General features: G+C 72.7%; 54 protein-coding genes and 1 pseudogene (2 of these 55 cut by a window edge). 25 read left to right on the forward strand and 30 right to left on the reverse strand.

What is annotated here, in order from left to right; genetic code table 11:
* On the reverse strand, nucleotides 1-932 hold the beginning of the coding sequence (locus IEZ07_RS21760) for a neutral/alkaline ceramidase (protein ID WP_191896423.1). Its footprint begins 1141 nt before the window's first position; only the first 932 of its 2073 coding nucleotides appear in the window; its start codon is at nucleotides 930-932; its stop codon lies off the left edge, out of view.
* A gap of 201 nt (nucleotides 933-1133) precedes the next feature.
* On the opposite strand from IEZ07_RS21760, the gene IEZ07_RS21765 reads away from it, so the two are divergent.
* The 7 genes and pseudogenes from IEZ07_RS21765 to IEZ07_RS21795 all read left to right on the forward strand — a co-directional run bounded on the left by IEZ07_RS21765 (nucleotide 1134) and on the right by IEZ07_RS21795 (nucleotide 9826).
* Nucleotides 1134-1637, forward strand: coding sequence for a hypothetical protein (locus IEZ07_RS21765; protein WP_191896424.1), 504 nt, complete (start codon nucleotides 1134-1136; stop codon nucleotides 1635-1637).
* 295 nt (nucleotides 1638-1932) lie between these two features.
* The gene (gene dnaK, locus IEZ07_RS21770; RefSeq protein ID WP_191896425.1) at nucleotides 1933-3816 is read left to right on the forward strand and encodes a molecular chaperone DnaK; all 1884 of its coding nucleotides are present in this window, start codon (nucleotides 1933-1935) and stop codon (nucleotides 3814-3816) included.
* Nucleotides 3817-3843: 27 nt separating this feature from the next.
* Nucleotides 3844-4458, forward strand: a complete 615-nt coding sequence (gene grpE, locus IEZ07_RS21775; protein WP_191896427.1) for a nucleotide exchange factor GrpE — start codon at nucleotides 3844-3846, stop codon at nucleotides 4456-4458.
* Nucleotides 4459-4491: 33 nt separating this feature from the next.
* Nucleotides 4492-5685 (forward strand): molecular chaperone DnaJ, encoded by a 1194-nt coding sequence (dnaJ, locus tag IEZ07_RS21780; RefSeq protein ID WP_191896428.1) that lies wholly within the window; start codon nucleotides 4492-4494, stop codon nucleotides 5683-5685.
* 3 nt (nucleotides 5686-5688) lie between these two features.
* A pseudogene (locus IEZ07_RS21785) lies at nucleotides 5689-5941 on the forward strand (heat shock protein transcriptional repressor HspR); the annotation flags it as partial.
* A 198-nt stretch (nucleotides 5942-6139) separates the two neighbouring features.
* Nucleotides 6140-8731, forward strand: coding sequence for an ATP-dependent chaperone ClpB (clpB, locus tag IEZ07_RS21790; RefSeq protein WP_068898132.1), 2592 nt, complete (start codon nucleotides 6140-6142; stop codon nucleotides 8729-8731).
* Between the two features lie 114 nt (nucleotides 8732-8845).
* The gene (locus IEZ07_RS21795; protein WP_191896429.1) at nucleotides 8846-9826 is read left to right on the forward strand and encodes a hypothetical protein; all 981 of its coding nucleotides are present in this window, start codon (nucleotides 8846-8848) and stop codon (nucleotides 9824-9826) included.
* An 84-nt stretch (nucleotides 9827-9910) separates the two neighbouring features.
* Here IEZ07_RS21795 and IEZ07_RS21800 read toward each other — a convergent pair whose 3' ends face one another.
* A complete protein-coding gene (locus IEZ07_RS21800; RefSeq protein ID WP_239320586.1) occupies nucleotides 9911-10396 on the reverse strand; it encodes a TRAPP III-specific subunit 85 family protein in 486 nt (161 codons plus the stop codon).
* 220 nt (nucleotides 10397-10616) lie between these two features.
* Here IEZ07_RS21800 and IEZ07_RS21805 point away from each other — a divergent pair, with 220 nt between their 5' ends.
* Nucleotides 10617-11216 (forward strand): hypothetical protein, encoded by a 600-nt coding sequence (locus IEZ07_RS21805; RefSeq protein WP_191896430.1) that lies wholly within the window; start codon nucleotides 10617-10619, stop codon nucleotides 11214-11216.
* 148 nt (nucleotides 11217-11364) lie between these two features.
* On the opposite strand, the gene IEZ07_RS21810 is transcribed toward IEZ07_RS21805, so the two are convergent.
* From IEZ07_RS21810 to IEZ07_RS21825, 4 genes are all read right to left on the reverse strand, one after another.
* The gene (locus IEZ07_RS21810) at nucleotides 11365-12018 is read right to left on the reverse strand and encodes a TetR/AcrR family transcriptional regulator (RefSeq protein ID WP_068898127.1); all 654 of its coding nucleotides are present in this window, start codon (nucleotides 12016-12018) and stop codon (nucleotides 11365-11367) included.
* A gap of 46 nt (nucleotides 12019-12064) precedes the next feature.
* A complete protein-coding gene (locus IEZ07_RS21815; protein ID WP_191896431.1) occupies nucleotides 12065-13177 on the reverse strand; it encodes a CapA family protein in 1113 nt (370 codons plus the stop codon).
* A gap of 133 nt (nucleotides 13178-13310) precedes the next feature.
* A complete protein-coding gene (locus tag IEZ07_RS21820) occupies nucleotides 13311-13517 on the reverse strand; it encodes a DUF397 domain-containing protein (RefSeq protein WP_068898123.1) in 207 nt (68 codons plus the stop codon).
* Nucleotides 13518-13588: 71 nt separating this feature from the next.
* Entirely contained in the window at nucleotides 13589-14449 is an 861-nt protein-coding gene (locus tag IEZ07_RS21825; RefSeq protein WP_068898121.1) for a helix-turn-helix domain-containing protein, read from the reverse strand.
* 633 nt (nucleotides 14450-15082) lie between these two features.
* Between IEZ07_RS21825 and IEZ07_RS21830 the strand changes: the two genes are divergently transcribed.
* The 5 genes from IEZ07_RS21830 (at nucleotide 15083) to IEZ07_RS21850 (ending at nucleotide 19835) form a co-directional block, all read left to right on the forward strand.
* Entirely contained in the window at nucleotides 15083-15316 is a 234-nt protein-coding gene (locus tag IEZ07_RS21830) for a hypothetical protein (protein ID WP_191896432.1), read from the forward strand.
* On the forward strand, nucleotides 15303-15956 hold the full coding sequence (locus tag IEZ07_RS21835) for a hypothetical protein (RefSeq protein WP_191896433.1): 654 nt from the start codon (nucleotides 15303-15305) through the stop codon (nucleotides 15954-15956). Before IEZ07_RS21830 ends, IEZ07_RS21835 begins: the two co-directional genes overlap by 14 nt.
* 102 nt (nucleotides 15957-16058) lie before the next feature.
* A complete protein-coding gene (locus IEZ07_RS21840) occupies nucleotides 16059-18224 on the forward strand; it encodes a molybdopterin-dependent oxidoreductase (protein WP_191896434.1) in 2166 nt (721 codons plus the stop codon).
* Between the two features lie 101 nt (nucleotides 18225-18325).
* The gene (locus IEZ07_RS21845) at nucleotides 18326-18880 is read left to right on the forward strand and encodes an HD domain-containing protein (RefSeq protein WP_229798494.1); all 555 of its coding nucleotides are present in this window, start codon (nucleotides 18326-18328) and stop codon (nucleotides 18878-18880) included.
* A gap of 43 nt (nucleotides 18881-18923) precedes the next feature.
* Nucleotides 18924-19835, forward strand: coding sequence for a Rieske (2Fe-2S) protein (locus IEZ07_RS21850; protein WP_084008484.1), 912 nt, complete (start codon nucleotides 18924-18926; stop codon nucleotides 19833-19835).
* 108 nt (nucleotides 19836-19943) lie between these two features.
* Here the strand turns inward: IEZ07_RS21850 and IEZ07_RS21855 are convergent, their stop codons facing one another.
* The 4 genes from IEZ07_RS21855 to IEZ07_RS21870 all read right to left on the reverse strand — a co-directional run bounded on the left by IEZ07_RS21855 (nucleotide 19944) and on the right by IEZ07_RS21870 (nucleotide 23086).
* Nucleotides 19944-20183: a DUF8836 family protein gene (locus IEZ07_RS21855; protein ID WP_191896435.1), complete on the reverse strand. Its 240-nt coding sequence runs from the start codon at nucleotides 20181-20183 to the stop codon at nucleotides 19944-19946.
* A gap of 29 nt (nucleotides 20184-20212) precedes the next feature.
* Nucleotides 20213-20968, reverse strand: a complete 756-nt coding sequence (locus IEZ07_RS21860; RefSeq protein WP_191896436.1) for a sulfite exporter TauE/SafE family protein — start codon at nucleotides 20966-20968, stop codon at nucleotides 20213-20215.
* 78 nt (nucleotides 20969-21046) lie between these two features.
* Nucleotides 21047-22198 carry an SPFH domain-containing protein gene (locus IEZ07_RS21865; RefSeq protein WP_191896437.1) on the reverse strand — a complete coding sequence of 384 codons (1152 nt, stop codon included), beginning with the start codon at nucleotides 22196-22198 and terminating at the stop codon, nucleotides 21047-21049.
* 93 nt (nucleotides 22199-22291) lie between these two features.
* Nucleotides 22292-23086 (reverse strand): ABC transporter ATP-binding protein, encoded by a 795-nt coding sequence (locus IEZ07_RS21870; RefSeq protein WP_068898106.1) that lies wholly within the window; start codon nucleotides 23084-23086, stop codon nucleotides 22292-22294.
* 67 nt (nucleotides 23087-23153) lie between these two features.
* Here IEZ07_RS21870 and IEZ07_RS21875 point away from each other — a divergent pair, with 67 nt between their 5' ends.
* Nucleotides 23154-23873: an Rv1486c family protein gene (locus IEZ07_RS21875; protein WP_191896438.1), complete on the forward strand. Its 720-nt coding sequence runs from the start codon at nucleotides 23154-23156 to the stop codon at nucleotides 23871-23873.
* A 95-nt stretch (nucleotides 23874-23968) separates the two neighbouring features.
* Here the strand turns inward: IEZ07_RS21875 and IEZ07_RS35855 are convergent, their stop codons facing one another.
* Nucleotides 23969-24091 (reverse strand): hypothetical protein, encoded by a 123-nt coding sequence (locus IEZ07_RS35855; RefSeq protein WP_275413862.1) that lies wholly within the window; start codon nucleotides 24089-24091, stop codon nucleotides 23969-23971.
* An 89-nt stretch (nucleotides 24092-24180) separates the two neighbouring features.
* Here IEZ07_RS35855 and IEZ07_RS21880 point away from each other — a divergent pair, with 89 nt between their 5' ends.
* Nucleotides 24181-24744, forward strand: a complete 564-nt coding sequence (locus tag IEZ07_RS21880; RefSeq protein ID WP_191896439.1) for a dihydrofolate reductase family protein — start codon at nucleotides 24181-24183, stop codon at nucleotides 24742-24744.
* A 137-nt stretch (nucleotides 24745-24881) separates the two neighbouring features.
* Here the strand turns inward: IEZ07_RS21880 and IEZ07_RS21885 are convergent, their stop codons facing one another.
* Nucleotides 24882-25553, reverse strand: a complete 672-nt coding sequence (locus IEZ07_RS21885; RefSeq protein ID WP_068898100.1) for a response regulator — start codon at nucleotides 25551-25553, stop codon at nucleotides 24882-24884.
* A 79-nt stretch (nucleotides 25554-25632) separates the two neighbouring features.
* Nucleotides 25633-26772, reverse strand: coding sequence for a GAF domain-containing sensor histidine kinase (locus IEZ07_RS21890; RefSeq protein WP_239320588.1), 1140 nt, complete (start codon nucleotides 26770-26772; stop codon nucleotides 25633-25635).
* Nucleotides 26773-26948: 176 nt separating this feature from the next.
* On the opposite strand from IEZ07_RS21890, the gene IEZ07_RS21895 reads away from it, so the two are divergent.
* From IEZ07_RS21895 to serB, 3 genes are all read left to right on the forward strand, one after another.
* Nucleotides 26949-27497: a hypothetical protein gene (locus IEZ07_RS21895; protein WP_191896441.1), complete on the forward strand. Its 549-nt coding sequence runs from the start codon at nucleotides 26949-26951 to the stop codon at nucleotides 27495-27497.
* A gap of 272 nt (nucleotides 27498-27769) precedes the next feature.
* Nucleotides 27770-28468: a response regulator gene (locus IEZ07_RS21900; protein ID WP_191896442.1), complete on the forward strand. Its 699-nt coding sequence runs from the start codon at nucleotides 27770-27772 to the stop codon at nucleotides 28466-28468.
* Nucleotides 28469-28674: 206 nt separating this feature from the next.
* Nucleotides 28675-29898: a phosphoserine phosphatase SerB gene (serB, locus tag IEZ07_RS21905; RefSeq protein ID WP_191896443.1), complete on the forward strand. Its 1224-nt coding sequence runs from the start codon at nucleotides 28675-28677 to the stop codon at nucleotides 29896-29898.
* 84 nt (nucleotides 29899-29982) lie between these two features.
* Here the strand turns inward: serB and IEZ07_RS21910 are convergent, their stop codons facing one another.
* The 4 genes from IEZ07_RS21910 to IEZ07_RS21925 all read right to left on the reverse strand — a co-directional run bounded on the left by IEZ07_RS21910 (nucleotide 29983) and on the right by IEZ07_RS21925 (nucleotide 34683).
* Nucleotides 29983-30456, reverse strand: a complete 474-nt coding sequence (locus IEZ07_RS21910; RefSeq protein ID WP_239320590.1) for a SixA phosphatase family protein — start codon at nucleotides 30454-30456, stop codon at nucleotides 29983-29985.
* Nucleotides 30457-30835: 379 nt separating this feature from the next.
* Entirely contained in the window at nucleotides 30836-33175 is a 2340-nt protein-coding gene (locus IEZ07_RS21915) for a sodium-translocating pyrophosphatase (protein ID WP_068898088.1), read from the reverse strand.
* Between the two features lie 705 nt (nucleotides 33176-33880).
* On the reverse strand, nucleotides 33881-34330 hold the full coding sequence (locus IEZ07_RS21920) for an ATP-binding protein (RefSeq protein WP_068898087.1): 450 nt from the start codon (nucleotides 34328-34330) through the stop codon (nucleotides 33881-33883).
* A 2-nt stretch (nucleotides 34331-34332) separates the two neighbouring features.
* Nucleotides 34333-34683, reverse strand: a complete 351-nt coding sequence (locus IEZ07_RS21925) for an STAS domain-containing protein (protein WP_012887265.1) — start codon at nucleotides 34681-34683, stop codon at nucleotides 34333-34335.
* Nucleotides 34684-34854: 171 nt separating this feature from the next.
* On the opposite strand from IEZ07_RS21925, the gene IEZ07_RS21930 reads away from it, so the two are divergent.
* Nucleotides 34855-37245: a DEAD/DEAH box helicase gene (locus tag IEZ07_RS21930; protein WP_507763334.1), complete on the forward strand. Its 2391-nt coding sequence runs from the start codon at nucleotides 34855-34857 to the stop codon at nucleotides 37243-37245.
* Nucleotides 37246-37469: 224 nt separating this feature from the next.
* Here the strand turns inward: IEZ07_RS21930 and IEZ07_RS21935 are convergent, their stop codons facing one another.
* The 9 genes from IEZ07_RS21935 to IEZ07_RS21970 all read right to left on the reverse strand — a co-directional run bounded on the left by IEZ07_RS21935 (nucleotide 37470) and on the right by IEZ07_RS21970 (nucleotide 46780).
* Nucleotides 37470-39494 (reverse strand): hypothetical protein, encoded by a 2025-nt coding sequence (locus IEZ07_RS21935; RefSeq protein WP_191896444.1) that lies wholly within the window; start codon nucleotides 39492-39494, stop codon nucleotides 37470-37472.
* A gap of 182 nt (nucleotides 39495-39676) precedes the next feature.
* Nucleotides 39677-40048 carry an Rv3654c family TadE-like protein gene (locus tag IEZ07_RS21940; protein WP_239320592.1) on the reverse strand — a complete coding sequence of 124 codons (372 nt, stop codon included), beginning with the start codon at nucleotides 40046-40048 and terminating at the stop codon, nucleotides 39677-39679.
* Between the two features lie 167 nt (nucleotides 40049-40215).
* Nucleotides 40216-40743, reverse strand: a complete 528-nt coding sequence (locus tag IEZ07_RS35860) for a TadE family type IV pilus minor pilin (protein ID WP_307729032.1) — start codon at nucleotides 40741-40743, stop codon at nucleotides 40216-40218.
* A gap of 79 nt (nucleotides 40744-40822) precedes the next feature.
* A complete protein-coding gene (locus IEZ07_RS36330) occupies nucleotides 40823-41107 on the reverse strand; it encodes a DUF4244 domain-containing protein (RefSeq protein WP_373868873.1) in 285 nt (94 codons plus the stop codon).
* A gap of 105 nt (nucleotides 41108-41212) precedes the next feature.
* Nucleotides 41213-41794 (reverse strand): type II secretion system F family protein, encoded by a 582-nt coding sequence (locus IEZ07_RS21950; protein WP_191896445.1) that lies wholly within the window; start codon nucleotides 41792-41794, stop codon nucleotides 41213-41215.
* Between the two features lie 272 nt (nucleotides 41795-42066).
* Nucleotides 42067-42801 carry a type II secretion system F family protein gene (locus IEZ07_RS21955; RefSeq protein WP_239320606.1) on the reverse strand — a complete coding sequence of 245 codons (735 nt, stop codon included), beginning with the start codon at nucleotides 42799-42801 and terminating at the stop codon, nucleotides 42067-42069.
* Nucleotides 42802-42809: 8 nt separating this feature from the next.
* A complete protein-coding gene (locus IEZ07_RS21960; protein WP_191896446.1) occupies nucleotides 42810-44000 on the reverse strand; it encodes a TadA family conjugal transfer-associated ATPase in 1191 nt (396 codons plus the stop codon).
* The gene (gene ssd, locus IEZ07_RS21965) at nucleotides 43997-45067 is read right to left on the reverse strand and encodes a septum site-determining protein Ssd (RefSeq protein ID WP_191896447.1); all 1071 of its coding nucleotides are present in this window, start codon (nucleotides 45065-45067) and stop codon (nucleotides 43997-43999) included. The genes IEZ07_RS21960 and ssd overlap by 4 nt, the downstream gene beginning before the upstream one ends.
* A gap of 939 nt (nucleotides 45068-46006) precedes the next feature.
* On the reverse strand, nucleotides 46007-46780 hold the full coding sequence (locus IEZ07_RS21970) for a Fic family protein (RefSeq protein WP_191896448.1): 774 nt from the start codon (nucleotides 46778-46780) through the stop codon (nucleotides 46007-46009).
* 327 nt (nucleotides 46781-47107) lie between these two features.
* Here IEZ07_RS21970 and acs point away from each other — a divergent pair, with 327 nt between their 5' ends.
* The 4 genes from acs (at nucleotide 47108) to IEZ07_RS21990 (ending at nucleotide 51836) form a co-directional block, all read left to right on the forward strand.
* Nucleotides 47108-49093: an acetate--CoA ligase gene (gene acs, locus IEZ07_RS21975; RefSeq protein WP_191896449.1), complete on the forward strand. Its 1986-nt coding sequence runs from the start codon at nucleotides 47108-47110 to the stop codon at nucleotides 49091-49093.
* A gap of 759 nt (nucleotides 49094-49852) precedes the next feature.
* Entirely contained in the window at nucleotides 49853-50341 is a 489-nt protein-coding gene (locus IEZ07_RS21980; RefSeq protein WP_191896450.1) for a phage holin family protein, read from the forward strand.
* Complete coding sequence (locus tag IEZ07_RS21985; RefSeq protein WP_191896451.1) at nucleotides 50338-51261, forward strand: alpha/beta fold hydrolase; 924 nt, start codon at nucleotides 50338-50340, stop codon at nucleotides 51259-51261. The genes IEZ07_RS21980 and IEZ07_RS21985 overlap by 4 nt, the downstream gene beginning before the upstream one ends.
* On the forward strand, nucleotides 51258-51836 hold the full coding sequence (locus IEZ07_RS21990; protein ID WP_373868871.1) for a DUF309 domain-containing protein: 579 nt from the start codon (nucleotides 51258-51260) through the stop codon (nucleotides 51834-51836). The genes IEZ07_RS21985 and IEZ07_RS21990 overlap by 4 nt, the downstream gene beginning before the upstream one ends.
* Nucleotides 51837-51973: 137 nt before the next feature.
* On the opposite strand, the gene IEZ07_RS21995 is transcribed toward IEZ07_RS21990, so the two are convergent.
* The gene (locus IEZ07_RS21995) at nucleotides 51974-53173 is read right to left on the reverse strand and encodes a MarP family serine protease (RefSeq protein WP_068898067.1); all 1200 of its coding nucleotides are present in this window, start codon (nucleotides 53171-53173) and stop codon (nucleotides 51974-51976) included.
* Nucleotides 53174-53246: 73 nt separating this feature from the next.
* Here IEZ07_RS21995 and IEZ07_RS22000 point away from each other — a divergent pair, with 73 nt between their 5' ends.
* Entirely contained in the window at nucleotides 53247-53765 is a 519-nt protein-coding gene (locus IEZ07_RS22000) for a HEAT repeat domain-containing protein (RefSeq protein WP_191896452.1), read from the forward strand.
* Nucleotides 53766-53898: 133 nt separating this feature from the next.
* Here the strand turns inward: IEZ07_RS22000 and IEZ07_RS22005 are convergent, their stop codons facing one another.
* Nucleotides 53899-54543: an NUDIX hydrolase gene (locus IEZ07_RS22005; RefSeq protein ID WP_068898357.1), complete on the reverse strand. Its 645-nt coding sequence runs from the start codon at nucleotides 54541-54543 to the stop codon at nucleotides 53899-53901.
* 87 nt (nucleotides 54544-54630) lie between these two features.
* Entirely contained in the window at nucleotides 54631-55350 is a 720-nt protein-coding gene (nth, locus tag IEZ07_RS22010; protein WP_191896454.1) for an endonuclease III, read from the reverse strand.
* Between the two features lie 232 nt (nucleotides 55351-55582).
* Here nth and IEZ07_RS22015 point away from each other — a divergent pair, with 232 nt between their 5' ends.
* Complete coding sequence (locus IEZ07_RS22015; protein ID WP_189238410.1) at nucleotides 55583-56263, forward strand: Crp/Fnr family transcriptional regulator; 681 nt, start codon at nucleotides 55583-55585, stop codon at nucleotides 56261-56263.
* 75 nt (nucleotides 56264-56338) lie between these two features.
* Here the strand turns inward: IEZ07_RS22015 and IEZ07_RS22020 are convergent, their stop codons facing one another.
* Nucleotides 56339-56604: the end of an MBL fold metallo-hydrolase gene (locus IEZ07_RS22020; RefSeq protein ID WP_191896455.1), read on the reverse strand. It continues 526 nt past the right edge of the window; the window shows 266 of its 792 coding nt (coding positions 527-792); its start codon lies off the right edge, out of view; the stop codon is at nucleotides 56339-56341.

Here is a 56604-nt window from a genome sequence, read left to right on the forward strand (position 1 = left end):
GTCGGCCCCGATCCGGGCCTCAGGTTCAGGTTGGGCGACATGTCGCCGGCGTTGGTGTTGGGGAACGCCGCGACGAAGCCCGGCCCCGGGTCCAGGTAGCGCACCCCGGCGTGGTCGTGCTCCCAGCGGTAGGCCGCGTACCCCTTGTTGTCCGGGCTGACCAGGGTGTTGGCGTTGGTCAGGGAGGTGTTGTGGGTGGCGAACCAGCTGATCGCGCCGACGTCGGCGCCTCCCTGCCGGAAGCGCAGGACGGTCATCGCCGGGTCGATGCCGCCGGGGAAGGCCGCCCTGTCCTGCGCGGGGTTGCGGTCGAAGGCGGCGCGGGACCGGTTCACACTGGCGTCGGTGAGCTCTCCCCTGCCCAGGGTGACGGTGCCCGGCCGCAGGTCGTCGTGCGCCTCCGCGACCGACTCGACGATGCCGTCCACGATCGCCCCGTAGGTGCCCTTCTGGAAGCCCAGGCTCGCCAGGTTGTACGCCAGGTGGTGGGAGAAGCCACCCGGCCCGGCGTGCGTGTGCGTCGCCGACAGCAGCACGTTCTGCTCGGTGTACAGCGTGCCGTACCGCTGCTTCAGCCTGGCGATCACCTGCTGCCGGACCGCCTCGAAGATCATGGCGAGGTCGGCGTTGACGTACGCGACCCGCCTGCCGGTGGCCCGGTCGACGACGACGAACGCGCGTGAGCGCTGGCGCTGGTGCAGTCCCGAGGCCTTCTGCTCGAAGCTGGAGTAGCCCATCATGCCGACCTCGGCGATCTCCCCGGTGACGTCGGAGATGCCCCGGCCGACCAGGTAGCCGGGCGGCTCGGCGGCCGCGGCGGTCCCCGCCGGACCGGTGCCCGCCGCGGCGGGCGGGGCCGGCGGGACCGCGACGCCGAGCGCCGCGGTCAGCAGCAGGGTCAGTGTTCGGGTTCTCGGACGTGCGAGCCGCATGCGTTTTCTCCCGGGGGGGCGGGCCGGTCCGCGGGGACCGGTGGGGGTGGGCCGGAACCGTCGTGCGGTGGAGCGGTCGCCGGCGAACCGGTACCGCTCCGAGAGAACATGAGTTCTGTTCATGTTGATTCGGGCGCAGAAGGCTGTCAAGGGTTCGGCAAGGGTGCTGAACCGCCCGCCCCGCCGGGCCGTCATAGGGGCATGCGTAGGATCGCGATCCCGCTCGCGGCGGGAACCCTGCTTCTGTCCATGGGGTGCGGCGCCGAGACGGTGACCGGCTCCCCGGCCCCCTCCGCGGCGACCGCCTTCTCACCCGGAGGCTCCGCGGCGACCGGCACCGCCCCCTCCCAGCCGGTGGCGGGCACCGTCGCCCCCAAGGTCGAGCCCACCCACGGCCCCAGGCCGGTCAAGCCGACGGGCGACGCCGACGACCCCCGCCGGGTCCCCTGGCTGAAGGCCCGGCCGTACAAGAACGGCCGGACGCTGCGAGTCGTCTGGTGGTCCGGGGTGGAGCCCTGCAACGTGCTCGACCGGGTGACCGTGAAGGAGACCTCCAAGCGGGTGACCGTCACCCTGTGGGAGGGCCCGAGCAGCAAGGCGCAGAACGTCGCCTGCATCGAGATCGCCATCCAGAAGTCGACCACGGTCAAGCTCAGGAAGCCCTTGGGCAAGCGCAAGGTCGTCGACGGCGCCCGCATCCGCTGAAACGTCCCGGCCCGGGAGGGTCCGCACCGCCTCCGGCCGCGTCTCCCCCGAGCGTCCGGGAGGTCCCGCGCCTCCCTCCTCCCGCCCTCCCGCGCGGGCCGTACGGCGGACCTCGGGAACGCCGACCCGCCGCCACCCGTCGAAAGGAGAGGAATCACCCGGTTTTTCCCGGGTAACCAGGAATGCCATCACGCTCTTGTAGGTTGAGCCGCATAGACTCAAGTCGTTTGACAAACGCGGTGCGTTGCCCGACTATGAGTCAGACCGACTCAACTTTGACTACAAGGACGTACTCATGGCACGTGCGGTAGGTATCGACCTGGGGACGACCAACTCCGTCGTCTCGATCCTCGAGGGCGGCGAGCCGACCGTCATCGCCAACGCGCAGGGGTCGCGGACCACGCCGTCCGTGGTCGCGTTCGCGAAGAACGGCGAGGTCCTGGTGGGTGAGGTCGCCAAGCGGCAGGCCGTCACCAACGTGGACCGGACGATCCGCTCGGTCAAGCGCGAGATGGGCACCGACTGGTCCCAGGAGATCGACGGCAAGAAGTTCTCCCCGCAGCAGATCAGCGCCTTCGTCCTGCAGAAGCTCAAGCAGGACGCCGAGGCCTACCTGGGCGAGAAGATCACCGACGCGGTGATCACCGTCCCGGCGTACTTCAACGACGCCCAGCGGCAGGCCACCAAGGAGGCCGGCACCATCGCGGGCCTCAACGTCCTGCGCATCATCAACGAGCCGACGGCCGCGGCGCTCGCCTACGGCCTCGACAAGGACAAGGACCAGACGATCCTGGTCTTCGACCTCGGCGGCGGCACCTTCGACGTGTCCCTGCTCGACGTCGGCCAGGAGGACGGCCACGGCTTCGTCGAGGTCAAGGCCACCAGCGGCGACAACCACCTCGGCGGCGACGACTGGGACCAGCGCGTCGTCGACGAGCTCGTCAACCGGTTCAAGAACGGCCACGGCGTCGACCTGTCCAAGGACAAGATGGCCCTGCAGCGCCTGCGCGAGGCGGCGGAGAAGGCCAAGATCGAGCTGTCCAGCCAGTCCGAGACCAACATCAACCTGCCCTACATCACGGCCTCCGCCGAGGGCCCGCTCCACCTGGACGAGAAGCTCACCCGCGCCGAGTTCCAGCGGCTCACCGCCGACCTGCTCGAGCGCTGCAAGGGCCCGTTCCACCAGGTGATCAAGGACGCCGGGATCAAGGTCTCCGACATCGCGCACGTCGTGCTCGTCGGCGGCTCGACCCGCATGCCCGCCGTCACCGAGCTCGTCAAGGAGCTGACCGGCGGCCAGGAGCCCAACAAGGGCGTGAACCCGGACGAGGTCGTCGCCATCGGCGCCGCCCTGCAGGCCGGTGTGCTCAAGGGCGAGGTCAAGGACGTCCTGCTGCTCGACGTGACCCCGCTCTCGCTGGGCATCGAGACCAAGGGCGGCATCTTCACCAAGATCATCGAGCGCAACACCACGATCCCGACCAAGCGCTCCGAGGTCTTCACCACGGCCGAGGACAACCAGCCGTCGGTGCAGATCCAGGTCTACCAGGGCGAGCGCGAGATCGCGGCCTACAACAAGAAGCTGGCCACCTTCGAGCTGACCGGCATCGCCCCGGCGCCGCGCGGCATCCCGCAGATCGAGGTCACCTTCGACATCGACGCCAACGGCATCGTCAACGTCTCCGCCAAGGACCTGGGCACCGGCAAGGAGCAGACGATGACGATCACCGGCGGCTCCGCGCTGCCGAAGGACGACATCGAGCGCATGATGCGCGAGGCCGAGTCCTACGCCGAGGAGGACAAGCGCCGCCGCGAGGAGGCCGAGACCCGCAACAACGCCGACTCCCTCGTCTACCAGACGGAGAAGTTCCTCAGCGACAACGCCGACAAGGTCCCGGACGACATCAAGTCCGAGGTCGGCGAGGCCGTCTCCGACCTGAAGAAGACGCTGGAGGGCACCGACACGGCCGCCATCCGCGCCGCCGCGGAGAAGCTCGCCACGGTCAGCCAGAAGATGGGCTCGGCGATCTACGCCCAGGCGCAGGGCTCCGAGGCCCCGGCCGGCGCCCCGGGCGCCGAGGGCCCCGGAGGCGCCGCCGGCGAGCAGAAGGCCGACGACGACGTGGTCGAGGCCGAGATCGTGGACGACGAGCCGAAGCGCGAGAACGACGCCAAGTGACGGCGGCGAGCCGAGGGGAGCACGACCGTGAACACGCGTGAGAACGGTTCCGGGGAGGAGCCGGTGATCCGCGACAACCGGAAGATCGACCCGGAGACCGGGCAGCCGCGCGAGACCGACGGCGAGCGGTCCGGCAAGGCCGAGCAGGCCGAGCCGACCGCCCCGTCCGGGCAGGCCGGCTCCGGGCCCGACCTGGCCTCGACCGAGCTGGCCGTCCAGCTCGCCGAGCGCACGGCGGACCTCCAGCGACTCCAGGCCGAATACTCCAACTACCGCAAGCGGGTCGAGCGGGACCGGATCGCGGTCAAGGAGCAGGCGGTGGCCGGTGCGCTGACCGAGCTGCTCCCGGTCCTCGACGACATCGGCCGGGCCCGTGACCACGGGGAGCTCACCGGCGGTTTCGCGAAGGTGGCCGAGTCGCTGGAGGCGGCCGTCGGGAAGCTGGGGCTGGGCTCCTTCGGCGCCAAGGGCGAGCCCTTCGACCCGACGGTGCACGAGGCGCTGATGCACAGCTACTCGCCCGACGTCACCGAGCCGACTTGCGTGGAGATCCTGCAGCCCGGTTACCGGATCGGCGAGCGCGTGCTGCGCCCTGCGCGCGTCGCGGTCGCCGAGCCCGGCGAATCCGACGCGACCGAATAACCGATCCACCCCATATCTGGAGAAGGAAGACAGATGAGCACCAAGGACTACCTGGAGAAGGACTACTACGCCGTCCTTGGTGTGCCCAAGTCCGCCACCGCCGAAGAGATCAAGAAGGCGTACCGGAAGCTGGCCAGGCAGTACCACCCGGACGCCAACCCCGGGGACTCCGGAACCTCGGAGAGCACAGCGAAGTTCAAGGAGGTCTCGGAGGCCTACGACGTCCTGTCCGACGCCAAGCGCCGCAAGGAGTACGACGAGGCGCGCGCGCTGTTCGGATCGGGCCTCGGCGGTTACGCGGGGGCGGGAGGGGGCACGCGCGCAGGCGGGTTCCCCTTCGACCTGGGCGACCTGTTCGGCGGCACCGCCCAGCAGCCGGGCGCCGGAGAGCGCATCGGCGACATCTTCGGCGGCCTGTTCAACCGGGGCGGCGCCACCCGCCCCGGCGGGACGACCACCAGGGCCCGCCGCGGCCAGGACATCGAGTCGGAGGTCACGCTCTCCTTCACCGAGGCGGTGGAGGGCACCACGGTGTCGCTCCGGCTCACCAGCTCCTCCTCCTGCGCGGCGTGCGCCGGCACCGGCGCCAAGGCCGGGACCACCCCGCGGGTCTGCCCGACCTGCGAGGGCACCGGCGCGGCCAGCCGCAACCTGGGCAACTTCGCCTTCTCCGAGCCGTGCCGCGACTGCAAGGGCCGCGGCCTGCTGGTCGACGACCCGTGCCCGGTGTGCGACGGGAGCGGGCGGGGCAAGAGCACCCGCACCATCCAGGCGCGCATCCCGGCCGGGGTCGGCGACGGCCAGCGCATCAAGCTCAAGGGCAAGGGCGCCCCCGGCGAGAACGGCGGCCCCGCCGGCGACCTGTACGTCCAGATCCACGTCAAGCCGCACACGGTCTTCGGCCGCTCCGGCGAGAACCTGACGATCACCGTGCCGGTCACCTTCACCGAGGCGGCCCTCGGCGCCGAGATCAAGGTGCCGATCCTCAAGGGGATGCCGGTCACCCTGCGCATCCCCCCGGGCACCCCGAACGGCCGCACCTTCCGGGTGCGCGGCCGGGGTGTGACCCGTAAGGACGGCACCAAGGGCGACCTGCTCGCCACGGTCGAGGTCCTGGTGCCGCAGCAGCTGGACGACAAGGCGCGCGGCGTCCTGGAGGAGTTCCGCGACGCCGTCGCCGCAGGCGACCCGCGCGCCGAGCTGATCCAACAGGCCAGAAGCGAGTAGCCCATGGAAGCCAACTACTTCGATCTGTCGGATGACACTCCCGTCTATGTGATCTCGGTCGCCGCCCAGCTGTCGGGGCTGCACCCGCAGACCCTGCGGCAGTACGACCGCCTCGGCCTGGTCAGCCCGGGCCGTACAGCGGGCCGGGGGCGGCTCTACTCCACCCGCGACATCATGATGCTCCGCGAGGTCCAGCGGCTCTCCCAGGAGGAGGGCATCAACCTCGCGGGCATCAAGCGGATCCTCACCCTCGAGAACGAGGCCATGCGCCTGCGCGACGAGAACCACCGCCTGCGCGCCGAGATGGCGACGATCCGCGCCCTGATCCAGTACCAACTGCCACCCGCCTGACGACAGCCGCACCACCTGCCCCGGGGGACTTCCCGCGCGGGGGCTCCGCTGTCCGCCGAGGAAGCGCGCAGCCCTCCGCCGCCGAACGAAGTGAGGCATAGCCATGGACTACAAGCTCACGCAGAAGAGCCAGGAGGCGGTCTCCTCCGCCATCCGGCGCGCCGCCGCCGAGGGCAACCCCGAGGTCGCCCCGGTCCACCTGTTCACCTCGCTGCTCGCCCAGACCGGCGGCACCGCCGTACCCCTGCTGGAGGCCGTCGGGGCCGACTGGAAGAGGCTGCGCACCGAGGCCGAGACGCAGCTGGCGGCGCTGCCGAAGGCGCAGGGCTCGACGGTCGGCGCGCCGTCCAGCTCCCGGCAGCTGCTCGCCGTGCTGCACACCGCGGCCGAGCGGGCCCGCCGCCTGGAGGACGAGTACGTCTCGACCGAGCACCTGCTGGTCGGCCTGGCCACCGACGGCGGCCCGGTGGCCGAGCTGCTGAGGTCGAACGGGGCCTCCCCGGACGCGCTGCTGGAGGCCTTCGAGAAGGTCCGCGGGCACGCCAAGGTGACCAGCGCGACCCCCGAGGACACCTACCAGGCGCTGGAGAAGTACGGCGTCGACCTGACCGAGCGGGCTCGGGCGGGCAAGCTGGACCCGGTGATCGGCCGGGACACGGAGATCCGCCGGGTCGTGCAGGTGCTCAGCCGCCGCACCAAGAACAACCCCGTGCTCATCGGCGAGCCCGGCGTGGGCAAGACCGCCGTCGTGGAGGGCCTGGCCCAGCGGATCGTCGCCGGCGACGTGCCCTCCAGCCTCCGGGACAAGCGCCTGATCGCGCTGGACCTGAGCGCGATGGTCGCGGGGGCCAAGTTCCGCGGTGAGTTCGAGGAGCGGCTCAAGGCCGTGCTCAACGAGATCAAGCAGAGCGAGGGGCAGGTCGTCACCTTCATCGACGAGCTGCACACCATGGTCGGCGCGGGCGCCGGCGAGGGCGCCATGGACGCGGGCAACATGCTCAAGCCCATGCTGGCCCGCGGCGAGCTGCGGATGATCGGCGCGACCACGCTCGACGAGTACCGCGAGCGCATCGAGAAGGACCCCGCGCTGGAGCGCCGCTTCCAGCAGGTCTACGTGGGCGAGCCCTCGGTCGAGGACACCATCGCGATCCTGCGCGGTCTCAAGGGCCGCTACGAGGCCCACCACCAGGTGCAGATCTCCGACGGCGCGCTGGTGGCCGCCGCCGCGCTCTCCGACCGCTACATCACCTCCCGGTTCCTGCCGGACAAGGCGATCGACCTCATCGACGAGGCCGCGTCCAGGCTCCGCATGGAGATCGACTCCCGCCCCGTGGAGATCGACCAGCTCCAGCGGAACGTCGACCGGATGATGATGGAGGAGCTCGCGCTGGCCAAGGAGACCGACGAGAGCAGCCGGCAGCGGCTGGAGCGGCTCCGCGCCGAGCTCGCCGACCGCAAGGAGGAGCTCAACGGCCTGGTGGCCCGCTGGGAGCGGGAGAAGGCCGGGCTCAACCGGGTCGGCGACCTGAAGAAGCAGCTCGACGAGGCCCGCGGCGCCGCCGAGCGCGCCCAGCGCGACGGCGACTTCGAGGCCGCCTCCCGGCTGATGTACGGCGAGGTGCCCCGGCTGGAGGCCGAGCTCGCCGAGGCCAGCACCGCCGCCCAGCCGGAGCACGCCATGGTCAAGGAGGAGGTCGGCCCCGACGACATCGCCGAGGTCATCGCCTCGTGGACCGGCATCCCGGCGGGCCGCCTGCTGGAGGGCGAGACCGCCAAGCTGCTGCGCATGGAGGAGGAGATCGGCGCCCGGCTGATCGGCCAGCGCGACGCCGTCCGGGCCGTCTCCGACGCCGTCCGGCGCGCCCGCGCGGGCATCGCCGACCCCGACCGGCCGACCGGCGGCTTCCTGTTCCTCGGCCCCACCGGCGTCGGCAAGACCGAGCTGGCCAAGGCGCTGGCGGACTTCCTGTTCGATGACGAACGGGCCATGGTCCGCATCGACATGAGCGAATACTCGGAGAAGCACAGCGTCGCCCGCCTCGTCGGCGCCCCGCCCGGCTACGTGGGCTACGAGGAGGGCGGCCAGCTCACCGAGGCCGTGCGGCGCAGGCCGTACACCGTGGTGCTGCTGGACGAGGTCGAGAAGGCCCACCCGGAGGTCTTCGACATCCTGCTCCAGGTCCTCGACGACGGGCGGCTCACCGACGGGCAGGGCCGCACGGTCGACTTCCGCAACACGATCCTGATCCTCACCTCCAACCTCGGCTCGCAGTTCCTGGTCGATCCGAAGCTGGAGAACGGCGCCAAGCGCGAGGCCGTGATGAACACGGTCAGGGGCAGGTTCAAGCCGGAGTTCCTGAACCGGCTCGACGACGTGATCCTGTTCGACGCGCTCGGCAGCGAGGAGCTGTCCAGGATCGTCGACCTGCAGGTGGCGCACCTCGCCAGGCGGCTGGCCGACCGGCGGCTCACGCTCACCGTCTGCCCCGCCGCCCGCGACTGGCTGGCCCTGACCGGCTACGACCCCATGTACGGCGCGCGCCCGCTGCGCCGGCTGGTCCAGTCGGCCATCGGTGACACGCTGGCCCGCAAGGTGCTCTCCGGCGAGATCCAGGACGGTGACGAGGTGCTCGTGGACCTCGACGCCGACCGCGACTCCCTCACGGTCGGCGTGGCGGTCCCGGAGCCCTCCTGACCCGGTAAGGGATTGGTCGGCATTCGGTCAAGCCCGCTCCCCGGAAGATCCCCGCTGGGTACGTTCGGCATTCGTCGGACCACGGAGCACGGCGGGAACCGCAGGGGGGCGGGCGTGTCGAACGCATCACGGAACGCTCGGGCGGTCCTGGCCGCGGTGCTCACGGCGGCCTGCGCGGGATGGACGGCGGCGGCCCCGGCACCGGCCTCCGCCGCGCCCTGCGAGGAGCGGCGCACGGCCGGATCCCAGGGGGACGCCTGCGCCCGGGGGAACGGCCCGGCCCGCCGGACCTGGACACCGGCCGACCCCTCCCGCCCCCGGGACTCGGCCGATCCCGCGCGTCCCCGGGATGCGTCCGACCCCTCCCGCCCCCGGGACGCGGCCGGCCGTACGGCGCCGCCCCGCGACCCCGAACAACCGCACCGCCCCGCGGCCCGCGCCTCCGGAGCGCCGGGCCGCACGGCCGCGTCCGGCGGCACCGCCCCGCCGTACCGGCCCGCGGCCCGTGTACCGGGGCCGCCCGTGTCCCTGCCCGCCCTGGAGCTGCTCGCCCGGAACGCCGGTCTGCCCGGGCTCTCCCGCGCCTCCGCGATCCTCAGCGTCGCCGATGCGGGCGGTGTCGCCGCCGGGGTCGGTTTCCCCGGGCTCCCCTTCGGCATGCCCGGGTACACCGGTCTGGTCTGGGTGGAGTTCCTGTCGCCCACCCCGGACCTGCCCGGCCTGCCCAGCGCGCCGTCGGCCGTCGCCGGTCCGCCTCCGGCGGTGCCCTCGGTGCCGTCGTTCGCGAACGCCGCCGGTGTGCTGTCGGGCGGTACCGCGCTGGCCCTGCCGGCTCCGATGCCGCTGCCCCGCCGGGCCGGCGGGAAGATCGTCACGGGCAGGCCGCCCGCCGCGGCCGCGCGGGAGGCCGAGGTCGTGCCGACCGGCCCGCGCACCGGCGGTGCGCCGCCCCGGGCCGGGGACGGGGCCGGAGGCGGTCGCGGTGGCGGTGAGGCCCGGCGGCTGCCGATCCTGGACGGATTCCTGCCGGACCTGCCGCTGAGCCGGAGCGGACGCCGCAGCGAGCACCAGGGCGCGGTGCCCGGGCTCCGGTGATCCGGCGACGTACGCCGGAGCACCGTCCCGAGGCCTGAGGTCCCGAGGCCTGAGCCGGAGCGCGCCCTTGGTCCCGGGGCGCGCTCAGTGCGAGGTGTCGAGCAGCGCGTCCAGCTCGTCCTCCGGCAACCCGAGATCCACCCGGATGCGGTAGCGGACGCGCAGGAGCGCGGCGTGTTCCGCCCCACCCGGAACCGCGTCGCCGAGGCCCCGGGTGGCCCAGGCGTGGGCCTCCTGCGGTTCGCCGTACGCGGCGAGGGTCTCCGCGACCGTCAGCGCGGTCGCCGGGGAGACGCCGCCGGTCCGGATCTCCTCGATCACTTTCCGTGCCTCGTCCGGCTGTTCGAGCTCGAAGAGGGTGTCGGCGATCCCCGCCCTCGGATCGGCCCCCGCGTCGCCGCCCTCGTCCACGGCCAACTGGAAGCAGCGGAGGGCGCGGACGGGCTTGCCCGCCTGCCGCCACTCCTCCGCGGCGAGCACGAGGACCGCCGCCCGCGATATGTCGCCGGACACGTACGCCTCCGCCAGCTCTTCGAGCCGCCGGGCGAGGTTTTCGTGATCATCGGCCATAAGTGCCTGCTCAAGCAGCCTGTCCAGCTGCCCACGTGTCACATGCGCCACACCGCGAGCGTACCGAGCGGGGCTCTGTTCCGTCCGCTCAATGCCAGGTATGGGTTGTGCAACTACATGCACCCAATTGCTCACGCTGAGCTTTTTTCCGTAGGAAGCGGGCATATGACGGACGCCTCCTGCTCCAGGAGCGGTGCCTTTCGAAGGAGGTGCGATGGGCATGTCCAGGCAGCTGACCCTCACCCTGACGTGCGCGGCGCTTCTCTCCGTGATCGTTCCCGGATGCGCCGGATACCTCTCGGCGAAGCTCGACGCCGTCGACGAGGCGCGCCGCAGGCTCGCCTCCGCGGAGGACAGGTTGCGCGAGTCGAGCCTGGCCGCCCAGGCGGTCGCGACGCCCGCCCGCCCGCTCTGCTCCGCCTCGGGCCGTTCCCCGGCCAGGCGGCGCGAGGCCTCCGTGCCCGCCGCCTTCGCTCCCGCGGCGGCGGACGTCCGGGAGAGCCGGAGCAGGGCGGCGGAGCGCGGGGACCGGCGGGATCGGCGGGAGCGGGCGGGATCCGGCTCCGCGGGAGCCGACGCACCAACCGCCGTGTCGCGGGGCCCGGCGGCCGATCACCCCAGGCCGCGGTCCGGCGGCCGGGAGAGGGACTCCCGGGAGACCTGGCGGCCCGACGAGGTGAGGGAGGCGGGTATGTGGCCTCCGGGCTTCCTTCCGGCCGAGGACCCCTGGCCGCCCACCGTCCCCCACATCGGCAAGGTCCGGCCCTTCGGCGACCAGCCGGTCCTCCCCCGCCACGCGCGAGGACCCGGGCACGGCTGACCGCGCCGCGCACGGCGGCCCGGTCACCGCGGCCCCCGCCACGCACCGCCCGCGCACGGCGGCCCGGTCACCGCGGCCCGCGCACCCGTACGGGAGACCGCTCCCCGAGGCGGCCGGCACCGCGCGCACGGCGGACGGCGGGCACCTCCTAGGACGCCGACGCCCTGGCGAACTGACGGTTCAGGTAGCCCCGGATCAAGCGCTTGGCCTCGGCGATGACCGCGGGGTCGCCGTCGGCGTCGCGCCGGAAGGCGAGCTTCAGCACCGCGTCACCCGCCTCGACCGCGATGAGGATGGCCAGGTCGAACTCCTCGCTGTCGGCCAGGCCGTACTCCTGCAGGAGCAGCCCGCGCAGCCGCCCCGCGATGACCGTGTTGTTGTCGGCCACCGGGTCGAGCATGTTGAGGTCGACCACGTCGCCGAAGTGCAGGGAGCGGAAGCCCGGAACGGTCCGGTTCATCTCGACGTACTCGTCGATGATCGCGTCGACCGCGTCCCACCAGCCGCCGTAGTCCTCAGCGAGGAAGCGCGCCCCGATCCGGGAGACGAAGCCCTCCACGTGGCGGCGGGTCACCGCCTGGGCGACGGCCCGCTTGTCCGGGAAGAACTGGTAGACGGAACCGATCGCGACCCCGGCCCGCTCGGCGATCCGGGTGGTGGACAGCGCCTCGTAACCGATCTCGTCCAGCAGTTCGGCGCACGCGTCGAGCATCCTCTCGACGCGCCGTGCGCTCCGTCGCTGGGTGGGCTGGCGCCGCAGCGGAGTCTCACCGCACTCCTCGGCGGGCAGGATGGTCGACATCCCTCCATCTTGCCCGTCGGATCCCGTCAGGTCAGGTGCTATCGGGTCAATCGCTGGATTGTCCGGGTCTGGCCGCCAGGCCCGTGCACCCGCGCAGCGCCTTCCAGCTCGTCAGGGCCTGCCGCCGGGCGGACCCGGTGAGCGGGACCGGCACGCCGCCCTGGATCACGGCCGGGGTCCACTGGTCCTTGAGGACCTTGCGGCCGTCGATCGTCAGCGTCAGCACTCCGGTCCGGCCGGTCTCCGGCCCCCAGTTGTAGAAGACGAAGTTGCCCATGCCGTAGTTGACGTAGGCGTTCCGCAGGTAGCCGCCGCCGAGCAGGATGTGCGCGTGGCCGCCGACCACCACGTCGGCCCCGGCCGCGACCAGCTTGGGGGCCAGGCTCCGCTGCGCCTCGTTCGGGCATTTCTGCAGCTCGGTGCCCCAGTGCAGGTGGACGATGACGGTGTCGGAGTTTCTGCGCGCCCGGCGCACCTCCTGGATGAGCCGCGCCTCGTTCTTGGCGGAGGCGAGCCCGCCCTTGTTCCCCTTCGCCGTCCAGGCGGTGATGAACTCCGAGTCCAGCACCTGGGTCGCACCGATGATCGCCACCCGGTTGCCGTTGACGGTCGTCCGCCACGGGCGGTACGCCTGGGCCTCGTTCGCGCCCACGCCCACCACGGGGAACTTCGCGCGCCTGACCGCGGCCAGCGAGTCGGCCAGCCCGCTCTCCATGTAGTCCATGCCGTGGTTGTTGGCCATGGACGCCACGTCCACCCCGGCCGCCTTCAGCGCGGTCAGCGCGCTGGCCGGGGCCCGGAAGGTGTACTGCTTGCCGGGGGCCGGGGTGCCGCCGGTGGTGATCGCGGTCTCCAGGTTCACCATGGCCAGGTCCGCCTTGCGGAGCACCTTGGCGATCGGCCCCAGCGCGGTGCGCGGGTTCGCGTTCAGCCGGGTCCGCAGGACCCCCTCGAAGTGCACGTCCCCACCGAAGGAGATCGTGTACGGCCGGCGTTCGGGGGTGGGCGTGGCCTCGGCCGGCTCGGCGGGCCTGTCGGCGGGCTTGCCGGCGGCCGAGTCCGGGGCGGCGGACTCCGCGGCGGTGCAGGCCGCGGCGAGCAGGGTGGACACGACTGCGGCGGCAGCCACACCGAGGCGGCGGCGGGTATAGGTGTTCATCGCCCTCCGAGCATGCCATCCCGGCCGCGGTGAGCGGAACGACTCGCCCTTCGGGATGCCTCTTCCTGACCTTTCTCCCACCGGGTACGGCCTGTGCCCCGCCTGCGGGATTGCAGGCCGTACCCGTCCGCGTCTACAGGTCGAACTCGCCGTCCTTGACGCCCCCGACGAACGCGTCCCACTCACCCGGGGTGAAGACGAGGACCGGGCCCTGCCGGTTCTTGCTGTCGCGGACGCCGACGCGCCCGCCCGGCAGCTGGGCGACCTCCACGCAGTTGCCGTTGGCCGCGCTGCGGACGCTCTTCCTCCAGGCCGCGCCCGAAAGGTCGGCTTCGTACATGTGCATATCTCCTTTACGGGAAACGCCCTCGGTTCCCGCTGGGGCAGCTGCTCAGGACCTGAGGAGACTGCCTATCTCCAACGCTCCTCGATGATCTTCTCGATGAGTTCCCGAGAGCCGTCGACTCCATATGCCTCCGACTGCAGGTGGCCGAAGGCGATCTCATAGCCGTACACCATCTCCTCGTCCTCCACGAAGCGTGCGCTGTAGAGCGACTCCAGGTACACGACGTCGTGGAATTCGGGGAACTTGAGGTGGAAGAAGGAGCCGGTGTTCACCGGGTGCTCCCCGCCCAGGGGCAGGATCTGCACCCGCACGTTCGGCAGCCGCGAGATCTCGACCAGGCGCTCGAGCTGCCCGCGCATCACCGCCGCGCCGCCGAAGCGGCGCAGCAGCACCGACTCGTCCAGGACCACCCAGAGCCGGAGCGGGTCGGTGCTCCGGGTGACGAGGTCCTGCCGGGCCATGCGGGCGTTGACCCGGCTGCGGAACTCTCCCGGCGGAATCCGAGTGATCGGCTGCGTGGCGCGAATGACCTCGCGCGCGTAGTCCTCGGTCTGCAGCAGGCCCGGCACCAGCTGGGGTTCCCAGTTCAGCGCCGAGACGGCCTCCGCCTCCAGCCCCAGCAGAGTGGTGAGCTCCTGGGGCAGGGAGTCCGAATAGTTCTCCCACCAGCCCTTGCGGGCCGCGTCCCGATGGAGGTCGAGCAGCTCGCGCCGCCGATCCCCATCCACTTCATACAGCTCGGTGAGGGCCTCGACGTCGCTCCGGCGCGGCATGGTCTTGGCGTTCTCGATGCGGCTGACCTTCGAAGCCGACCAGGTCAGCCTCGTGGCGACGTCCTCACCGCTCAGACCGCAACCCTCCCGCAACCGGCGGAGCTCCTGGCCGAGCCTGCGCCGGCGAACGGTTGGACTGCCGCGCTCGGCCACCGTCCGACCCCCTCATCGATATGAAGGTGTATCGCTACTGGACTGTTTAAGGCCCCAAGATTCAGGGCCTCGCGCTCATCGTACACTGCAATTTGCACGTAGGCCTGCGAGCCTTCTCTCCATATTCCCGCCATGAGAGCTTGCCGCAACCCTTCCTCCGGCAACGGGTTGCCTATAGGGGTTTCCTTCCTCCATGGCGGCGGACGGCAATGATTTTCGGAGAATCTGACCCTCTCCGGTCACACGGAGCCCGTCCCGTCCCCGGCGTTTCCGGCCCATTCCCGGACACCTCTCCTCGTGCAACTTGCACGGAGAGATGCAGCGGAGGTTCCATGAAAATTTCTCGATATTTCTGGCACCAGAGTATTGCAGCATTTGACACCCGGGGGGAGCATCTGGTTACGGGGAGGATCCGCCCACTCGGAGGACCGGCGGCGGCACCGCCTCGGACGCGCCGCCGACGGTTTCCAGGGAGGCAGACGGACCACGGGAACGAGAGGGACGAGCAGGCGACGGCTCACGGTCGCACGCATCAGAGAAAGCCTTGAAAAGGCGAAAATGCATCAGGCCGGCGGCCACCGGCCCGGATGCCGTTCACAAGAGCTCCGCATCACGCCACGAAAGGAGCCTCCCATGCACGTCCAAAGTATCAACGGGATCTCCGGAATCAAGACCCGGCTCGCCCGGTTGATCGACCGCGCCGACGACGAACTCTGCATGGACCAGGACGAGTGGGCCTACCGCCTCGGCTGGACCGTGGAGCGGACCGGCTTCGGCGCCCGGCGCTACCGCAACCCCCTGTTCGATCTGCAGAAGGCCGAGCGCATCTACGCCGGCGGGGACGTGGGCGAGAATGTCGCCGCGTAACGCGCGCAACGACCGCCACCGCCCGCCGGAGGCCCCGTGGCCGCCCCGCCGGGCGCCGCTCCCCGTCCGGCTCTGGCGATGGCGGACGGAGATCGTGCTGGCGGCCGTCGTCGCCACCGTCGCGGTGCTGGCGGCCGCCGGTCTGCGCGAGGGCCGGTGGTGGCCGTTCCTCGCCCTCACCAGCACCGTCTGGTTCCCCGCCGCGACCCGTTCCGGCCGCGAGTGGGCCCTGTCCCGGCTGCACTGCCTGACCACCCGGCACCGCCTCCACCGGGTGTGCATGGAGACCCCGCTGCACACCAGGTCGGGCCGGTTGCCCCTGATCATGCGGATCACCCCCACCGCCGCCGGCGAGCGGGTCGTGGTCATGACCAGAGCCGGGATCTGCGCGGCGGACTTCCGGGCGCACGCCGAAGAGATCGCGGCGGCCTGCTTCGCCCACCGGGTCGTCGTCACCCGGCACCCCCGCCGGTCCAACCTGGTCGTCCTGGAGGTCGTCCGCCGGGAGGCGCACACCCCCGCCGGGCTCTCCCCGGGGTTCGAGCGCGTCTACGGCGAGACCGGATGGACTCCCGGCAGGCCCCCCGGACGCGGATCCGGCGGGCCCCCCGAGCCGGACCGCCTGCCGCGGGCCGCCTGAGCACTCGCGGAGCGGCGGCCGTGCGTGGAACCCCGGTCCGGGGCTTTCCCTCGCGGCGGCGGCGGGCAATGATGGGTTCGTTCATCGAACCCAGGAGTGCCGATGCGAACCGCCCACCGGACCTGTCCCCTCTGCGAGGCCGTCTGCGGCCTGCGGCTCACGCTCGACGACGCCGGACACGTCACCTCCGTGAAGGGCGACCCGGACGACCCGTTCTCCCGGGGCTTCATCTGCCCCAAGGGCGCGAGCCTCGGCCGCCTGGACTCCGACCCCGACCGGTTGCGCACCCCCATGATCCGCACCGGCGGCGAGTGGCGCGAGGCCACCTGGCCGGAGGCCTTCCGCGCCGTCGAACGGGGCCTGACCGGCGTGGCCGGGGCCCGCGGGCGCCAGGCCCTTGCCGTCTACCTCGGCAACCCGAACGCCCACACCATGGCCGGAGCCCTGTACGGCGGGCCGCTGATCCGCGCGCTCGGCACCCGCAACGTCTTCTCCGCCAGCACCGCCGACCAGATGCCCAAGCACGTCTCCTGCGGCCTGATGTTCGGCGACCCGATGGCCGTCCCGGTGCCCGACCTGGACCGCACCGACCACCTGCTGATGCTCGGCGCCAACCCGCTGGAGTCCAACGGCTCGCTCTGCACCGCCCCCGACTTCCCCGGCCGGCTGAAGGCGCTGCGCGCGCGGGGCGGCCGGCTCGTGGTCGTCGACCCGCGCCGCACCCGGACCGCCGCCCTCGCCGACGAGCACCTGTTCGTCCGGCCCGGCACCGACGCCCACCTGCTGTTCGGCATCGTCCACACCCTCTTCGCCGAAGACCTCACCTCGGTGGGCGTCGAGGTCGAGGGCCTGGCGGAGCTGCGCGCCCTCGCCGAGGGCTTCTCCCCCAAGGCCGTGGCGGAGACCTGCGGCGTGCCCGCCGACGTCATCGCCCGGCTCGCCCGCGAGCTGGCCGCGGCCCCCACCGCCGCCGTCTACGCCCGCATCGGCACGTGCACCGCCGAGTTCGGCACCCTCGCGCAGTGGCTGGTCGACGCGGTCAACGTGCTGACCGGCAACCTCGACCGCCCCGGCGGGGTCATGTTCGCCACCCCCGCCACGGAGACCGGGCGCAGGAGCAAGCCGTACACCACGGGCCGCTGGCGCAGCCGCGTCCGGGGCCTGCCGGAGGCGAACGGCGAGCTGCCGGTGGCCACGCTCGCCGACGAGATCGAGACCCCCGGCGAGGGGCAGGTCAGGGCGCTGGTCGTGGTGGCGGGCAACCCGGTGCTCTCCGCGCCGGACGGGCCCCGGCTGGAGGAGGCGCTGCGCGGCCTGGAGTTCATGGTCTGCGTCGACCCCTACCTGAACGAGACGACCCGGCACGCGGACGTCGTCCTCCCGCCGCCCCCGGTGCTGCACTCGCCGCACTACGACTTCTCCCTGCTGGCGTTCGCGGTGCGCGACTACGCCAGGTTCTCCCCGCCGGTGCTGCCGCCGGAGCCGGGGCGGCCCTCCGAAGCGGAGATCCTCGCCCGGCTGACGCTGATCGCCTCCGGGCAGGGGGCGGACGCCGACCCGGCCGTGCTCGACGAGCTGATCCTGGAGCGGCTGCTGCGCCGGGCCGTCGAGACGCCCGGTTCGCCGGTCGAGGGACGGGACCCGGCCGAGCTGCGCGCCGGGCTCGAAGGCGGGACCGGGGCGGAGCTGCGGCTGGACGCCATGCTCAAGCTCGGTCCGCACGGGCTGTCCCTGGCCGAACTGCGGGCCAACCCGCACGGGATCGACCTCGGCCCGCTGCGGCCCCGGCTGGGCGAGGTGCTGCGCACGGCCTCGGGGAAGGTGGAGCTGGCCCCGGCCGAGCTGGTGGCGGACGTCGCGCGGCTGCGTGAACGGGCGTCCGCGCCGCCGCCGGAGATGGTCCTGATCGGGCGGCGGCACCTGCGCTCCAACAACAGCTGGCTGCACAACGTGGAGCCCCTGGTCGGCGGGAGCAACCGCTGCACGCTGCAGATCAACCCGGACGACGTGCGCAGGCTCGGCCTGGACGGGCACGCCGTCGTGCGCAGCGCCGTCGGTGAGCTGACCGTGCCGCTGGAACCGACCGAATCGATCATGCCCGGGGTGGTGAGCCTGCCGCACGGCTGGGGTCACCAGGGGACCTCGCAGCGGGTCGCGGCCGAGCACGCGGGGGTCAGCGCGAACGTGCTGACGGACTCCTCCGCGCTCGACGTCCCCTCGGGGAACGCCGTGTTCAACGGGGTTCCGGTGACCGTCAGCCGCGCGTGAGCCCGTGGGCGGGCGGGAGAGGACCTCACGCGCGCACTAGGCTTGCGCGCGTGACCACCCCTCCAGCACAGGATCGTCTGCACGCCCAGCTCGCCTTCGCCATGGAGATCGACAAGCTCCGGCGCGTCGTCCGCCGCAACACCCTGATGGACGGGTCGCGGCGGGAGAACGACGCCGAGCACTCGTGGTACGTGGGGATGCTGGCCATGGTCATGGCCGAGCACGCGCCTCCGGGGACCGACATGGACAGGGTCGTCGCGATGCTGCTCGTCCACGACATCGTCGAGATCGACGCCGGCGACACCTTCATCTACGACTCCCCGGCGGTGGAGGCCCAGCTCGGCATCGAGCGCAAGGCGGCCGACCGCATCTTCGGGCTGCTCCCGGAGGACCAGGCGGTACGGCTGCGCGAGCTCTGGGACGAGTTCGAGGAGCGCAGGACCCCCGAGGCCAGGTTCGCCAAGGCCCTGGACCGCATCGCGCCCATCATGGCCAACCACCACAACGAGGGCGGGACCTGGTCGCTCTACAAGGTGACGGCGGAGCAGGTGCTGGAGAAAGTGAAGATCATCGAGGAGGGCTCGCCGACCCTCGGCGCCTACGCCACCGAGATCATCGAACTCTCCGTCCGCCGGGGACATCTGGCGCGTGCATAACACGGTTCCCGGGTAGGTCCCTAATGGTCGAGAGGGGGCGGGAGTGAAGGAATCAGTCCAGACCGGGCGTCGGAGCCTCAAGGATCTGGCATCGACGATCAACATCGTCGGCCCGATCGAGCGGTCGTCGAGGTTGGACCGGCCGATCCGCGGCCTGGCCAAGGCGGTGCGCCGCAGGATCGGGCCGGGGCGCCTGCGCGACCTGCTCCACGGCGTCCCCACCGGCAAGCCCCTGCACCCGCCGCTGGCCACCTTCGTCGTGGGCGCCTGGGCGGCGACCTCGGTGATCGACCTGACCGGGACCGGCTCCCGGGCCGCGCGGACCGTGCTCACCGCCGGTCTCGGCGCCGCGCTCCCCACGGTGGCCGCCGGCGTCACGGACTGGTCGGTCATCCACCGCGAGCAGCAGCGGGTCGGGTTCGTGCACGCGGTCACCAACCTGACCGCCTTCGGCCTGTACGCGGCCTCGCTGGCACTGCGGGTCGGCGGGCGCGAGCGGGCCGGCCGCATGGTGGGGTACGCCGGGCTGGGCGCGGCGAGCCTGGGCGGCTTCCTCGGCGGCCACCTGGCCTACCGGCAGGCCGTCGGGGCCAACCACGCCGACTCCGTCACCCACCTGGTCCCGCTCGGCTGGTACGACCTGTGCTCCCTCAACGACCTGCCGGACGGCCGGCCGGTGGCCCGGCGGCTGGGCTACATCGACCTGTTCGTCCTGCGGGTCGACGGCGAGGTCACCGTGCTCGCCGACCACTGCTCGCACCTGGCCGGCCCGCTGCACCAGGGGAGGCTGGTCGCCGAGGGCGGAGCCGCCTGCGTGGTCTGCCCCTGGCACGGGAGCACGTTCCGGCTCTCGGACGGGGCCGTCGTGCACGGCCCGGGGACCGCGCCCCAGCCGTCGTTCGAGACCCGGATCCGCCGTGACGGCGTCATCCAGGTCCGCCCGGCGCAGAACTGACGGTCCCGCCCATCCTCTGCCCGCGGTCCCGCCCACCCTGCCCGGCGCAGAACCGACGGGCCCGCCCACAGCCCGCCCGCGGGCGGGCCCGGCGGGCCCGGCGCGGCCTCAGTCGTCGGGGCCGCCGTCGGCGCCGTCGGCCGGGTGCTCCACCAGGGCGAGGACCCGGCTGGACATGAACCTGGCGGTGCGCACCGCCGTACCGCTCCGGGTGACCTCGCTCACCTCGACGACGCCGCCGCGGCGGTTGGAGATCTCCACGCGGCGGCCCGCCCGCGTCGCGGCGACCTCGTAGGTCCGTGAGGTGTCTCCGGCATCGATGACGATCTCTACTCTGTCGCCCTTCATGTCGGATTCATACCCATACTGGGTAGGTTTTATCCGTACACCAGTTTGACTATCGCGGCGACGCCGACGCAGACGATGAAGACCCGCAGCACCGGGGCGGGCAGTTTCCGGCCCACCTTCGCGCCCAGGAACCCGCCGATCGCCGCGCCCGCCGCCACCAGCGCCACGGCCCGCCAGTCCACCTCCGCCACCAGCACGAACAGCACCGCCGCGGTTGTGTTGACCAGCAGGGAGAGCACGTTCTTGGCGGCGTTCACCCGTTGCAGGCCGTCGTCGAGGAAGATGCCGAGCAGGCCGATGAGCAGCACCCCCTGGGCCGCCCCGAAGTAGCCGCCGTAGATCCCCGCCGCGAGGACGCCGAGCCAGAGCCAGGGGCCGCCGTGCGGATGGGCGCGCTCGCGCCGGGCGTTCAGCCACGTGCTGAGCCTCGGCTGGACCATCACCAGCACGCACGCCAGGCCGATCAGGATCGGCACCACCACGTCGAAGGTGCTCGCCGGGAGGTAGAGCAGCAGCACCCCGCCGATGAGCGAGCCCGCCACCGAGCCGGTGCCCAGCCGCACCAGCCGGTCGCGCTGCCCCTTCAGCTCCGGGCGGTAGCCGAGCGCCCCGGTCAGCGACCCGGGCACCAACCCGATGTTGTTGGAGACGTTGGCCACGATCGGCGGCAGGCCCACCGCCACCATCGTGGGGAACGTGATCAGCGATCCGGAGCCGACGACGGCGTTGACGCCCCCGGCCCCGATCCCGGCCGCGAAGATCGCGACCGCCTCCCACGGCGTCATGAACGCCCTCCTCACTCGTACGGCTCGCGCCCGCAGACGGTGCACGGCACTCACCGCACCCTAGGAGGAGCCCGGACGTCATCCGGGAGCGGGGGTGCCCTTCCGCGTCCCGCCCGGTCCGGGCGGGGTCCCCTCCCCGGCCGGAGCCAGGGGTCCCGCCGCGGGTCCCGCCCCCGGGCCGGGCTCCGCGGCGCCGGGCCCCGCAGCCGCGGCGTTCGCACCCGCGGCCTCGGCACCCCACGCGCCCGCTCCCCCGGCGCCCGCGCCCGGTCCTCCGGCACCCCACGCGCCCGCTCCCCCGACACCTGCGCCCGGTCCTTCGGCGCCCGCGGCGTTCGCGAACAGGCCGCCCAGCCCTTCCAGGGCCCGGCCCATCTCCGAGGGCACGATCCACACCTTGTTGGCGTCGCCCCGGGCGATCTGCGGGAGCGTCTGCAGGTACTGGTAGGCCAGGAGCGCCTGGTCGGGCTTTCCCTCGTGGATGGCCCGGAACACCATCGCGATCGCGTCGGCCTCGCCCTTGGCCCGCATCGCCTTCGCCTCCGCGTCGGCCTGGGCCCGCAGCACCACGGCCTCCGCCTCGCCCCGCGCCTTGAGGACCGCCGCCTGCTTCTGCCCCTCGGCCGTCAGGATGGCGGCCTGCTTCTGCCCCTCGGCCGTGAGCACGGCGGCGCGCTTGTCGCGGTCGGCGCGCATCTGCTTCTCCATCGAGTCCTGGATGGAGGCCGGCGGGTCGATCGCCTTGAGCTCGACCCGGTTGACCCGGATGCCCCACTTGCCGGTGGCGTCGTCGAGGACACCGCGCAGCTCGCTGTTGATCTCCTCGCGGGAGGTGAGCGCGCGCTCCAGGTCCATGCCGCCGACCACGTTGCGCAGCGTGGTCACGGTGAGCTGCTCGACGCCGACCAGGAAGTTGGCGATCTCGTAGGTGGCCGCCCGGGGGTCGACCACCTGGAAGTAGATCACCGTGTCGATGGAGACCACGAGGTTGTCGGAGGTGATGACCGGCTGCGGGGGGAACGAGACGACCTGCTCGCGCAGGTCGATCGTCTCCTTGATCCGGTCGAGGAAGGGGACCACCAGGTTGAGCCCCGGCAGGAGGGTGCGGTGGTATCTCCCGAGCCGCTCCACGATCCCGGCGGTGGCCTGGGGCACGATCCGGACCGTCCGGACCAGCGCGAACCCTGCGACGGCCACCACGATGAGGGCGGCGATGAACGACGGTCCCATTGGCCACTCCGGGCGGTCGAGTCAAATGGAGCTCTCGTCCCCGAAATGATATTTCGTTTTACTTTTTCTCAGTGGCGTAAGTCACACATGGAATCAGAACTGTTGCGCTCGGGCGTACCAGCGCCCGTCGAGGCCGCGCTCCAGGGTGAGGGGGAGGCCGAAGGTGCGCGAGAGGTTGTCGGCGTTCATCACGTGGTCGATCGGACCCTCCTCGACCACCGCCCCGTGCCGGAGCAGCAGCGCGTGGGTGAACCCGCTGGGGATCTCCTCCACGTGGTGGGTGACCAGGACCATGGTGGGGGCCTTGGGGTCGTGCGCCAGGGCCGAGAGCCTGCGGACCAGGTCCTCCCTGCCGCCCAGGTCCAGCCCGGCGGCGGGCTCGTCCAGCAGGAGCAGCTCCGGGTCCGGCATCAGCGCCCGGGCGATCTGCACCCGCTTGCGCTCGCCCTCCGACAGCGTGCCGAACCGGCGGCGGATCAGGTGGGCGCAGCCCATCTGATCGATCAGCTCGACCGCCCGGGTGACGTCCGCGGAGTCGTACTCCTCCTTCCAGCGGCCGAGGATCGCGTACGAGCCGGTGAGCACCAGGTCGATGACCTTCTCGTCCGCCGGCACCCGCTCCGCCAGCGCCGCGCTCGCCAGCCCGATGCGCGGGCGCAGGTCGAACACGTTGGTCTGGCCCATCCGCTCGCCCAGGACCTCCACGACGCCCTCGGTCGGGAAGAGCATGGCCCCGGCGGCCTGGAGCAGCGTCGTCTTGCCCGCGCCGTTGGGACCGATCACGACCCACCGCTCGTCCTCGTGGACGGTCCATTCGATGTTCCGCAACAGGACCGCGCCGTCCCTGCGGACGGTGACGTCCTGCAACCGAAGCACCTGACCGCCCATGCGCCACGCCTCCTCATCAATCGCTCGGATCAAAACCTATTGCAGGGCGAGCGCATATCGTGGACCGGTGCACCCTGATTCACCGATCTCGGCCACGCTGGTCTGCTGGGGCAACGCCTGGCTCGCCGGGCAGACGGGGCTGGACCAGGCCGCCGACCGGGTGGAGCGGCAGGCCGGGCCCCAGCTCGTCGCCACCGCCTCCGGCGACGTCCCGCTCCGGAACGTCCTCGCCGACCTGCGGGGCGACGGCCTGGCGGCGCTGCGCCTGGCCCTTCCCGCGGCGGGCGACCCGCTCGGCCTCACCGGTCCGCCCGCCTTCACCTCCGCCGCCGTCGACGCCGGGCAGGCGGTCACCGCCGTGCTCCCCGGCAGGTGCCTCGGGCTGGTCCCGGCGCCGGACCGCCGCGGGTCGTCGTACTCCGGAGTCCGCTGGAGCGTGTTCGAGGCCTCCGCCGCGGTCCCCGACGTGCCCTCCCTGGCCGAGGCCGAGCACGCCCTCACTCTCGCGATGCGCGCGGCCACCGACGCCCTGCTCGGCGTGGAGGGCCCGGCCCAGGGCCACCGCCGGGCGCAGCCCCCGGACGAGGGCCTGGCCCCCGGCTATCCCGCCCGCGCGCACCGGGTCGCGGCCCTGGCCGCCCGCCTCGCCGTGGCGCTCCGCATCGCCGACGACCGCGGGCTCACCTCGGGCCAGATCGCCACCCGCGCCCAAGCCCTGCGCGACCTCGACCGCGCGGTGCGGCGCGCGCGCGTGGCCGCCCACCACGCCATCACCGAGCTGGTCTGAGCCGTCGGCCCGGTCCCGGCGGGGGCCGGGCCGGGAACGGCGGACGGACCGGAGACGGGCCGGAGACGGGCCGGAGACGGCGGACGGACCGCCGGTCAGATGGCGAAGACCTCGGAGAAGCGCTCCAGCAACGCGGGGGCGCCCTCGATGCGCACGGCGCCGGTGGCGACGGCCTCGTCCGGGGTGATCTCCTTCGCCATCAGGGCCTTGATCGCCATACCGGTCTCGATGACGAGGTCGGCCCGGCCGGACCCTGAGAACGCAGGACGCGACAGCGCGTCCGAGGACCCCTCGGAAGGACACCCTCATGCGCAAGCTCAAGCTCCAGGTCCAGACCACCGCCGACGGCTACATGGGCGGCCCGAACGGCGAGATGGACTGGATGCACTTCCCCTGGTCCGACGACCTCAACGCCTACCTCGACGCGCTGACCAAGCCGGTCGACACCATCGTGCTGGGCCGTAAGCTCGCCGAGGGCTTCATCCCCTCCTGGGAGGCCCGTCCCGAAGGCGAGTCCCAGGAGACCATCGACTGGATGAACGACACCCCCAAGGTCGTCGTCTCCGGCTCGCTCACCGAGTCTCCCTGGAAGAACGCCACCGTCGTCGGCGGCGACCTCGCCGAGGCGATCGGCGAGCTCAAGGCCCGGCCCGGCGGTGACATCATCACCTACGGCGGCTCCACCCTCGCGCAGAGCCTCATCGCCGCCGGTCTGGTCGACGAGCTCCACCTGATCGTCAACCCGACCGCGATCGGCACCGGCCTGCCCGTCTTCCCCACCACCGGCGCCGTCCAGCGCTTCCAGCGCGTCGACGTCCAGCCGTTCGAGTGCGGCATCACCGCGCTCTGCTACGCCCCGGCCCGCTCCTGACACCGCCCGTCGGGGCGGGTGCGAGGGGATCGACGCGGTCCGTCCGAGGCCGGTGGGGTCCACGCCGGCCCCGGGCGTCGTCGTGCTCGTCCATGCGCCCGCGCGGTGGGCCGACACCGCCATCCGGCCGCCGGGCCTCAGGCCAGGCCGTGCCGTACAGCGTAGAGCGCGGCCTGGGTCCTGTCCTGCACGCCCAGCTTCATCAGCACGTTGGAGACGTGGGTCTTGACCGTCTTCTCCGCCACCGCCAGTTCACGGGCGATCTCCCGGTTGGAACGGCCCGAGGCGATCAGCGCGAGCACCTCGCGCTCCCGGTCGGTCAACGGGACCACCGGTCCCGCCGGAGCCGCGTTCCCGGACGCGGGCGGGAGGGCGGCCCCGGCCAGCATCGCCTCGGCGGCCTCGGGGGCCAGCAGCACCTGCCCGCCGTGGACCGCCCGGATGGCCTGGACCAGCGCCGCGGGCTCGACGTCCTTGTAGAGGAAGCCCGCCGCCCCAGCCCGCATGGCCGGGGCCACGTCGCCGCGGTCGGAGACCGAGGTCAGCACCAGCACGCGCGGCGTCAGCCCGAGTTCCGCGAGCCGGGCCAGCGCGCCGGGACCGTCGAGGACCGGCATCCTCAGGTCGAGCAGGAGCACGTCCGGCGCGAGCGACCCGGTCAGCTCCACCGCCTCGGCGCCGTCCCGCGCCTCCCCCACCACCTCCAGGTCGTCCTGCAGGTCCAGGAACGTGCGCAGGCCCTGCCGGACCACCGGGTGGTCGTCCGCGATCAGCACCCGGATCGTCCGGCCCCGTTCACCGCCGCTCACCCGCGCGCCACCGTCCTCCCGCCTCCGTCCACCGCACGCCGTACCCGTCCCGCCCGCCGTCCCGGTGCCGTGCGGGCGCTCACCGGGGCACCTCCATCCGCACCAGCGTGCCGCCGCCCGGCTCCGAGGACACCCGCACGCTCCCGCCCAGGGCCTGCGCCCGGTCGCCCATCGACGCGATGCCCAGCCCGCGGCCGGAGGCCGCGGCCGCGTCGAACCCGGTCCCGTCGTCGCGCACCTCCAGCACCACCCGGCCCCCCTCGCAGCCCAGCCGTACGGCGACCGCCTCCGCGGCGGCGTGCCGGGCGGCGTTGTGCAGGGCCTCCTGGGCGACCCGCAGGACGGCCGCCTCCGTCTCCGGCGCCAGCCCGCACAGCGCCTCCCCTTCGCCCCCGTCCCCCAGCCGGAACGTGAACGACGCCGGATGGAGCCGGTCCAGCAGCCGGACGTGCTTGCGGAGCGTCTCGGCCAGGCCGTGGCGGTCGAGCTCGGCCGGGCGCAGCTCCACGATCACCGCACGGAGCTCGGCCAGCGCCTCCCCGGCCAGCCGCTCCACCCGCTCCAGCTCGCGCACCGCCCGGTCGGGGTCGCGGGTGACCAGCGAGGCCGCCGCCTGGGCGGTGAGCCGGAGCGAGAACAGCTTCTGGGTCACCGCGTCGTGCAGCTCGCGGGCCATCCGGGTGCGCTCCTCCACCAGCGCCAGCTCCCGGCCGCGCTCGTAGAGGCGGGCGTTGGTGAGGGCGATCGCGGCGTGCGCGGCGAACATCGTCAGCAGCCGCTGGTCGTCCTCGGTGAACCCGCCGGGGGCCCGCTTGTTGGACAGGAAGACGATGCCGAGCACCTGCTCGCCGTCGCGGATCGGCACCCCGAGGAAGTCCTTCAGCACCGGATGCGCGCGCGGCCAGGAGTCGAACCGCGGGTCCCGGCGGACGTCCGGCAGCCGGACCGGGGCGCCCTCGCGCAGCATCGCACCGAGCAGCCCGTGCTGGCGGGGCGTCGGGCCGATGGCCGCCCACTCCTCGTCGGAGATGCCCTCGGCGACGAACTCGGCGAACGCCCCCTCGTCGTCGGGCACGCCCAGCGCCGCGTAACGGGCGTCCAGCAGCCGCTGCGCCGAGCGGACGATCACCTGGAGCACCTCGCGGACCGACAGATGCCTGGTCACCGCGAGCACGGCGGAGCTCACCGCGTGCAGGACGGCGTCCCGGTCTCCGTTCACGCGGAGAACTCTAGGCGCACACCCCGGATACCACGGCTCCGCAGCCGGGCTCCGCCTCGGCGGAGCGGACGGCATGCCGGGTCCGGCCGTCGCCTGTCCGGCCAGTCAGCCGCAAGAGGATTCCAAGTCGATCTCCGCATGCTGGTCGCAACGATCGCCTCCCCATTGGAGTGACCATGCGCCGGCCCCTGACCGTCCTCGCCGCCATCACCGTGGCGGGTGGCATGCTGCTCGTCCCCCAGACCGCGAACGCCCAGACCTTCCAGCACCGGGCCGCGAACGCTCCGGTGACGGCACAGCAGGCTCCCCCGCTGTCACCGCTGAAGCTGACCGCCTACTACCCCCGCAGGGCGTACGCGGGCCGCACGATCACCTACACGCTCAAGACCAAGAACGTCGGGGACTGGTACACCGACATCGCCTACGTCGGCGGCTACGTCCCCAAGCAGGCCTACAAGGTCCGGATCACCGGTCCCTCCGGCTCGTACTGCGAGGCCGACGGGCGCGAGGTCGGCTGCCTGCTCGACCGGCTGAACCCCGGCAGGACCGCCACCGTCAAGGTCAAGGTCTGGCTCCGGGGCAGTGCCCGGGGCACCGCGGCCGCCGAGTTCGCCACGGCCTCGATCGACGTCCCCGCGGGCGGCCTCGACACCCTCGACATCCACGGTCTCGACACCGGCGTGGACCTGAAGTACGTGAAGGTCAGGACCCGGATCCTCCGCTAGCCGTACCCCGTCCGCGCACCGGAGCCCCACCCCGTCCCCGCTGCGGGGGTCGGGGTCACCGCACCGGACGTGCGGTCCGCGTGTACGGCGCGCCGTACGGTCCGGGTGAGGACCCGGGCGTGCGGCGTGTGCCGTAGGTCCGGATGGAGGCCCGGGCGTGCGGTCCGGATGGGGGCCCGGGCGTGCGGTCCGGATGGGGGCCCGGGCGTGCGGCGCGCACCGTGCGGACAGCCTCATATGCGACCGGCCCGCCCAGCGGGCATGATCTCCCCATGACCACTCCGGCTACGCTCAGGGTCGTCCTGGCCGAGGACCACTACCTGGTGCGCGAGGGCACCCGCCGGCTCCTGGAGTCCACCGGGGAGATCTCCGTGGTGGCCGCCGTGGGCACCGCCGGTGAGCTGCTCGACGCCGCCCGGCGGCTCCGGCCCGACGTGGTCGTCACCGACATCCGGATGCCGAGCCCCGCCGACCCGGTGCGCCCGGGCATGGAGGGCGTCGACGCCGCCCACCGCATCCGGGCGGCCGCGCGGGACCTCGGGGTCATCGGCGTCGTGGTGCTCTCCCAGTTCTCCGACGCGGTGTTCGCCCTCGACCTGTTCCGGGACGGCACCGAGGGACGGGCCTACCTGCTGAAGGATCGGGTCGGGGACATCGACGAGCTGCTCGGCGCGATCCGGTCGGTGGCCGCGGGCGGGTCGGTGATCGACCCCAAGGTGGTGGAGGGCCTGCTGGCCAAGCGCGGCGTGCGCGGTGGCCCGCCGCCGACCGACCTCACCCCCCGGGAGCTGGACGTGCTGCGTGAGATGGCGCACGGCCTGTCCAACGGCGGCATCGCCCGGACCCTGCACCTGTCGGTCTCCGCGATCGAGAAGCACGTGAACTCGATCTTCATGAAACTGGCGCTGGAGAACAGCCCCGACACCCACCGCCGGGTGGCCGCCGTCATCGCCTATCTCGGCTCGGGCTAGGCCACCGCCGAAGCCGGAGCCGGAGGCGGAACCGGAACCGGAACCGGGGGCGGAACCGGGGGCGGAACCGAAGCCGGAGCCTGCCGGGATGGGATCCGGGCCGGGAACCGCGGGTGACGCCGGAACCGGGCGGGCCGCGAACACCGGGCGTCCGGATGATGAACCACTTACCCGGGTGTTTCCCGGGGCAAGTAGCGTAGGCATCGATGAACCAGCGCACGCTCCTGATCACGTTGACCGGTCCCGACCGTCCGGGCGTCACGTCCCGGCTCTTCGCCGTCCTGGCCGGTTTCCCCGTCGCCGTCGCCGACGTCGAGCAGGTCGTCATCCGCGGCCGGCTCACCCTCGGCGTCCTCGTCGCCTACACCGGCGACACCCCGACCGGAACCGGCGGCACCCTCGGCGCGCTGTGGACCGCCGTCGAACGCACCGCGGAGGACCTGGGCCTGGAGGTGGAGCTGTCCACCGGCTCCGACACCAAGGAGAAGCGCAGACGCGGCCGGCTGCACGTCACCGTGCTCGGCGCGCCCCTGCATCCCGCCGCGATGGCGGGCATCTCGGGGCGGATCGCCGCCTCCGGGGCCAACATCGACCGGATCGAGCGGCTGTCGAGCTATCCGGTGACCTGCATCGAGCTCGCCGTCTCCGGCGCCGACCCGGACGCGCTCCGGGCCGAGCTGGCCGTCGAGGCGCACGCCCAGCAGGTGGACGTGGCCGTGCAGCGGACCGGTCTGTACCGCAGGGCCAAGCGGCTGATCGTGATGGACGTGGACTCCACGCTCATCCAGGCCGAGGTGATCGAGCTGCTGGCCGCGCACGCCGGTTGCCTGGACGAGGTCGCCCGGGTCACCGAGGAGGCGATGCGCGGCGAGCTCGACTTCGCCGAGTCCCTCCGCCGCCGCGTGGCACTGCTCGAGGGCCTCCCGGAGGAGATCTTCGAGAAGGTCCGCAAGGAGATCGTGCTCACGCCCGGCGCCCGCACGCTGGTGCGGACGCTCAAGCGGCTCGACTACCGGTTCGCGATCGTCAGCGGCGGCTTCACCCAGCTGACCGACGGCCTCGTGCGCGACCTCGGGATCGACTACTCCGCCGCCAACACCCTGGAGGTGGTGGACGGCGTGCTCACCGGACGGGTGATCGGTGAGATCGTGGACCGGGCCGGGAAGGCACGGGCCCTGGAGCGCTTCGCCCGCGAGGCGGGCATCCCGCTCAGTCAGACCGTGGCGATCGGCGACGGCGCCAACGACCTGGACATGATCGCCGCCGCGGGTCTGGGCATCGCGTTCAACGCCAAACCGGTGGTCCGCCAGGCCGCCGACGCCGCGGTCAGCGTGCCGTACCTCGACTCGATCCTCTACCTGCTCGGCATCTCCCGCGCCGAGGTGGAGGCCGCCGACGCCGAGGACGGGCTGCCCGCCACCGACCGCTGAGCCGGAACGGCCTGCCCACCACCGACCCCGGAGCGTACGGCCTGCCCGTCCGCGGCCGGACGCGAGAGGCCGGACCGGCCGGGGTCAGCGGTCCTTCGGGCTCCACCGGGTGACCGCGCGTCCGCTCTCCAGCTCCGCCCACGCGTCGGCGGTCTCGATGACGGCGAACGCACCGGGCGGGAGCCCGGGATCGCCGTCACGCGTGGTGAGCCCCATGACCAGCTCGTGGACTCCGGGGTTGTGCCCCACCAGCAGCAGCGTGCCCACGTCGGGACCGGTCCGCCGGAGCAGCGCGAGCAGGTCGTCGGCGTAGGCCTCGTAGACGTCCCGCTCGAACTCGACGGACGCGCCGGGCAGTGCCAGCTCGGCGGTCCGCCGGGTCCGCGCGGCCGGAGAGCAGAGCACCAGGTCCGGCCGGAGCCCCAGCTCGGCGAGGACCTCACCGACCCTGCGGGCGTCGTGCTCGCCCCTCTCGGTGAGAGGACGCTCCCAGTCGGCGAGGCCGGGCTGGTGGGCGGCCTTGGCGTGCCGCAGCACGATCAGCGTGCGCATCGTCATCTCGCCGCCCACATGGCGATCCCGGCGAGCACCGCGAACACCGCGGCCATCGCCAGCAGGATCATGATGAGCGTCTTTCCCCCGGAAGGCTGCTGTTCCATCGGGTTCCCGGCACTCCCGGCTGGGGCGTGCCGTCCCTCCTCTTGAGATGTCGTCGTGTCGTCCCGGCGGCCGGGACCCGGCCGCCTCCGGCCGCCCCCGGCGGAGGGAGACGGGGTCCGCCTCCCCGGGGAGCGGAGGAGTCACCGCTCAGTTTCCCACCGGGACCGCCCGCCCATGCGGAAGGGGTGCGCGGTCGCCCGCGCACCCCTTCGACGGTGCCCCGCCGTACGGTGCCTTCGTTGTACGGCCCCGTACAGGGGATCAACCGTACGGGGATTCAGCCGGCGATCGGCTCGGGCTCCGGCTCACGGTCCGGGCTGTTGTTCCCGGCCGCCGAGTCGTCGTCCGCCGAGCGGCGCTTGGAGACGACCACCGCGGCGATCACCACGATCACGGCGACCGCCGCGATGCCGACCCGCAGCGCCACGTTGTCGGCGTAGACCACGACGGCCGGGGCGATCAGCAGCGCCACCAGGTTCATCACCTTGATGAGCGGGTTGATGGCCGGTCCCGCGGTGTCCTTGAACGGGTCGCCGACCGTGTCGCCGATGACCGTCGCGGCGTGGGCCTCGGAGCCCTTGCCGCCGTGGTGCCCGTCCTCGACCAGCTTCTTGGCGTTGTCCCAGGCGCCGCCCGAGTTGGCCAGGAACACCGCCATGAGCGTGCCGCAGGCGATGGCGCCGGCCAGGAAGGCGCCGAGCGGCGCGTATCCGAGCGCGAACCCCACGGCGATCGGCGTCATCACCGCGAGCAGGCCGGGCGTGGCCAGCTCGCGGAGCGAGTCGCGGGTGCAGATGTCCACGACCCGGCCGTACTCCGGCAGTTCGGTGCCGGCCATGATGCCCGGCTTGGTACGGAACTGCTCACGCACCTCGAAGACGACACGCATCGCCGCCCGGCCGACCGCCATGATCGCCAGGCCGGAGAACATGAACACGACCGCGGCCCCGATGACCAGTCCGACGAGCACGTTCGGCGAGTCGACGCCGAGGCTGAACGTGGCGAAGGACCCCAGCGCGTCCTTCACCCCCTGCGTGGCCCCGGTCAGCTCGGTCTCCACCGCCGTCCGGAAGGCGCCGAACAGCGCCGTCGCGGCGAGCACGGCCGTGGCGATCGCGATGCCCTTGGTGATGGCCTTGGTGGTGTTGCCGACGGCGTCCAGCGAGGTGAGCACCGCGGCGCCCTCGCCCTCGACATCGCCGGACATCTCGGCGATGCCCTGCGCGTTGTCGGAGACCGGGCCGAAGGTGTCCATGGACACGATCACGCCCACCGTGGTCAGCAGGCCGGTGCCGGCCAGCGCCACGGCGAACAGGGCGACGGTGACGTTGCCGAAGCCGAGCAGGAACGCGCCGTAGACCGCGCCGCCGATGAGCAGCGCCGAGTAGACCGCCGACTCCAGGCCGACGCTGATGCCCGCCAGGATGACCGTGGCGGGCCCGGTGACGGAGCTCTCCCCGATCTCCCGTACGGGGCGCCGGTTGGTCTCGGTGAAGTAGCCGGTGAGGATCTGGATGGCGCTGGCCAGGATCAGGCCGATCAGCACCGCGCCGATCGCGATGAGCCTGGGGTCGGAGTCGACGGCCGCGATCGCCGGGCTCACCCCGTTCAGCTCGGCGAAGCTGGCCGGCAGGTAGAGGAAGGCGGCCGCCGCGACCAGCACCGCGGAGATCGCCGCGGAGATGAAGAAGCCGCGGTTGATGGCCGCCATGCCGTTGCGGTCACCGCTGCGCGGAGAGGTGACGAAGATGCCGATGATCGCGGTGAGCACGCCCACCATCGGCACGATCAGCGGGAACACCAGACCCTCGGTGCCGAAGGCGACCTTGCCCAGGATGAGGCTGGCGACCAGCATGACCGCGTACGACTCGAACAGGTCGGCCGCCATGCCCGCGCAGTCGCCGACGTTGTCGCCCACGTTGTCGGCGATGGTGGCGGCGTTGCGCGGGTCGTCCTCGGGGATGCCCTGCTCGACCTTGCCGACCAGGTCGGCGCCTACGTCGGCCGCCTTGGTGAAGATGCCGCCGCCGACCCTCATGAACATCGCGAGCAGGGCGGCGCCGAAGCCGAAGCCCTCCAGCACGGCGGGGGCGTCGCCCTTGTAGACGAACACCACGATGGCGGCGCCGAGCAGGCCCAGGCCGACGGTGAACATGCCCGCCACACCGCCGGTGCGGAAGGCGATGCGCATCGCCGTCTTCTCCCCGGCGGTGCGGGCGGCGGCGGCGACGCGGACGTTTCCCCGGACCGCCAGCCACATTCCCATGAATCCGGTCAGTGCGGAGAAAACCGCACCGATCACGAAAAATACTGAACGGCCGATCCTCACTTCCGTCGAAACCGCCGGAAGCAGATACAACAGGAAGGGAATGGCGATGACGAATACGGCGAGCGTGCGGAACTGCCGCCCCAGATATGCGGCGGCTCCTTCCTGCACGGCCCTTGAGATGTTCTGCATGCGCTCGGTGCCCTGATCGGCGGCGAGCACCTCGCGGACGAGGCCGCCGGCGACGGCGAGCGCGAGCAGGGCTACGGCGGCGACCACGACCACGATGGTCAGGTGGGAGCCGCTCAGGGATACCGCTGTCTCATCGACGGCGGCGAGATGGACAGACATCCGACTCTCCTCGGCAAGACGGGAACACGTCCTGCCCGGAGTGCGTCGCGATGAGTGGAGCGGTGGGTCGGCGGCGCACGTCCGGGCGATTGGCAGTGCCGCTTCCGGTTGCGTCCACAGACCTTCTTTCGGCGCGGAACCCGACAAGAGTCCCGTCCGAAGGACAAACCTTGGCCGGTGCGGGGAGTCTACGCAGCAAGGACGCGGATATGAAGCCTCTGCCCACCGTCAATCGGCGACGTGTCCAACAGTGCCCGCGAGCCCGTGCGCCCATGCCACCGTTTACGCTGCTAGACGCCTTTTATGTCAATGTTTTCGCGACATTTCGGTCTACACGTTTAACCGGTTAAAGAAGACCGAAAATTTGCGGAGCTCACGGGCGGAGACACCGAGTCCAGGGGAGGACAGGGCACCGGGCCCGGGGAGGACGGGGGCACCGAGTCCAGGGGAGGACGGATCCGGCGGCCCTCCGGACAGGGCGCGGCCCTCCGGACAGGGCGCGGCCCTCCGGACAGGGCAAGGACACCGGGCCCATGGGATGGAGGGACACCGGGCCTGAGGGGGTGGAGGGACACCGGGACCGGGAGGACGGATCCGGCAGGCTCGGGCTTCCGGGCCCGGGCATGACGACGACCGGGCGTGCCCGTGTGGGCGCGCCCGGTCGTGGGAGAAGCCGTCGCCCGGAGGCCGCGGGCCGGCCCCGGGTCAGACCGGGGACAGACCGTTCGGCGCGGCGGGCCAGCTCATGCGGATGCGCATGCCCTTCGGACTCGGGAAGACCTCGACGTCGTCGGCCAGTCCCGCGATGACCGCGATGCCGAATCCGGACATCAGCGTGTCGGGGATCTTCCCGAGGAAGTCTTCGAGAGAGGGCGTGGTGCGCTCCTGCCGCTCCAGCTCATCACTCGGGGCCGCGTCGGTGACGATCACCTCGAACCGCCCCGAGTCGTCGCACAGCTCGATGCGGATCGGCTCCCCCGGGCAGTGGAGGCGGTGCGCCTCGACCGCCCGGGAGCAGGCCTCACCGACGGCGAGCCGTACCTCGTCCAGCAATGACTCCTCCACCCCGGTACGGCGCGCGATCGCGGTGGCGACCAGACGCGCCGTACGCACGTGGGCGGGAAGGGCGCTGAACGTCAGCTCGACGGTGGCCATGGTTACTTGTCTCGGCCGTGGGCTTCCTTGGCCTCCTCGACCGAGGCGTAGATGCCGAAGACCTTGGTCAGGCCGGTGATCCGGAAGATCTTCAAGATGCGCTCCTGGGTGCAGACGAGCTCCAGGGAGCCGTCGTGCGCCCGAACGCGCTTGAGCCCGCCGACCAGGACGCCGAGACCCGTGGAGTCGAGGAAGTCGACCTTCTCCATGTTGACCAGGAGGTGGAAGTTCCCCTTGTTGACCAGGTCGATGAGGAGCTCACGCAATCTGGGCGCGGTGTAGACATCGATCTCACCCTCGACCTCGACGATAGTGAGACGGTCCTCGGAATGGTGGTCCAACTTCAGATCCACAGATCCTCCAGCGCCTTGCCTGCGAAAATACGATTCAGGCGTGACTTCTGGGACCTGGAGGTCCCTAGACGACAAGCCCCGACGCGCGGCATTCAACCATGCGTACGCTCAGTGTCTATACGAAATCACGATTCCCGGCGACTCTGCCCACAGATGCGAGACTGAAAACCAGTGAGCCCGTCTTCTTCCTCACCGTCGCGAGCAGACCCTCTCCTGTCCCGTCTGCTCGGCGTTCCCGCACGTCGGGGGCGCGTCACCCATGTGGAGCATGTTCCAGCACGTCAGGCGGGTCAAGCCCGATGGCCGGATTGGGTCAGCGAGACGCTGGTTACGCGCTGGGCGAACCAGGGTATTTTCGGTCTTTGGCCACATCAGGCGGAGGCCGCCGAGCTCGCTCACCGTGGCCGAAACGTGATCATCGCCACCGGCACCGCCTCGGGCAAGTCCCTCGCCTACCAGGTCCCCGCGCTCAGCTCCGTGCTGGACGGGGGCACCGCCCTCTATCTGACGCCCACCAAGGCCCTGGCCGCCGACCAGCTCCGCGCCCTGGAGGCACTCGACGTGCCCGGCCTGCGCGCCGCCGCCTACGACGGCGACACGCCCTACGAGGAACGGGCCTGGATCCGGCGGCACGCCAACTACGTGCTCACCAACCCGGACATGCTCCACCGCGGCCTGCTGCCGGGCCACGCCCGGTGGTCGGGCTTCTGGCGGCGGTTGCGGACGGTGGTGGTGGACGAGTGTCACGGTTACCGGGGCGTCTTCGGCTCCCACGTGGCGCAGATCCTGCGCCGCCTGCGCCGGGTCTGCACCCGGTACGGCTCGTCCCCGGTCTTCGTCCTCGCCTCCGCCACGGCCAGCGATCCCGGGGCCTTCGCGACGCGCCTGACGGGCCTCCAGACGGCCGAGGTGACCACGGACGCCTCTCCTCGGGGTTCGATCACCTTCGCCCTCTGGGAGCCGCCCCTGACCGATCTGCGGGGCGAGGGCGGCGCACCGGTCCGGCGACCCGCCGCCGCGGAGACCGCCGACCTCCTCGCCGACCTCGTCCTCGACGGCACCCGCACCCTCGCCTTCGTCCGCTCGCGGCGCGCCGCCGAGTCCGTGGCCCTGTCCGCCCGGGCCAGGCTCTCCGACCTGGCCTCGGGCATGTTCTCGCGGCCTTCTCCCGGCATGGTCACCCCGCCTCCCCCGTCCCGGACCGCCCCGGCATCCCTCACGAGCCTCGCGGACCTGCCCGGCAGGATCGCCGCCTACCGGGCCGGATACCTCGCGGAGGAGCGCCGGGGCCTGGAGCGGGCGCTGCGGTCGGGGGACCTCCTCGGGCTCGCCACGACCAACGCCCTGGAACTCGGTGTCGACGTGTCGGGGCTGGACGCCGTCCTCATCGCGGGATGGCCGGGCACCCGGGCGTCGCTGTGGCAGCAGGCCGGGCGGGCGGGCCGCGCGGGCCAGGACGCGCTGGCCGTGCTGATCGCCAGGGACGACCCGCTCGACACCTACCTGGTCCACCATCCGGAGGCCCTGTTCGGGCGGCCGGTGGAGGCGATCGTGCTCGATCCCGGCAACCCCTACGTCCTGGGCCCGCACCTGTGCGCGGCGGCCGCGGAGATCCCCCTCACCGAGGAGGACCTGGAGATCTTCGGTCCGACCTCGAAGGAGGTGCTCGCCTCGCTGGTCGGTGACGGCCTGCTCCGGCGGCGGCCGTCGGGGTGGTTCTGGACCAGGCGGGAGCGGGCGACCGACCTCGCCGACATCCGGGGCTCCGGCGGGGCGCCCGTCCAGGTCGTGGAGCTGTCCACCGGATGCCTCCTGGGGACCGTGGACGAGTCGTCGGCCCACACGACCGTGCACACCGGAGCCGTCTACGTGCACCAGGGCGAGACGTTCCTCGTCACCGAGCTCGACCTGGAGGCGGGCGTCGCACTGGTCGAGGCGGGAACCCCCGACTACACGACCTTCGCCAGGGACGTCACCGAGATCTCCGTTCTGGAGTCGTTCCGCTCCCATCCGCTCGGTCCGGGGGAACTGCACTTCGGCTCGGTGGAGGTCACCCGCCAGGTCGTCTCCTATCTCAAGCGCCGCCTGCAGAGCGGCGAGCCCCTCGGTGACGAGGCGCTCGACCTGCCTCCACGAACGCTGCGCACCCGCGCGGTCTGGTGGACGCTGCCCGCCTCGGCGATCTCACCCCTGGCCGAGGCCGGGCTGGACCTGGGAGGAGCGGCGCACGCCGCCGAACATGCCTCCATCGGCATGCTTCCGCTCTTCGCGACCTGCGACCGGTGGGACATCGGCGGCGTCTCCACCGAGCTCCACGCCGACACCGGCATGCTCACCGTCTTCGTCTACGACGGCCATGAGGGCGGCGCGGGCTTCGCCGAACGGGGGTTCTCCCGCGCACTCGAATGGCTCACCGCGACCAGGGAGGCCATCGCCTCCTGCGAGTGCGAGCGCGGCTGTCCCTCCTGCATCCAATCTCCCAAATGCGGAAACGGCAACGAGCCCCTGGACAAGGCCGGCGCCCTGCGTCTCCTGGCCGTCCTCCTCTCGATGAACGGATGACGGAGGCGGCTCAGGACCCGGCCCGCAGGGTGAGTCCGCAGCGGCCCCACCGGGATCCGGCGGGGATCCACTGGAGGAGTCCCCGAGACGGATCCCCGGATTCGGAACCGGGGTCCCGGTGCCGTCCCGGGACGACCACACGGCGGCGCCGTTCAAGACCGCGCTCCACCACCGTCGGGGCCGAGGTCCGTGGCCGTCCCGGGACGGCCACGGGGCGGCGCCGTTCAAGACCGCGCTCCGCCTCTGGAGCGGAGCCTGCCGGAACGGGACCCGCCGGGCGCACCGGAGTCGCGCTCGTTCTCCTCCAGGTCCTCCTCCCGGTCCTCCGCCCAGAAGTCCTTCGCTCCGGGTTGGGGCCGTTCCCAGAACCCGCTGTCCTCGATCGACCGGGGTGCGGGCGGCAGGTAGCCGTCCCACCGGCCTCGGCCGCTCCGGACCGCCACAGCGGTGACGCTGCCGATCTCGGGAGCCGGCGCCGCCGCGGGCAGGGTGGAGCCCGTCGATTCGAAACGGGCGTGCGGGGTCTCCGCCGCCGTGCCGCTCTCCTCCGGCCGGGCCGCATGTTCGGTCCGGCCGGCTTCAGCGGACATCGCCTGCCCGGCTTCCACGGGCACGCCCGGCCGCACCCCGGAGGAACCGTCCTCGCCCGGCCGCACTCCGAAGGAACCGTCCTCACCGGGTGATGCCGTATCCGGTGTCTTACCGCCCTCCCCCGTGAAGGACCGGGTCACCGGGCATGCGGTTGCGGGGCCTCCTGCCGGTCGTCGGGAGTACGGCATCCGGACCACCGCGAGGATGACCGCGGGGCGACGGGGTGGTCCCGGCGCCTTTCCGGTGGCCGGGCGCCGAGCCTCCCCGGCGCCGTCGCTGCGGAGGGCGGCACCACCGCGCGTGTCGGTGCTCCCCGAAACGGATCCGCCCCGCGAGGTGTCGCCTCCATCCGGCACGGTGCCACCACGCGAAGCGGCACCAGTGGCACCACCACGCGAAACGCCGTCCCGACCCGGAACGGCACCTGCGTTCAGGACCGTGGTGGTCATGCCTTCCCCGGATCCACCGGTCGCACGTCCACCGGCCCGGCCGGTCAGCCACCTGCGGCGAACCCACGCACCGCCGTGTGCGCCGAGGAGCAGCAGGAGCATTCCGCCGGCGATGAGAAGCCCCAGGCCGGCCGTTCCGCCCGTCGCCGGCTCGGGCCGACCGGTGACGTCCGCGCTGCCGCCGGACGTGGTCTCCGCCGCCTCCGAACCGGCCCTTCCCGTCCCGCCCCCTTCCCCCTCCTTCCCCGCTGTGCCGGCGCCGGCCGCTCCGGAACCGGCCGCCTCGGAGACCGTGTCCGACCCCGTACCGCTCCCTGTCCCACCGTCACCGGTGCCCGGCCCCGTGCCGTCCCCGCCCTCCCGGGACCCGGATCCCCCGTCGGAGACGGTCTCCGCAGGCCGGGCCCGGCTCGTCGGCGTGTCCTTCTGCGGCAGCCGGGGAAGACTCTCGACACCGGACCGGAGATCGTCCTCTCCGCGGTTCCGGCCCTCCTGCCGGGCGCCCGCGTCATGCGGGTGCCCTTCGTCTCCTGCGGAGCGGGCGCGTTCCCGGGCCCTGGGGACGGGGACGCGCACCGCCGCGACGGCCGACCGGCCCGAGACGAGGGTGCCGCCGCTGCCGTCGCTCCGGATCGCCCGCACCGTGAACCCGATCCGCTTGCCCGCGGCCTTGGCGGGAAGCACCAGGGTCACCCTGCACGAGCCCCCGCGGCACGCACCGCTCGCCCCCACGGCGCCGACCCTGCCGGTCCGGCTGCTGAAGATCTCGTAGCCTCGGAGATCGGGCTCGACCCCCCGGCTCCAGGTGAGCACGGCCCGGTCGCCCCGCAGCCGGACGCCCACCCCGCCGGGTGCGCGCGGAGGAACGGACTGGGTCAGCGTCCGGGACGTCTCGTCCCATCTCCCGCCCAGCAGCTTGCCTCGTTCGACGAGCCTGATGGCGTAGCGGCCGTTCGGACGCCTGCGGGGATCCCAGGCGTAGGAGACACGCCGGTCTCCCTTCGCGACCTGCCTGCCGTTGACGTAGAGCACGGCGTCGAAGACCAGGTCGACCCGGCCCGAGATCGTCACCTTCCGGTCCGAGGTGACCCGTGACGGCATGTCCAGGCTCGCCTTGGCATGGGCGGGGCCCGCCGCGGCGAGCATCGCGGAGACGGACACGATCGGAGCGATCACCGCCGCGGTGACCAGGCTGCGAACCGTCGTCACGACGTTTCCCTTCGTCGGGGGCCGCACCGCGGCCGCCCTTTGTAGAGCTGGACGCGAGACGACATGGACGTGAGGTAAGTAGAACGTTACGTGAGCTTTCCGGCTTTTGGACGATGAGTCCAAGAAGTTGTGATTCGATCGCGACTTCACCGAGCCCCGGACCTGTGTTTCAGCGCCAGGCCTCACCCGGCCCGGTCGGTGATGTGCACGGGGCCGGCGCGAGCCCTGGCCGAGGCCTCCCGGCCTCCTGCGACCGGAAGCGAGAACCCCACCGCGACCTGGACGTCCGCGATGCCGTCGGCGCCGGTGGAGCACCGCAGGAGCCTGGCCCCGTTCGCGGCCGCCAGCGAAGCCGCCTCAGCACACCCCCGGCCGGGCTCGGTGAAGGCGAACCGCGCGGCGGCGAGCGCTCCGAGATCGGCCGCGGTCTGCGCACGGTGCCGCGCCACCCTGGCCGTCCCGATGAGCACCACCGTCACCGCCAGCGTGAAGATCACCGCCATGACCGCGACGGTCCAGACCGTCGCCGAACCGCGCTCCCGTGGATCCACCACCGACGGCAGTTCCCTCTCCGTCAGATCCAGCGAGGGGACTGCCGAGTCCACCCGGCAGGGGAATCGCTTCCCCGTTATGGTTTTTCTGCTTGAAACGGGCAGGGCTTGTCCGTCGCCTACCTCGGCAGAGGAAAGCGAGAAGCCGCCCCCTCCGGGGAGCGGAGGAGTCACCAACCGCCTCCGATGCCGGGGCTCCGGTTTCCGGACGGGAAGGCATCCGGCCTATCCCCCACAGGCGGACCCGACCACCTTGAGGACGGACCCTGTCCCGCGGGCGGGTCAGCCCGTCCCGTCCCGGACTCGACGGTGGAGGCCGCGGTCCCCGCCCCCGGCTCGGTCGCGGAGACCGCGATCGCGCGAACGGTCACCTCCGGCAGAGAGAGCCCCCACCGGGGCCTCACACCGGCCCGCACCTCCACTCGCACGCGCTCGGCGTCGCGGCTCACCTCCGCCCGCGCCCCGTCCGGGGCGGCCGACAGAACGCCGCTCCGCACCTGCTCGATCGTTTCGCCCCTGGACGCGGCCCGTGCCCCCGCCCGGGCCGCGTCCACGCACTCCAACTGGGCTCCGACCACGGCGATCGCCCACAGCCCTGCGGCGAGGACCACCATCAGGGCCGGCAGCGCCGCCGCGGTCTCCGCCGTCACCGACCCCCGCGAGGAACACGGGGCGCCTGGGCGGCCCACCGGGATCACCGGTCGCCTCCGGCGCGGAGACCCGGGCCTCCGGACCGGAGCCTTCGCCCGGTCGCCTCCGATCCGGATGATCCGGCCCTCAAGCCTGAGCCCCCTGTCCCGTGGTGTTCAGCGCCCGGTCGATGAGGGCCCTGATCATCTCCTGCACCTCCGGACTCGTCACGACCTTGAAGAGAAGGGCTGCGAACGCGCAGGCGGCGATGGTGCCGACGGCGTATTCGGCGGTGGACATGCCACGCTCCCCGCCCGGGCCGGTGATCAGCGAGGAGCGTCGCTCCCACCACCTCACCAACGCGTGCCGGAGACCATCGGTGCTCGATCCGGTCATCGTTTCCTCCTGAGGATGTGAAACCGTGCCTTCCATCGCGGCATCGGTCACCCCAGGTTCCGCGATATTCACATCACCCTGTGGACAAGAGCGGAGTTCTGTGGAAAAGCACTCCGCGAGCACGTCATCCCTGTGGATAACTCAGGGGATGACGATCTCGCCGGCGAGACCGGCGACGACCGGGACGATGCCGAGAAGGACGAAGGCGGGCAGGAAGCAGAGGCCCAGCGGTGCGACCACTTGGATCCCCACCCGACGCGCGGCGGCCGACGACGCCGCCCGGGCCGCGTGTCTGGAGTCGTCGGCGGCCCGCGTCAGCACGTCGGCCACCGGGGCGCCGCTGAGCGCCGCCCGGCTCATGGTCCGGGCGAGTGGAGCGAGCGCGCGATCGGCCGCCAGGGCGAGCCAGGCATGCTCCGGTGCGGCTCCCAGCCTCAGCCGGCCGCTCACCCGTGCCAGACGGTCCCCGAGCGGCCCGCCGACCGCCTGCACGGTCACCTCGAGAGCACCGGTGATGGGCTGGCCCGCACGCAGGCAGGCCACCATGAGATCGGCCGCGAACGGCAGGTCGGCCGTGATCCGGTCCCGCTCCCGGCACTGCGCCGGCCCCTCCCGTCTCCGCAGGACCAGCAGCACGGCCACGGCACCCGCACCTCCCGCCACGGCCCCCGGCACGCCCCCCAACACCAGGAAGACCACCAGCGCGACGGCGACCGCGATCACGGTCTCACCTCGGCTCGACGGCCTCCCGCCGGTGCTCTCCGCCGCTGCCCCGGACCGCCCGGCACCCCCGGGTCCGTTCCTGGGAAGACGGAGCACGCCCCCGGGGGCGTGCTCCGGGAGCGAGGGGCCCGGACGTGCCCGCCGGAGCCGGCGGACCGGATCAGCGGGCGACGTCCACATCCAGACCGCGGCTCCGGTGAGCACGGCGGTCAGCGTCCCCGACGGCAGAGCGTTCATGTGTTCCCTTCCCCTTTCTTGCCCGCAGCGGAGGCTCAGGCGCGTTCGGCGCGGGTGACGAGACGGCGGGTCCACCACAGACCGCAGCCGTCGAGAGCGATGCCGACCACCAGGCAGGCCGCTCCCGCCGGACCGCCGAACAGGAAGTCGAGGGGACGCATGCCCAGCCCCGCCGCCATCGACAGGCCCAGGACCGGGAGTCCGGCGAGCAGCCGGGCCGTCGCCCGCGGACCGGCGAGCTGGGCCGCGACGTCCTGGCGATGGGCTTCGGCCTCTCTCAGGGAGACCGCCACCCGGTCGACGAGGACGACGAGCCCTCCGCCGACGGTCACCCCCGCCCGCCAGCAGGCGGCCAGTCTCCTGAGCCCTTCTCCTCCCCGTTCCGGCGCGGCGGCCAACAGGGCCTCCGGAACGTCACCGCCGTCCCGCGCCGCCGCGATCAGGGAGCGGAGCGCCATCGGATCGGGGAACTCCACGGCCGCCCCAACCCGGATCAGCGCTTCGTGCGCGGTCCGGCCGGCGGCGAGTTCGGCGGCCAGTCCCTGGCAGAGTTCCAGAGACGCCGCCCGCCAGGCCGCCGCTCTCCGGGACGGCCGGGAGCGGCGGGCCGGCCACCTCGGGGACGAGCCGGGCCCGGCCGGGCCGTACCGCAGGGGGCCCGGTGGGCACCGTAGACGCCGTAGCCGGGCGGCCGCCGGATCCGGCCCCGTCCACAACCAGGCGGCCGCTCCTGCGAGGAGCAGAGCGGCTGCGGTCAGGACGGCGGTCATGTCCGCGCTCACCGCCGGAGGAGGGCGCCGGGGACACGGGCCGTCAGGGCGGGCAGCCCCGGACCGTGGACCACCCGGCCGCCGGGAGTGAAGGTGAGCGCCGGTTCGGCCTGGACCAGGCCCGACGGATGACGCGTCATCATGCATATCTCCGCCACCCGGCGGCGGCCGCCGGCACGGTCGCGGACAAGGTGGACGACGGCGTCCAGCGCCGCGGCGATCTGGCTGTGGACCGCCTCTCTGCTGAGACCCGCCGCACAGGCGAGGGCCTCCAGCCGGGAGGGGACGTCGGCCGCCGTGTTGGCGTGCAGCGTGCCGCAGCCTCCTTCGTGACCGGTGTTCAGCGCGGCCAGGAGGTCGACGACCTCCGCTCCGCGCACCTCGCCGACGACGAGGCGGTCGGGGCGCATCCGCAGCGCCTGGCGGACCAGGTCACGCAGGCCGACGCCTCCGGCGCCCTCGATGTTGGGCGGACGCGACTCCAGGCGCACGACGTGGGGGTGCGCGGGCCGCAGCTCCGCGGAGTCCTCGACCAGGAGCAGGCGGTCACCGTGATCCGCCAGGGAGAGCAGCGCGGACAGCAAGGTCGTCTTCCCCGTGCCCGTGCCGCCCGAGACCAGGAAGGCGAGCCGGGACTCGATCATCGCGGTGAGCACCGGGACCGCATCGGGCCCGATCGTCCCGGCCTCGAGGAGGTCGGAGAGGGTGAACGTGCGTCGCGGCGGGAGCCTCAGGGACAGACAGGTGCCGCCTGGGGCCACCGGAGGCAGCACGGCGTGGAGCCGGACTCCGCCGGCCAGCCTGGCGTCCGCGTAGGGGCAGGCGTCGTCGAGGCGGCGGCCCGCGGCCGACGCCAGCCGTTGCGCGAGCCTGCGGACCGCCTCCTCGTCGGGGAAGGCGACCTGGGTCCGGCGCAGGCCGCCGCCGTCGTCGATCCACACCTCGCGCGGGCCGTTCACCAGCACGTCGGTCACCTCCGGCTCGGCCAGCAGCGGTTCCAGCGGACCGGCTCCGATCAGGTCCGCGCAGAGGGCCCTGGCCACGGCCAGGATCTCGGCGTCGCCCAGTGTCGCCCGTTCGGCCCGGAGCGCGGCGGTGACGTGCGCGGCGCTGGGCTCGACGCCGGTCCGGGCCAGGCGTATCCGGACCGCCTCGACCAGTTCGGGTGAGGCCGCGGGGGTGAGCGGGGCCCGGCTCACGTCCCGGCTCCGGCCGTACGGGCCCCGGCCAGGGCGTCCAGCGAGTCCAGGAACGTCCGGCAGAACCGGCCGAGGGCGGTCCGCCGGCCGATCGGCGGGGTGTCCCCCCGGTTCAGCGCGGTCATGAGCCGGGGCTGGTCCGGCAGGCTCCCGGCACACGGCGTGCCGAGGGAGGTGGTGACCACCTCGTCCTCCAGGACCCCGCTCCGGACGACCGCCCGGATCTCCCCGGTGTGCCCGCGGATCCCCGAGAGCACCTGGGCCGCGGCGAGGACGCCGCGCACGTCCGCGGTGACGACCAGCAGCGCGGTGACCGCCCGGCTCAGAGCCTCCACCGCGGCCGGATCGGGGGCGCGCGGGAGGTCGACGACCACGAGGTCGAATCCGCGCTGACCCGCGTCGAGGACCGAGCGCATCGCCTCGGCCGGGATGGGCTCGGCCTCGCCCCGATGGAAGGAGAGCAGGGTCAGATCGGAGAAGGTGGGCAGGGCCGCCTGGAGGGCGGTGAAGCTGACCCTGCCCTCTCTGGCGACCAGGTCGGACCAGCGGGCGCCCTCGGCCTCCTCCTGGCCGAGCAGGAGGTCGAGCCCGCCGCCGAGGGGGTCGGCGTCGACGAGGAGGGTCCGCCGGCGCCTGCGAGCCGAGGTCAGGGCGAGTCCGGCGGCGAGCACGCTGGCTCCGGCCCCGCCGCGCCCACCGATGACGCAGACGACCTGCCCGGCTCTCGTGGCGGGCTCTGCGACGTCGGCGAACTCGTCGGCCAGCCGCCGCTCGGCCGCGGGGAGTTCCAGCACGGCCTGGGCGCCCACCGCGACGCACTTGCGCCAGGTGTCGGGATCTCCGGGATCGCGCGTGACCAGCATGACCCGGTGCCGGGACGGCGGCCCGGTCGCCGCCATGGCGTCGGCCACGTCGCTGCCGACGACGACCATCGGGGCGCGGCTCCAGTAGGGCCGGGCGTGCGCGGGCACGTGCGCGACGTCGAGCTCCGCTCCGGCGGCCGCGGCGACGCGCAGCAGGTCGTCGAGCAGGTCGTGGTCCTCGGTGATGACCAGCGGGCGGTCCAAGATGCCTCCCTGGAAGGTGGGAGACCCACCTTCCAGGGGAACCCGCTCCTCCCGAGCTTCCGAACCCCGCTCTGTGGACGACGGTCCGGCACCCGTCATCGCCTGTGGAGAACGCCCCGGAACCGTGGAGAACGCCCTGGAAAAGGGGCGACCCCCGCCGGGGGGGGGATGGCGGGGGTCGCCGAGCGGTCCGGCTCTGGGGGGGGGTAGAGCCGGTCCCGTTTCAGGGGAAAGCTTTCAGCAGCCGACCTGTCCTGGCAAGGGCGCCGCAGAGCCGATCACACGTATCGCTCCGGCCCAGAGGGAGACAACCGTATCGTGCCCCATGCTCTCCGGCCCCGTCGAGGAGAAATCTCCGGTTTTATCCGACCGCCCCCGCATGGACGATCCGAGGGCGAGGCCGGAAGCGGTGGAGCCCTTCCTCGCCGACCACTCGCCGACCGCCTGGTGATCACGGAGAGTGATCACCAGTGGAGCACCGATCCTCTTTCAGGGCAGGGCCCCTCCCCCGCCCCGGGCTCCTCCGAAGTATTCAGGATGGTTCGTCCCGGACATTCCAGAATCCGTAAAGGTCTTGGTTCCAGGGGTTCCCATCAGCCGGAATCCGTCATACAAAGGTTTCACGGACCCAGTGTCCGCGCACGGCCACCAGGTACCCACGCGCGACCAGCCGCGGGAGGCGCGTCGACCCGGGCTTGCCCCGTTTCGACGAATACAGGTGCACGCTTGGTAACCAGGTGAGACGTGCCGGCGACGGCGCCCCCGCAAAGGGGCGCCGTCCGCTTTTCACCCCCATGTCCGCGATCTCGGCGGCCGGGCCTCTCCGCACCGGCCGCCCGCACCGATCCGCAGCCCGCCCACCGTGTCGGCCCCGCGCCGGCCCCGTGTCGGCCCCGCGGCGGATCCGGCACCCGTTCCACCGCGCCGGGCCCGTCCGGATCAGCCCCGCTGCATGGCCTCGCAGATCGCCGTGGCCTCGCGCACCCCGAGCGTGACCGCCGCGGCGCAGTGCCGTACCCAGGCCGTGATCCCTTCGGGGGTGCCGGTCAGGTAGGCCCGCAGGCCCTCCCCGTAGGCGGGCCCGAGTTCCAGGTGGCCCAGCTCCACCGCCGCCAGCGACTTGGGGTCCAGCCCGAACTCCACCAGCGTCAGCCGCTCCGCCGCCCGCGCGACGATCCCGTCCGCCGTGCCGAACGGCCGCAGCACGGCCAGCTCCGCGTGCACGATGGCGGCCAGCACCAGGGCCGGCGCCTTGGAGTCGGCGGTCACCAGGCCGACCAGCCCGTCCACCCGGGCCACCGTCGCCTCGGCCCCCGGCGCGGCGCCCACCCCGAGCGGGTCCGGCGCGGTCTCGGCGGTCCTGGGCCGGCCGAGGTCCTCGGTGAGGCCGGCCGCGGCCAGGGTGTGCAGCCTGGCCAGCACCTGCCGCGGCGCCGTGCGCCAGGTACGGCCGAGCCCGCCGAGCTCGGCCGAGACGCGCAGCGCGCCCTGGACGACGGGATCGGTCGTCTCCGGGATCGCCTCCAGGGGGATGTCCGCCCCCTCCAGCGCGGCGGACGCGCGGGCTCCGCGCAGGGCCGACCGGGCCGACACCTCCGGGCTCTTGCGCCGCAGCACGCGGTGCCCGTAGAGCCGGTCCACGGCCTTGCGCACGTCGGCCACGGCCTCGGGCACTCCCGGCAGCTCGGCGATGACAGCCAATGGGTCGCTCACGGTTCCCGACCCTACCGGCCGGTCAACAAGCCGCCGACCCCGCCATGCGCCCGCCGCCGGGAAGCGGTGCCGGACCGTTCACCGAACATATGGCGCCATCCGGCGCAGCACCCCGGCGGAGCCTGTGGAACGCCGCGCCCTCCGTTCCTAGGGTCGGGATCGACCGCTTCCACGGACCCTCTTATCCACCTCTGAGCCCATATGAACCAGGATGGCCCCTGCATCCGCTTGGTACAGACCTGTCTAGACCTCTTGTGGCGGACGGCTCCACCCTGGTGAAGTGGGACACACCCGAAGCCGATGAGCAGTACGAGTAAGGAGTGCGTAGTGGCCCCGGAGACCCCTGGTTCCGAACCGCGTGAGCCCCAGGAGACGCTGTCGAACCTGCTGAGCGAGACCCGGCGGTTCGCTCCTCCCGCCGGACTGGCCGCGGCCGCGAACGTGACCGAGCAGGCCTACACCGAGGCGGAGGCCGACCGGCTGGCGTTCTGGGAGAAGCAGGCCGAGCGGCTGAGCTGGTCCAAGCGCTGGGACACCGCCCTGGAGTGGAACCCGCCCTTCGCCAAGTGGTTCGTCGGCGGTGAGCTGAACGTCGCCTACAACTGCGTCGACCGCCACGTCGAGGCGGGGCTCGGCGACAGGATCGCCTACCACTGGGAGGGCGAGCCCGAGGGCGACACCCGCACGATCACCTACGCCGACCTCCAGCGGGAGGTCGGCAAGGCGGCGAACGCCCTGACCGAGCTGGGCGTCGGCAAGGGCGACCGGGTCGCGATCTACATGCCGATGATCCCCGAGCTGCCGATCACGATGCTCGCCTGCGCCCGCATCGGCGCGATCCACTCCGTCGTCTTCGGCGGCTTCTCCGCCACCGCGCTCAGCGGCCGGATCAAGGACGCCGACGCCAAGATCGTGGTCACCGCCGACGGCGGCTACCGCCGCGGCGCGCCCAGCGCACTCAAGCCGACCGTGGACGAGGCGGTCAAGGAGTGCCCCGGCATCGAGCACGTGCTCGTGGTCCGCCGGACCGGTCAGGAGGTGGACTGGACCGGCAAGGACGTCTGGTGGCACGACCTGGTGGAGCGCCAGAGCACCGAGCACGCCCCGGTCCCGCACGACTCCGAGCACCCGCTCTACATCCTCTACACCAGCGGCACGACCGGCCGGCCGAAGGGCATCCTGCACACCACCGGCGGCTACCTGACCCAGACCGCCTACACCCACCACGCGGTCTTCGACCTCAAGCCCGAAACCGACGTCTACTGGTGCACCGCCGACATCGGCTGGGTGACCGGGCACTCCTACATCGTGTACGGACCGCTCGCCAACGGCGCCACCAGCGTCATCTACGAGGGCACCCCGGACACCCCGCACCGCGGCCGCTTCTGGGAGATCGTGCAGAAGTACGGGGTCACGATCCTCTACACCGCCCCGACCGCGATCCGCACGTTCATGAAGTGGGGCGACGACATCCCCGCCAAGTACGACATGTCGTCCCTGCGGATCCTGGGCAGCGTCGGCGAGCCGATCAACCCCGAGGCCTACGTCTGGTACCGCGAGCACATCGGCGGCAACCGCACCCCGGTCGTGGACACCTGGTGGCAGACCGAGACCGGCGCCATCATGATCAGCCCGCTGCCCGGCGTGACCAGCGGCAAGCCCGGCGCCGCCATGCGCCCGCTGCCCGGCATCACCGCCGAGGTGGTCGACGACCAGGGCAACGGCGTCGGCAACGGCGGCGGCGGATACCTCGCCATCCGCGACCCGTGGCCGTCGATGCTCCGCACCATCTGGGGTGACGACCAGCGCTACATCGACACCTACTGGTCCCGCTTCGAGGGCGTGTACTTCGCGGGCGACGGCGCCAAGAAGGACGAGGACGGCGACATCTGGCTGCTGGGCCGCGTCGACGACGTCATGCTCGTCTCGGGCCACAACATCTCCACCACCGAGGTGGAGTCGGCCCTGGTCTCCCACCCGAAGGTCGCCGAGGCGGCCGTGGTGGGCGCGACCGACCCGGTGACCGGCCAGGCCATCGTCTCGTTCGTGATCCTGCGCGGCGGTGCCGAGGAGGGCGAGGACATCGCGGCCGAGCTCCGCGCCCACGTGGCCAGGACCCTCGGCCCGATCGCCAAGCCCCGGCAGATCCTGGTCGTCCCCGAGCTGCCGAAGACCCGCTCGGGCAAGATCATGCGGCGCCTGCTCCGCGACGTGGCGGAGAACCGCAGCGTGGGCGACGTCACCACCCTGGCCGACAGCACGGTGATGAACCTCATCTCCGAGAAGCTGCCCAGCGCCAAGAGCGAGGACTGACCCCGCCGGGACGGGTCCCCACCGCGCCGGGGACCCGTCCCGGCGCGGCGGGCGCGGGCCTCCGGGATCCCGCCCACCGCGCCGTACCCGATTGTCACTAAATATCCGGTTAATCGACTCCGTATAGGCTGGTGTCCAGGAGTGCCGGGAAGTCTGGTCGGCCGGGGAGGGAACAGGCCCTCCGCGAACACGCTTCCCGAAAGACTTATGTGCCGCACCGCCGAGATCCCGCCGCTCCGGCCCGCCGTCCACCTCGTCCACCACGGCCGGCGCGCCCGCCGGCCGACCGGAGCCCTCGGGGACGAGGCCCTCGGCGCCGGGACCGCCGACGACACGATCCGCGACGTTCACACGACCGCCGCCGGGGTAGCGCGCGATCCGATGACCCGTGTGCACCCCTCCCCCGGCCGGGACCACTCCCCCGCCGGACCCGCCGGCCGGCCGCCGGAGGGTTCCTCCGCGTCTTCGGCGGGGCGCGGCCGCCCGTACGATCCGGATCGCCCGGCCCCTCCGACGAGCCGCACCGGCGGGACGGGGCCGCGACGCCGGCACCGGCCGGGATCGGCTTCACCGTGTCGCTGCCCATCGCAGGCCCCGCCTTCGGCGATGATCCGGAGAGGTCGAACACGGTGACCGCGGACGTGCCCGCGACGGACCGCACCGCCGCGCCGCCGACGGCGGCTCTGCCCGAGTCGCGCGTGCGCGCACACCCCAACGCGCAGGATGATGTTGGCATCGGCGCTCGATAGGAGATCGTTCATGACGCACAATCCGGCCGCGGAGCCGCAGGAGGAGTCCCTGGGCTCGCTGGTCGCCGCGGCCAGCAGCCACATCTCCACCCTGGTCCGAGCCGAGATCGAACTGGCCAAGGCCGAGCTGAGGTTCGACGCCAAGCGCGTCGGCCTGGCGGCGGGACTGTTCGCCGCCGCGGCGTTCATGGCCCACCTGTGCCTGATCCTCGCCTCCTTCGCCATCGCCTACGCCCTGGTGGGCGTGTTCGACTGGGCGGAGGGCTGGGCCTTCGCGACCGTCACCCTCTTCTACCTGGTCGTGGCGGGCCTGCTGGTCTTCGTCGGTGTCCGGCGGCTCAAGGGCCTGACCGGGATGAAGCGGACGCTCCGCTCGCTGAAGACCATCAAGAGCGGCGAGAGCGAGCTCTCCGGCTCCTCCGTCGCCCCCGTCCACTCTTCCTCCCCCTCCGCCGGGAAGCCCGGCGTTCCACGAGAGTCGGTGAAACCGGACCAGTGAGCCGACCAGACGAGTCCGCGGTCCTCATCGAGGGCCCCTGGACGCATCGCTCCGTGCACGCCCGCGGCACCCGCTTCCACATCGTGGAGGCCGGTGAGGGCCCCCTGGTGCTGCTGCTGCACGGGTTCCCCCAGTTCTGGTGGAGCTGGCGCCACCAGCTCGTCTCCCTGCCCGCGGCGGGCTACCGTGCCGTCGCGGTGGACCTGCGCGGCTATGGCGCCAGCGACAAGCCGCCGCGCGGCTACGACCTGCCGGCCCTGGCCGCCGACGCGACCGGCCTGATCCGCGCGCTGGGAGAGACCGGTGCGATCGTCGTCGGCCACGACTGGGGCGGCCTGGTCGCCTGGACGATGGCCGCGCTCGACCCGAAGACGGTCCGGCGGCTGGTGGCGGTCTCGGCGCCGCACCCGCTGCGGCTCCGCTCCGCGCTGCGCTCCGACCCCTTCGGCCAGCTGCGGGCGAGCGCCCACGCGTTCGGCTTCCAGCTGCCGTTCCTGCCCGAGCGGCGGCTGACCGCCCGCGGCGCGGCCCTGGTGGGCAGGCTGCTGGACGAGTGGTCGGGACCCGCCTGGCCGGAGGAGGAGGCGACCCGGACCTACCGGGAGGCCTTCGGCATCCTCAACGTCGCCCACTGCGCGCTGGAGTACCACCGCTGGTTCGCCCGCTCCCAGCTCCGCCCGGACGGGCTGCGGTACGCCAGGAGCATGCGGACCGGGATCGAGACGCCCACGCTGCAGTTGCACGGCGCGCTCGACCGGCGGATGCTGCCGCGCACCGCCCAGGGCTCCGGCCGCCACGTGGTCGCCCCCTACCGGTGGCGCCTGGTGGAGGGGGCCGGGCACTTCCCGCACGAGGAGCGGCCCGGCGAGTTCGACACCGAGCTGATCGACTGGCTGTCCGACCCGGAGCCCGACCGGTGACCGCCCGCCACCGCGCCCCCGACGCCCCCGGCCCCGATCCCGGTCCGGCGGGTCCCCGCGATCCCGGACCTCCGGTTCCCCACGACGGTTCTGTACCGGAGACCCCCCGTGGCGGCTCCGAACCGGAGATCCCCCGCGACCGCGACCCGGACGGCCGGGCGCGCAACCAGCGCCCCCGCGACGCGTTCGGCCGCCCGCTGCCGCGCGGGGCCGAGGGCGTGGAACGCGTCCCCGACGACTACGCGCCGGACGCGGCCGAAGCCCTCGCCGAGGCACGCCGCCTGCTCGCCGAGAACCGGCCCTTCCACGCCCACGAGGTGCTGGAGGCCCGCTGGAAGACCGGACCGGCGGACGAGCGCGAGCTCTGGCAGGGGCTGGCGCAGATCTGCGTCGGCCTCACCCACCTCCAGCGGGGCAACCGGCGCGGGGCCTCGGCGCTGCTCGAGCGCGGCGCCGCCCGGGTCTCCGGGTACGGCCCGCCGTACCCGGAGATCGCCCGGGCCGCCCGGAAGCTGGCGGGATCGGCGGAAGCCGACCCTGCGGAGGCGATCGCCGGGATCAGAGCCCTGCTGTGAGGAACCCGGCGGGGATCAGGAGGACCGGGAGGGCTCCCGCTCCGCGGTGAGGCAGGAGCGGGGGACCACAGAGACCGGGCCGGTCGCTGGGCCGGGGATCGCAAGAACCATGCCGGTCGCTGGGCCGGGGCACGGGGTCAGTGGTCGCACTCCTGGGTGTCCACCCGGTTGAGCAGCCGGGAGCCGTCCTCGGCGTCCGGGGCCACCTCGCCGGCGGTCAGGACGTAGCCCGTCTCCTGCTGGTCGAGGGCGGCGGCGAACACGACGCCGTAGACCCGGCCGTCGGGAGTGAGCAGCGGCCCGCCGGAGTTGCCCTGGCGGACCAGGCCGCGGATCGCGTAGACGTCGCGGACGACGCTGTTGCGCTCGTAGATGTCGGTGCCCTTGGCCTTGTGCCGCACCCGGATGCGGGCCTCGTTGGGGGTGAAGCCCTGCCCGTGCGGGAAGCCCGCGATGATCGCGTCGTCGCCCGTCTCGACCTCTCCGGCGTAGAAGCGCAGGATCGGCAGGTCGAGCCCGGGGACGTGCAGGACCGCGATGTCCCTGTCGGGGTTGTAGAGCACGACCCTGGCCGGACGCGAGTCGCCGCGGTGGTCGATGATCTGCAGGTCCTGGTCGACGCCGGCGACCACGTGGGCGTTGGTCATGATCTTGTTCTGGGCGTAGACGAACCCGGTGCCCTCGATGTGCTTGCGGCAGCTCGAGGCGACGCCCTGGACCTTGACGATGCTCCTGCGGGCCCGCTCCAGCCGCGGGTTGCCCTTCAGCACGCCCTGGTCGGGCGGGGCCACCTCGACGAGGCGCCCGCCCCCGATGCCGTCGAACACCTTGGGGAAGCCCGACTTGTCGATGAAGTCCTTGATCGGGTCCTGGATGTCCTTGGCCGCCTGCGGCATCGCGTCGTCGACGGTGCCCAGCAGCAGCGACTTGTGCACCTGCTCACTGATCATGGTGAACTGGGACGAGGCGACCAGGCTGCCGATGAACCAGGTGCCGATCAGCACCGCCAGCGCGCTGGCGAACGTGCCGCCGACCGCGTCGACCACCTTGGCGGGCTCCCAGGTGACGTGGCTGCGGATCACCGCACCGATGGTCGACGACGCGAACTGGCCGATGATGGCCGTGAGGAAGACGATCACGATGGCGAGCAGCGCCTGCTCGGTGTCGCCGTCGACCACGGCGCCGGCGATCGGCGGGGCGATGAAGACGCCGAGCAGCAGCCCGCCGACGAACCCCACGAAGCTCATGGCCCCGATGATGAACCCCTGCCGGTATCCCGACACCGCGAAGGCCACCATGAGGGCGATCAGGACAAGGTCGAGGAGATCGCCGTTCACCCCTTTACGGTATCCAGCAGCCGCCCCGCGCGCGTAGCCCTTCTCCGAGCTCCGTTGTGGCTATCGTTGCACTATGGCAACGATCGGGGGGCCGGTGTCCGTCACGTCACTGATCGAGACGGCGCTGGGAGATCCGGACCATGACGGTGCGATCCGCTGGCAGGCGATCGCCCAGCTGCAGGAACGGGGCGATCTGGAGACCTTCACCGCGGCCCGGCGGCTGTGCGGGGGGACCACCACGGCCGAGCGCATGCTCGGTGTCGACATCCTCGGGCGGCTGGGCTTCACCGACCGGAGCCTGCCGGTCCTGCGCTTCCTCGCCGCCGGCGAGGACGACCCGATGGTGCTCTACTCGGTGCTGATCGCCTTCGGCCACCTGCGCGACCGCCGCGCGCTGCCCTCGGTGATCGAGCTGGCCGGGCACTCCGACGCCGGCGTCCGGTACGGCGCCGCCTACGCCCTGCCGAACATCGTCGGCAGCCCGCCCGACCCCGCCGGGCTCGCCGCGCTGCGCCGCCTGGCCCACGACTCCGACGAGGACGTGGCCGACTGGGCCTGCCTGGGGATGACCCTGGTGGGCGGCGGCGCCTAGGATGCTCGCGGCCGGCGCACGAAGGGCCGGGCGCACGGACGATCGACGCACGGACGGCCGGCACGCGGACGCCCGGCGCCCGGACACGGACGGACGGACACGGACGGCGCCATCCACCGGACCCGGGAACGCCTCAGCCCCGGGAGGCCAGGGCCAGGACCTCGGGGGGCACGTCCTCGACCCGTGAGCGGTCCCACGGTCGCTCGAAGCCCGAGACGGAGAGCACCCCGTCGAGCACGCCCGCGGTGAACCCCCAGACCAGCAGCCCCCGCACCCGGAACGCCGGGCTGGCGTAACCGCTCGGGTGGCTCAGGACGAGCCGGTTGGCCGGGTCGACCAGCTCGGCGACCGGCACCCGCTCCACCGACTCCACCTCGTCGGGCGAGGCCGCGTGCACGGCGCTGGGCGTGTGCCACCAGCCGATCACCGGGGTCACCCGGTTGTCGCTGCGCCAGATGTACAGCTCGGGCATCGTCCCGACCACGTGCACGCCCGACGGGTCCAGGCCGGTCTCCTCCTCGGCCTCGCGCAGCGCGGCAGCGACCGGGCCGCCGTCCTCCGGGTCGACGCCGCCGCCGGGGAAGGCCGGCTGCCCCGCGTGCCGCCGCCCGCGCGAGCTGCGCTGGATCAGCAGCACGTCGGGCCCGAGCGGCCCCTCGCCGAACAGCAGCAGCACCGCGGCCGGGCGCCCTCCCGACCTCGGCGGGCGCAGCGCCGGCGGCACCGGCCTCTCCGCGGCCCGCTCCGCAAGCGTCTCCAACCACTCGGGCACTTCCACCGCCACACCTCCGGTCTCTGCAACACGTCGCCCCCGCCCGCGCTTCCCCGCCACCGGACCCGGCATTCCCGGCCCGCGGCGGGACCGCTACGAGGAGGGGCCGGGGCGCACCAGTTTCGCGGCCTGCGCGGGGTCCGTGGGGCCGGTGCCGTACGAGGGGCACAGGGCGGCCAGCGGGCACGCGCCGCAGGCGGGCCTGCGGGCGTGGCAGATGCGGCGGCCGTGCCAGATCAGCCGGTGGGAGGCCATCGTCCAGTCGCGCTTCGGCAGGAGCTCCGCGACGGCATGCTCGATCTTGACCGGGTCGGTCTCCGCGGTCCAGCCGAACCGGTGGACGAGCCGCTGGAAGTGGGTGTCGACGGTCAGGCCCGGGACTCCGAAGGCGTTTCCCAGCACCACGTTGGCGGTCTTGCGCCCGACGCCGGGCAGCGCGACCAGGTCCTTCAGCCTGCCGGGGACCTCGCCGCCGTGCCGCTCGCACAGGGCCTGGGCCATGCCCATGATGCTGGCGGTCTTGGCCCGGAAGAACCCGGTGGACCGGATGATCTCCTCCAGCTCGGCCCGGTCCGCCCCGGCATAGTCCTCCGCCGTCCGGTATTTGGCGAAAAGCGTTGGGGTGACGAGGTTGACCCTCTTGTCGGTGCACTGGGCGGACAGGATCGTCGCGACCAGCAGCTCCAGCGGATCGGTGAAGTCGAGCTCGCAGTGGGCGTCGGGGTAGGTCTCCGCCAGGATCCGGTCCGTCCGCCGGGCACGGCGGACCAGCGCGAGCCTGGACTCGCCCGCCGGGGGGTCTTCGCGAAGCACCCCGACAGCTTATGCGTCCGGGTCCCCGCCGAGCCCCGTGGTGCGATGAGTCACAATGGCTGTTGCGGACGCCGCGGACCGGTCACGGGCGCCCGCGCCGACGACACCACATCAACGCAGAGCCAGAGGACGACGTGCGGACACGAGGACGAGGGACGGGCCGTCCGCCGGCGGCGTCACGCGAGCGCGGCAGGCCCGAGGACGAAGCGTGAAACCTCAACAAGGAGGCACCGTGAACACCGACGACGTGCTGGGCAGGGCCCCCCTGTTCTCCGCGCTCGACCGCGAGGGCGCCGCCGCCCTGCGTACCAGCGTCTCGGAGGTCCAGCTGTCCAAGGGCCAGACCCTCTTCAACGAGAACGAGACGGGTGACCGGCTCTACGTCGTCCTCGAAGGCAAGATCAAGCTGTCCAGGACCGCTCCCGACGGCCGGGAGAACCTGCTCAGCGTGCTCGGCCCGGGCGAGATGTTCGGCGAGCTGTCGCTGTTCGACCCCCGCCCCCGTACGGCCTCCGCCATCGCACTGACCGACGTCCGCCTGGCCGGGCTCGGCCACGACGACCTGCGCCCCTGGCTGACCGGCCGCCCCGAGGTCGCCCTGCACCTGCTGCGCGCCCTGGCCCAGCGGTTGCGCCGGACCAACGACGTCCTGGCCGACCTGGTCTTCACGGACGTGCCCGGCCGGGTCGCCAAGGCCCTGCTCGACCTCGCCGACCGCTTCGGCCAGAAGGTCGACGACGGAGTCCGGGTCCACCACGACCTCACCCAGGAGGAGCTGGCCCAGCTGGTCGGCGCCTCGCGGGAGACCGTGAACAAGGCCCTGGCCGACTTCGCCCAGCGCGGCTGGCTGCGCATCGAGGCCAAGGCCGTGGTCATCATGGACATCGAGCGCCTGCACAACCGCTCGCGCTAGACACCGCCGCGCGCCCGGCGCCGCCCGAGCGCCGGGACGTCGCCGGGCGCGCGGGGGCAGCGCCGTACGGCACGGCTAGACGTCGCCGAGATAGTCCAGCTGGGCCCGGACCGACATCTCGGCCGCGGGCCGGAGCGAACGGTCCACGTCCGCGTAGACGATCGCGACGATCTCCGCGGGCGTGGCCGCGCCGCCCTCCCGCGCGGCCCGGATCTGGTCCAGGCGCCGCCTCCGGTGCGCGATGTAGCCGTCCAGCGCGCCGATCGGGTCCGGCAGCACCGGACCGTGCCCGGGGAGCAGCGCCTCGGCCCCGACCTGCTCGGCGGTGGCGCGCAGCCGGT

It is taken from the genome of Planomonospora parontospora, assembly GCA_014647935.1.
Classification (GTDB): domain Bacteria; phylum Actinomycetota; class Actinomycetes; order Streptosporangiales; family Streptosporangiaceae; genus Planomonospora; species Planomonospora parontospora.

Coding starts and splice junctions, on each gene's coding strand:
- IEZ07_RS21855 (WP_191896435.1), bottom strand. CDS start 20,183: ATGAAGGGCGACAGAGTAGAGATCGTCATCGATGCCGGAGACACCTCA.
- IEZ07_RS22000 (WP_191896452.1), top strand. CDS start 53,247: ATGGCAACGATCGGGGGGCCGGTGTCCGTCACGTCACTGATCGAGACG.
- IEZ07_RS21845 (WP_229798494.1), top strand. CDS start 18,326: ATGGAGATCGACAAGCTCCGGCGCGTCGTCCGCCGCAACACCCTGATG.
- IEZ07_RS21765 (WP_191896424.1), top strand. CDS start 1,134: ATGCGTAGGATCGCGATCCCGCTCGCGGCGGGAACCCTGCTTCTGTCC.
- IEZ07_RS21900 (WP_191896442.1), top strand. CDS start 27,770: ATGACCACTCCGGCTACGCTCAGGGTCGTCCTGGCCGAGGACCACTAC.
- clpB (WP_068898132.1), top strand. CDS start 6,140: ATGGACTACAAGCTCACGCAGAAGAGCCAGGAGGCGGTCTCCTCCGCC.
- serB (WP_191896443.1), top strand. CDS start 28,675: ATGAACCAGCGCACGCTCCTGATCACGTTGACCGGTCCCGACCGTCCG.
- IEZ07_RS21910 (WP_239320590.1), bottom strand. CDS start 30,456: ATGACGATGCGCACGCTGATCGTGCTGCGGCACGCCAAGGCCGCCCAC.
- IEZ07_RS21895 (WP_191896441.1), top strand. CDS start 26,949: ATGCGCCGGCCCCTGACCGTCCTCGCCGCCATCACCGTGGCGGGTGGC.
- IEZ07_RS36330 (WP_373868873.1), bottom strand. CDS start 41,107: ATGGAAGGCACGGTTTCACATCCTCAGGAGGAAACGATGACCGGATCG.
- dnaK (WP_191896425.1), top strand. CDS start 1,933: ATGGCACGTGCGGTAGGTATCGACCTGGGGACGACCAACTCCGTCGTC.
- IEZ07_RS21810 (WP_068898127.1), bottom strand. CDS start 12,018: ATGTCGACCATCCTGCCCGCCGAGGAGTGCGGTGAGACTCCGCTGCGG.
- IEZ07_RS35855 (WP_275413862.1), bottom strand. CDS start 24,091: ATGGCGATCAAGGCCCTGATGGCGAAGGAGATCACCCCGGACGAGGCC.
- IEZ07_RS21865 (WP_191896437.1), bottom strand. CDS start 22,198: ATGGGACCGTCGTTCATCGCCGCCCTCATCGTGGTGGCCGTCGCAGGG.
- IEZ07_RS21920 (WP_068898087.1), bottom strand. CDS start 34,330: ATGGCCACCGTCGAGCTGACGTTCAGCGCCCTTCCCGCCCACGTGCGT.
- IEZ07_RS21860 (WP_191896436.1), bottom strand. CDS start 20,968: ATGACGCCGTGGGAGGCGGTCGCGATCTTCGCGGCCGGGATCGGGGCC.
- IEZ07_RS21835 (WP_191896433.1), top strand. CDS start 15,303: ATGTCGCCGCGTAACGCGCGCAACGACCGCCACCGCCCGCCGGAGGCC.
- IEZ07_RS21955 (WP_239320606.1), bottom strand. CDS start 42,801: ATGACCGCCGTCCTGACCGCAGCCGCTCTGCTCCTCGCAGGAGCGGCC.
- IEZ07_RS21815 (WP_191896431.1), bottom strand. CDS start 13,177: ATGAACACCTATACCCGCCGCCGCCTCGGTGTGGCTGCCGCCGCAGTC.
- IEZ07_RS21980 (WP_191896450.1), top strand. CDS start 49,853: ATGACGCACAATCCGGCCGCGGAGCCGCAGGAGGAGTCCCTGGGCTCG.
- IEZ07_RS21840 (WP_191896434.1), top strand. CDS start 16,059: ATGCGAACCGCCCACCGGACCTGTCCCCTCTGCGAGGCCGTCTGCGGC.
- IEZ07_RS21830 (WP_191896432.1), top strand. CDS start 15,083: ATGCACGTCCAAAGTATCAACGGGATCTCCGGAATCAAGACCCGGCTC.
- IEZ07_RS21820 (WP_068898123.1), bottom strand. CDS start 13,517: ATGTACGAAGCCGACCTTTCGGGCGCGGCCTGGAGGAAGAGCGTCCGC.
- IEZ07_RS21915 (WP_068898088.1), bottom strand. CDS start 33,175: ATGTCTGTCCATCTCGCCGCCGTCGATGAGACAGCGGTATCCCTGAGC.
- IEZ07_RS21805 (WP_191896430.1), top strand. CDS start 10,617: ATGTCCAGGCAGCTGACCCTCACCCTGACGTGCGCGGCGCTTCTCTCC.
- IEZ07_RS21800 (WP_239320586.1), bottom strand. CDS start 10,396: ATGGCCGATGATCACGAAAACCTCGCCCGGCGGCTCGAAGAGCTGGCG.
- IEZ07_RS21870 (WP_068898106.1), bottom strand. CDS start 23,086: ATGGGCGGTCAGGTGCTTCGGTTGCAGGACGTCACCGTCCGCAGGGAC.
- dnaJ (WP_191896428.1), top strand. CDS start 4,492: ATGAGCACCAAGGACTACCTGGAGAAGGACTACTACGCCGTCCTTGGT.
- IEZ07_RS21880 (WP_191896439.1), top strand. CDS start 24,181: ATGCGCAAGCTCAAGCTCCAGGTCCAGACCACCGCCGACGGCTACATG.